Genomic DNA, 55,948 nt, shown 5'->3' on the forward strand with positions numbered 1-55,948 from the left:
CCTACAGGTTCGAGGTGTATGCCATTTCCATCTTGTAGGAGCGAGGCTTGCCCGCGAAGGCGTCCTGGCAGACAACACCCGACACGCCTCGTACAATGCCCGCTGCCCCGCAGGAGACTCCAATGACACGCGTAGCCACCCCCCGCAAACCCCGCGCACGCAGCCAGGCCCGGATCGACTCGATACTCGATGCCGCCCGCACCCTGCTTGCCGCCGAGGGCGTGGCCAGCCTGTCGATCTACAGCGTGGCCGAGCGCGCGGAGATCCCGCCTTCCTCGGTCTATCACTTCTTTGCCAGCGTTCCGGCCCTGCTCGAAGCCCTGACCGCCGATGTCCACGCCGCATTCCGCGCCTGCCTGCAAGAGCCTATCGACCACGCAGCCCTGAGCGGCTGGCACGACCTGTCGCGCCTGGTCGAACAGCGCATGCTCGCCATCTACAGCGCCGACGCCGCGGCCCGCCAGTTGATCCTGGCCCAGCATGGCCTCACCGAGGTCACCCAGGCCGACCGCCAGCACGACATCGAACTGGGCGACCTGATGCACAAGCTGTTCGACCAGCACTTCCAGTTGCCGGCGCTGCCCGCGGATGTGGATGTGTTCGCCCTGGCCATGGAACTGGGCGACCGCGTCTATGCGCGCTCGGTCCAGCAGCACGGGCAGATCACCGAGCGCATGGCCGAGGAAGGCATGCGGGTGTTCGATGCCTACCTGGGGCTGTACCTGCCGCCCTACCTGCCCAAGCGCGAGATATCGCGGACAGGCTGACGCCCTATCGCGAGCAAGCTCGCTCCTACAAAGGTTAGCGCCGTCCTTGTAGGAGCGAGCTTGCTCGCGATGACGGCCTTGACCTCTCCACACCGCTCAAGCCCTGCTCCACAAAAAAGCCCCGAAGGGCTCACGCCGTCCGGGGCTGGTTGTCGCGCATCGATCACAACTTGGCGATCGACACCTCGGTGGATTTCACGAACGCGATCACTTCGCTGCCGATCGCCAGTTCCAGCTCCCGCACCGAACGGGTGGTAATCACCGACGTGACGATGCCGGAGGCGGTCTGCACGTCGATTTCCGAGAGCACGTCGCCTTCGACGATTTCCTTGATGGTGCCTTTGAACTGGTTGCGAACGTTGATGGCCTTGATAGTCATGGTATTTCTCCTGAGGTCGAAATAAGCCACAAGCTTCAAGCGATAAGCTGCAAGCAAAAGCGCTCGGCTCTTTCTTGCCGCTTGCAGCTGGAAACTTGCTGCTGCTTTAAAGCGCCCAGCGCAATTGCGTGGGCAAGGGTGAAACGGGTTCTGGCTCGGGTGGCGACCCGGGCAGCGACAACACGCGGTTGAGTACTTCGGCTTCCAGCGCCGCCAACCGATGGGAGCCACGCACCCGAGGGCGCGGTAGCTCCACCAGCAGATCGAGACCGACCTCGCCTTCTTCGATCAGGATCACCCGGTCGGCCACCGCCACCGCTTCGCTGACATCGTGGGTCACCAGCAGGACGGTGAAGCCATGCTGCTGCCACAGGCGCTCGATCAGTTGCTGCATCTCGATCCGGGTCAGGGCATCCAGCGCGCCCAGGGGCTCGTCCAGCAGCAACAGGCGCGGCTGGTGAATCAGCGCCCGGGCCAGGGCCACGCGCTGCTTCTGGCCACCGGACAAGGCCGCCGGCCACTCATTGGCGCGGTCGGCCAGGCCCACCGCCTCCAGGGCTTCCAGGGCCTGGGGGCGCCAGTCGCCCTTGAGGCCCAGGCCGACGTTGTCGATGACTTTCTTCCAGGGCAGCAGGCGCGCCTCCTGGAACATCAGGCGGGTGTCCTCGATGGCCTGGCTCAGCGGCGCGGCACCGGCCAGCAGTTCGCCGCCGGTGGGCTTGTCTAGGCCGGCCAGCAAGCGCAGCAAGGTGCTCTTGCCGCAGCCGCTACGGCCGACCACCGCGACGAATTGCCCGGCCGGAATATGCAGGTCGATTTCGCGCAGCACCTGGCGCGAACCGAAGGTCTTTTGCAGCTTGCGCACCACCAGCGGAATGCCGCGCAGCAGGCGTGGAGGTTGTTGAGCCGTCATTGCGCACCTCCCTTGGCCACTTGATAGGCCGGATGCCAACGCAGCCAGGCACGTTCCAGGCCGCGCGCGGCGAGGTCCGCCAGTTTGCCGAGCACGGCGTACATGACGATGGCCAGCACCACCACGTCGGTCTGCAGGAATTCCCGGGCGTTCATCGCCAGATAACCGATGCCGGAGCTGGCGGAGATGGTTTCCGCGACGATCAGCGTCAGCCACATGAAGCCCAGGGCAAAACGCACGCCCACCAGGATCGAAGGCAAGGCGCCCGGCAGGATCACCTGGCGGAACAGGGCGAAGCCTGCCAGGCCATAACTGCGCGCCATTTCCACCAGCGCCGGGTCGACGTTGCGGATGCCGTGGTAGGTGTTCAGGTAGATCGGGAACAGGGTGCCCAGGGCCACCAGGAAAATCTTCGCCGACTCGTCGATGCCGAACCACAGGATCACCAGGGGAATCAGCGCCAGGTGCGGCACGTTGCGGATCATCTGCACCGAGCTGTCGAGCAGGCGTTCGCCCCACTTCGACAGGCCGGTGATGAAACCCAGGGCCAGGCCGATGCTGCCGCCGATCAGGAAGCCGATCGCCGCGCGCCAGCCGCTGATAGCCAGGTGGGTCCAGATTTCGCCGCTGCGCACCAGGCCGACCCCGGCTTCGATCACCGCGCTGGGTGCCGGCAGGATTCGCGTCGACAGCCAGCCGGCCGAGACCGACAACTGCCACACCGCCAGCAACAGCAGCGGCAGGGCCCAGGGTGCCAGGCGATGGAACAAGGATTGTCTGTTCATGGCCACGCCTCAGCTCTGGGACGCAGCTTTGGGAATGATGTCGTTGGCGACCATTTCGCCGAACGGGCTGACGTACCCGGCGCCCTTGGGCAGCTCGGGACGTTCGATATCCAGATGCGGGAACAGCAGCTCGGCCACCCGGTACGACTCTTCCAGGTGGGGGTAACCGGAGAAGATAAAGGTGTCGATACCCAGGTCCGCGTACTCCTTCATCCGCGCCGCCACGGTCGGGCCATCGCCGACCAGCGCGGTGCCCGCGCCCCCCCGTACCAGGCCGACGCCGGCCCAGAGGTTGGGGCTGACTTCCAGTTTGTCGCGGCGCCCGCCGTGCAGCGCCGCCATGCGCTGCTGGCCGACCGAGTCGAAGCGCGCCAGGGAAGCCTGGGCCCGGGCGATGGTGTCGTCGTCCAGATGGGAGATCAGGCGCTCGGCCGCTTGCCAGGCTTCGGCGTTGGTTTCACGCACGATCACGTGCAGGCGAATGCCGAAGCGCACACTGCGCCCCTGCTTGGCGGCCTTGGCCCGGACCTGCTCGATTTTCTCGGCCACCGCGGCCGGCGGTTCACCCCAGGTCAGGACCATGTCCACCTGTTCGGCGGCCAGGTCCTGCGCGGCTTCCGAGGAGCCGCCGAAGTACAGCGGCGGACGCGGCTGCTGGATCGGCGGATAGAGCAGCTTGGCGCCCTTCACGCTGATGTGCTGGCCATCGTAGTCGACGGTTTCGCCTTCCAGCACCCGACGCCAGATACGGGTGAATTCCACCGAAGCCTGGTAGCGCTCTTCATGGCTGAGGAACAGGCCGTCGCCGGCCAGTTCGTCCGGATCGCCACCGGTCACCAGGTTGAACAGCGCCCGGCCGCCGGACAGGCGATCCAGGGTTGCCGCCTGGCGTGCCGCCACCGTCGGGGAAATGATCCCGGGGCGCAGGGCGACCAGGAACTTCAGGCGCTGGGTCACCGGGATCAGCGAGGCCGCCACCAGCCAGGAGTCCTCGCAGGAACGCCCGGTGGGGATCAGCACGCCGCCGAAACCGAGGCGGTCGGCCGCCTGGGCGATCTGCTGCAGGTAACCGTGGTCGACGGCGCGAGCGCCTTCGGCGGTGCCAAGGTAATGGCCGTCGCCGTGGGTAGGCAGGAACCAGAAAATATTGAGGCTCATGGAGTTGTCTCCTAAGGGGATCGAGTTACGGCGCTTTGGCAACGGCGGCTGGAGGCGTCCAGATCACGTCTTTGATGTTCAGGGGCTTGGGAATCAGCTTGAGCTGATGGAAGCTGTCGGCGATTTTCTGCTGGGCCGCCACCACGTCCGGGGTCAGGAAGTTCGCGCCATACCCCTGGCGTTTCACCGAGGTCAGGGTGATGTCCGCCGGCAGGCCGAGCAGTGGCGCCACCTGCTGGGTCACCTCGTCCGGGTTGGCCTTGGACCATTCGCCCACCGCGCGCACTTCCTCCACCAGGGCCTTGATCACCTCGGGGTGTTGCTGCGCGTAGGGTTTGGTCGCCAGGTAGAACTGGTGGTTGTCGACGATGCCGCTGCCGTCACGCAGGGTGCGGGCTTGCAGCTGCTTCTCGGCCGCCGCCTGATAGGGGTCCCAGATCACCCAGGCATCGACGCTGCCACGCTCGAAGGCGGCGCGAGCATCGGCGGGCGGCAGGAATACGGTCTGGATGTCGCTGTACTTGAGGCCGGCGTCTTCGAGGGCGCGGACCAGCAGGTAGTGCACGTTGGAGCCCTTGTTGAGGACCACCTTCTTGCCCTTGAGCTCGGCTACCGACTTGATCGGCGAATCCTTGGGCACCAGGATCGCTTCGCTGGTCGGCGCCGGTGGCTCGTAGGCCACGTACAACAGGTCGGCACCGGCGGCCTGGGCGAATACGGGCGGGGTCTCGCCGGTGACGCCGAAGTCGATGGAGCCGACGTTCAGCCCTTCCAACAGCTGCGGGCCACCGGGGAATTCGGTCCATTGCACCTGCACGCCCTGCTCCGCCAGGCGCTTCTCCAGTGAGCCCTTGGCCTTGAGCAGCACCAGGGTGCCGTATTTCTGATAGCCGATACGCAGGGTCTCGGCCGCTTGGACTTGAACGATGGCGCCGAAGGACACAGCCGCAGCAAACAGAGCGACCAGACCACGACGCAAAATCACAGGGCGCATGGCGCTCTCCTTTTTGCTGTTGGGTTTTGGCTGCACCTGCTAGGCCGTTGGCGGCTAAGTAAGGCCAGTACTTCAGATTCGGGTAGGACTCAAATGCTCCAGCGAGCACTCAACAAACGATCATTCAACAGATTCGGGTCCAGCGGCTTGGGACGCCGCGCCATGGCGCTGTGGAACTGTTCCAGGGCTTCGCGCAGACGCTGTTCCAGGGCCGGCGCCAGCTGCGCCTGGGCACTGCCTTCGCCGTAGGCGATCTGGCTGTCCTCGGCGAAGATGCCCTGGAGCATCTCCTGGGCCTTGAGGGCCGACAGCACCGGCTTGAGCGCGTAGTCCACCGCCAGCATGTGGGCGATGCTGCCGCCCGTGGCCATCGGCAGCACCACCTTGTGGTTCAGGGCGCGTTCCGGCAGCAGGTCGAGCAGGGTTTTCAGCGCGCCGGAAAACGATGCCTTGTAGACCGGGGTGGCGATCAGCAAGCCGTCGGCCTGTTCGATCTGTTGCAACAGGTCGATCACCATCGGGCTGTCGAAGCGCGCGTGGAGCAGATCCTCGGCCGGGAAATCCCGGACCTGATAGTCGACCACTTCCACACCTTGTTGCTGCAACCAGCGTTTGGCGTGTTCCAGCAGCACCCCGGAGCGGGAGCGTTGGCTGGGACTGCCACCGAGTGAGACGACCAGCATGCAGAGGTTTCCTTTAGCGGTAATGGGCGATTCGCGGTTTGCGATCTCGCTGAGCTGAGCAGACCTTAACAGCCTATTTATATATCCATAAATCTTATTTTTTCATTTGTTTATTCTTTAAATGAATATAATAAAAGCCATTCTCCAGGCAAAAAAATAGGCCGTCGAAACGGCCTTAAAACCCCTGCTTTGTGGAAGCGGTACATGACCCGCAGGCGGCGGCAATGCCGGCTCGCGCCTGCGGGCCCACGGTGTCAGCGATTCGGTTGCGGCGTCAGGCGCAGGTAGGGTTTGACCGCGCGATAACCTTTGGGGAAGCGTTTCTTGATTTCCTCTTCGTCCTTGAGCGACGGCACGATCACCACTTCATCACCGTCCTGCCAGTTGGCCGGGGTGGCCACCTTGTAGTTGTCGGTGAGCTGCAGCGAGTCGATCACCCGCAGGATCTCGTGGAAATTGCGCCCGGTACTGGCCGGATAAGTGATGGTCAGGCGCACCTTCTTGTTCGGGTCGATGACGAACAGCGAACGCACGGTCAGGGTGTCGTTGGCATTCGGGTGGATCAGGTCGTACAGGTCCGAGACCTTGCGATCGGCGTCGGCCAGGATCGGGAAATTGACGAGGGTGTTCTGGGTTTCGTTGATGTCCTCGATCCACTTGTGGTGCGAGTCCACCGGGTCCACCGACAGGGCAATGGCTTTCACGCCGCGCTCGGCGAACTGGTCCTTGAGCTTGGCAGTGAACCCCAGCTCGGTGGTGCACACCGGGGTGAAGTCCGCCGGGTGGGAAAACAGCACGCCCCAACTGTCGCCGAGCCACTCGTGGAAACGAATCTTGCCGGCACTGGAATCCTGTTCGAAGTCGGGGGCGATGTCGCCAAGTCTGAGGCTCATGTTGCTGCTCCTGTGAGTGCGTTATGAGCCCTACTGTGCCTGCGCCTGGGAATATTTAAAAAGAATAAATATCGATTTATTTAGACTATAAATGAATATTAAAAATCTCTTCACTGGATTCGCACACGCCCAGGGCACACCATCTTCGACAAGGTTCGAGAAGGCCTTGAGTAGCTGTAAAGAGGGGTTTCAGGGAGGACCTGCGGGGGTGGGTCCGACCTGGATGACAACACCTCGCCCGGCATTGCGCCGGGCGAGGTTTTAACGTCGGATTACAACAGCGGGATCGAGTAGCTGACGATCAGACGGTTTTCGTCCTGCGAGCGCTGGCCCGGAATATCGTTACGCCACATGGCGTTTTTCCAGGTCAGGCCCAGGTTTTTCAGTGGACCTTCCGGAATCACGTAGGCCACGGTCAGGTCCCGTTCCCACTCGCTGGCGTTGGTCGCCGAAACGGTACGCTGAGGGAGAACGGAACCCTCTTTGCCGGAAGTGTCGATATTATCGCCACGCAGATAGATCACACCGGCGGTCAGGCCAGGCACGCCTACCTTGGCGAAATCGTAGGAGTAGCGAGCTTGCCAGGTACGTTCGCCAGCACGGGCGAACTTGGCGATCTGCATGTCGGTAGTCAGGTAAGCCGACGAACCGTCACCCTGGTTCAGCCAAGGGAAGTCGCTGTCACCGTTACTGACCTGGTAGCCGCCACCGAAGGTATGGCCGGCAACCGAGTACAGGAACAGGCCGCTGATCAGGTTGTTATCAACCTTGCCCTTGGTGATGCCAGTGCCGTAGTCACCGGTGGTGTAGTAGGCCGAGTCGTGGCCGTTGGCACCGTCGTCACGGCTGTTGAAGTAACGCAGGTCAGACTTCAATACGCCCGGGCCGATAGCCCAGTTGTGCAGCAGGCCAACGAAGTGCTGCTTGTAGAAGTCTTTCAGGTTGCCGTAGTAGTACTGAGCGGTCAGATCTTTAGTGATCTTGTAGTCACCACCACCGTAGATGAACTTGTTGCTGTCACGACCAGCAGCGGTGTGTGCGTTGGCGCCAGCAATCGACAGTTCTTCGTTGTTGCTGGAGTTACGACCCTTGGCATGCTCGATCTGACCACCAACCAGTGTCAGGTCCTTGATGTCGTTCGAGGTGATCTGACCGCCCTGGAAGGTTTGCGGCAGCATACGACCATCGTTGGTCACGATAACCGGCAGTTTTGGCTGCAGGGTGCCGAGCTTCAGTTCGGTCTGGGAGATCTTGGCTTTGGCGGTCAGGCCCAGGCTGGAGTAGTTATCGACCGCTTTGCCGTTGGACTCGCTTGGGAAGACGGTGCCGCCGTAAGAAGTAGCAGAGGCGCCGTTGGTGCCGCCGCCCGAATCCAGCTTGATGCCCAGCAAGCCGATTGCATCCAGACCGAAACCGACGGTGCCTTCGGTGTAGCCGGAAGTGAAGTTGAGCTGGAAGCCCTGGCCCCACTCTTCCTGCTTGCTCTGCGCGCCGGACGCCTTGGTGTCGGCATCGCGGTTGTCAGTATTGATGTAGAAGTTACGCAGACCCAGAGTGGCCTTGCTGTCTTCGATGAAACCGGCGGCGCCTGCCTGCTGCGCCATAACCCCAACGGCCACAGCCAGGGCCAAGGTGGACTTGTTCATGTTTCGCTCCTCTCGTTTCTAATTCTTGTGTACTCAGGCCCAGGGTCTGCTGCCCCGGGTCCATCGGTGGGCGATTAGCGCCAGACCGTGACTCATAAGTCAATCGTAACCAACTGTGTCTACGACCAAGGTCTAATCGCGATGATTGGGTCCTTGCAGGGTAATGAATTTCTCATAAACCCAAAAAGAATTATTTCATTCTTTTTCATACCGTTCGGGAATATCGACAGGTACGTTCGTTTGAGCCGTGGCCCAAGGTATCGGCGTCCTGTTTAATTCCTGAATGGTATTTCCCCGCTGATCTTTAGATCGATCAGTTAAAACATAAGCCAGATACGTCAACCAGTATCGAAAAGGCGACGCAATAATGGCTAGGCGCCGATGGTCCCGTCAATTTGTTACAGTTTTTGTATCGCACGCATTTATTTTTCTGAAACATAAATCAGGCTCGGCAGACGCAACGAAAAACCCGCCCCTGTCAAGAGCGGGTTGCCGAACGGGATGAAGCTCAGAGGGCTTTTTCGAAGATCTTCGAGTTGCGCTGGTAGTTGTACAGCGAGGCCCGCGCGGAAGGCAGACGCTCGACGCTGCTAGGGGCAAAACCGCGCTCACGGAACCAGTGAGCGGTACGGGTGGTGAGGACAAACAGGGTTTTCAGGCCCTGGGCCCGGGCCCGGGTTTCGATCCTTTCCAACAGTTCGTCGCCACGACCGCCGTGGCGGTATTCCGGGTTCACCGCCAGGCAGGCCAGCTCCCCGGCGTCGGAGTCGGCGATCTGGTAGAGCGCGGCACAGGCAATGATCATCCCCTCGCGCTCGACCACGCTGAACTGCTCGATCTCACGCTCGAGCACCTCGCGGGAACGCCGCACCAGAATGCCCTGCTCCTCCAGCGGACTGATCAGATCCAGCAACCCGCCGACGTCCTCGATGGCCGCCTCGCGGACCAGTTCGAACTGCTCCTGGGCCACCAGCGTACCGCCACCGTCACGGGTGAACAGTTCGGTCAGCAGCGCGCCGTCTTCGGCGTAACTGACGATATGGCTGCGCCCTACGCCACCCCGGCAAGCCTCGGCCGCGGCATCCAGCAGCTCCGCCTGATAGTTGCTGCCCAGGCGCTGCAAATGCGCCGGCACCTGTTGCGGACGCAGTTCGCGCACCAGATTGCCGCTTTCATCCAACAGGCCACGCTCGGCGCCGAACAGCAGCAGCTTGTCGGCAGCCAGGTCGATGGCCGCGCGGGTGGCGACGTCTTCGCAGGCGAGGTTGAAGATTTCCCCGGTCGGCGAGTAGCCCAAGGGCGACAGCAGGACGATCGAGCGCTCGTCCAGCAGGCGGTTGATGCCCTTGCGGTCGACCCGGCGCACTTCGCCGGTGTGGTGATAGTCGACACCCTCGAGCACGCCGATCGGCCGGGCGGTCACCAGGTTGCCGCTGGCGACCCGCAACCGCGAGCCCTGCATGGGCGAGGACGCCATGTCCATGGACAGCCGCGCTTCGATAGCGATGCGCAACTGGCCGACGGCGTCGATCACGCATTCCAGGGTCGCCGCATCGGTGATGCGCATGCCGTGGTGGTAATGCGGGGTCAGGCCGCGCGCAGCCAGGCGGGCTTCGATCTGTGGACGCGAGCCGTGTACCAGCACCAGGCGCACGCCCATGCTGTGCAGCAGCACCAGGTCATGGACGATGTTGCCGAAGTTCGGATGTTCTACGCCGTCGCCGGGCAGCATGACCACGAAGGTGCAGTCGCGGTGGGCATTGATATAAGGCGAAGCGTGACGAAGCCAATTGACGTATTCGGGCATAACCTGAGCCTGTAAATAAGAAGCAGCCTATAAAAGGACGAAACGGGAAAACGCACAGCGGGCTGGTGGTTATCGTCGGAACAGGCTTGGCGACACGCTCGCTCTCCTTGAGGTACGGGCTTGGCCGTCGGTGATTTAGTAGAAATCAGGCCGGCGTCAGGCAGTAATGATTAATCAGTTCACGTAGTAGATGCACGGTAGGCTGCAAGCGTGACATTTCGAGGTATTCCCCCGGCTGGTGAGCACAGGCGATGTCGCCCGGGCCCAGCACCACTGTCTCGCAGCCAAGGCGCTGAAGATAAGGCGCTTCGGTGCCGAACGCTACTGCTTCGGCGCGATGACCGGTCAGGCGCTCGGCCACCCGCACCAGTTCGCAGTCTTCGGCCTGCTCGAAGGCCGGTGCTTCGGGGAACAGCGGCGCGTAGTCGATCTTCACCTGGTGCCGCTCGGCCACGGGCACCAGCTTCTGCCGGATGGCCGCGCGCAGCGCCTGCGGGTCCATGCCCGGCAGCGGCCGCAGGTCGAATTCCAGCGAGCATTGGCCGCAGATGCGGTTCGGGTTGTCGCCACCGTGGATACACCCAAGATTCAGGGTCGGCTGCGGCACGCTGAACTGCGGGTTGCGGAATTCGCGCTGCCACGCCAGGCGCAGGCCGCGCAGTTCGCCGATGGCATCGTGCATGGCTTCCAGGGCGCTATGGCCCAGGCTCGGGTCGGAAGAATGGCCGCTGCGCCCGAGAATATCGATGCGCTCCATCATCACCCCTTTGTGCATGCGGATCGGCCGCAGCCCGGTCGGCTCACCGATCACCGCGGCGCGCCCCAATGGCCGGCCGGCTTCGGCCAGGGCGCGGGCGCCGGCCATGGAGCTTTCCTCATCACAGGTGGCGAGGATCAGCAGAGGTTGCTTGAAGGGCTGCTCCAGCAGCGGCCGGACCGCCTCGATGACCAGGGCGAAAAAACCTTTCATGTCGCAACTGCCCAGGCCGACCCAGCGCCCGTCGACCTCGGTGAGCTTCAGCGGGTCGGTCTGCCATAGCGCGCCGTCGTAGGGCACGGTGTCGCTGTGCCCGGCCAGCACCAGGCCGCCGGGGCCGCTGCCGAAACTGGCGAGCAGGTTGAATTTGCCAGGGCTGACCTGCTGGATATCGCAGGCAAAACCCAGGTCGCCGAGCCAGCTCGCCAGCAAATCGATGACCGCACGATTGGACTGATCCAGCGCCGGCTGGGTACAGCTGACCGAAGGTGTGGCAATCAGCGCAGCGAACTGCTCTTTCATGGACGGCAATGGCATGCGCTGGCTCCCGGGTTCCAAGATGAAGTCCATCATAGAGCCATCCTGCGACAGGAATAAACCGCCACGGCACCTCGGCGCGGCGAGTCCTGTACACTGCACGACCTTGGCAGCCACACATTCCCCCGGCTGCGCTCCCGATCCTGGATTTTCCGGCCATGCAGAAAGAAACCGAAATCAAACTCCGCGTCAGCCGCGAAACCCTCGCCGCCCTGCGTGAGCACCCGCTCCTGAAAAAACGCAACAAAAGTGGCTGGGAACACCGCGAACTGATGAACCAGTACTTCGACACGCCCGAGCGCGACCTGGCCCGCGCCAAGGTCGCCCTGCGCCTGCGCCGCGACGGCGAAGAAGTGATCCAGACCCTCAAGACCCGCGGCCAGAGCGTCGCCGGCCTGTCGGAACGCAACGAGTACGACTGGCACCTGGCCAAAGCCAAGCTCGACCTGAAGAAACTCGACGGCGAATGCTGGCCCGAGCAACTGGCCGAGCTGGACAAGAAAACCCTCAAGCCGATCTTCACCACCGACTTCGTCCGCGAACGCGCGGAAATCGCCTGGGGCCGCGGCAAGGCCAAGGTGGTGATCGAGGCCGCCCTGGACCTGGGCCACGTGATCGCCGGCAAGCAGAAGGAAGAGATCTGCGAGCTGGAACTGGAACTGCGCGAAGGCGAACCGGCCGCCCTGCTGGAACTGGCCGCCGAGCTGGCCGCCACCCTGCCGCTGATGCCCTGCGACATCAGCAAGGCCGAGCGCGGCTACCGCCTGTTCGACGCCAACAGCTACTCCCTGAGCCTGCCCGCCCCGGAACTGAGTGCGGAAACGCCGCTGGACGACGCCTTCGCGGCGCTGACCTGGCACCTGCTGGGCAGCAGCCAGCGCCTGGCCGAGCAATATCGCTTCAACGGTCACTGGCGTTTGCTGCAGGACTGGGTCGAGAACCTGGCAGAACTGCGCGCCCTGGTCAGCAGCCTGGGCCAGGCCGCACCGCGCCAGGCGACCGCCGAGTTGCGCGCTTCGCTGGACGGCCTGCTGGAAGACTGGCGCCCGCTGGTGCAAGCCGGCCTGGACGACGAAGACGTGCGCAAGGCCGCGCCCGAGCAGTTCATCGAAGAGCTGCAGGACGTGCGCTGGGGCCTGTTCTCGCTGAACACCTCGCGCTGGTTGCTGGCCCGCAGCTGGACCGCCGAGCGCAATACCCGTGGCAACCGCCAGGGTGCGGCGCAACTGGGCAGCTGGTTACCGCGCCTGCTGGCCGACGAAGCCAGCTCCCTGCAACTGCCGCGCTACCAGCAACAGCCGGAAGACCTGGCCGAGCAGCTGCCACGTATCGAACGCATCCAGTCCTGGCTGCATCACGCACGCAACGTGCTGGAAATCCCGGAGCTGGACCGTCTGTACGGCGAGTTGAACAAGCTGGCGCAACTGGCCAACGAGCCGATCACCGACGAAGCCCTGGATGCCCGCAAGCAACAGGCGATCACGGTGTTCCAGAACCGCGCGTGGAAGACCTTGCTGCGCATGTGACAGCCTCATCGCGAGCAAGCTCGCTCCTACAAGACCGGCATAGTCCCTGTAGGAGCGAGCTTGCTCGCGATGGCTTCAACCGCATCAACGCAGAACGGGCAAACTCGTCGTGGACTTGATCTCCGACAGCGCCACGATCGAATTCACTTCCTGAATCCCCGGCACCATCGACAGTTTCTCGAAGAAGAAACGCTCGTACGCCTCGATGTCCGCCGTGACGATGCGCAACAGGAAATCCACCGCCCCCATCAGCACATAACACTCCAGCACTTCCGGAAAACCGCGGATCGCCTCGGTGAACTCGGTGAAGTTGGAACGGCCGTGGGCGTTGAGTTTGACCTCGGCGAAGATCTGCGTGTTGAGGCCGATCTTCTTGCGGTCGAGCAAGGTCACCTGGCCACGGATCACCCCCTCCTCCTTGAGCCGCTGGATCCTCCGCCAGCAAGGTGACTGGGACAGCCCTACCTGTTCGGCGATCTGCGCGCTGGACAGCGAAGCGTCTTCTTGCAGCAGCGCCAGGATGCGGCGGTCGTAGGCGTCCAGTTCGCTATGCATAGATATTCCTCAATAACCCACAAATACGAATCACATGATTCGATAGTTTCGAAAATCCCTTCATCTTAGATAAGAAATACCTGCAACCGAATGTAAAAATTTCTCCATTGATCCGGAGAATCCCATGCCCTCTCTCGAAGCCGTCAGTTCCCGCGCCGATGTGTGGAATGTCGCCAACACCCATTGCCGGGTGCATTACCAACTGGTCACCGACGCCGAGGCCGATGTGCTGTGCCGGGTGCTCAATCATTTCGCCCTGCAGTCCCTGCTGCCGCAGCAGGTCCAGGTGCAACAACAGGACGGTTCGCTGCTGATGGAAGTGCTGCTCGATGGCCTGAGCTGGCACCGCGCGCAAGTCATCGCGGAAAAACTGCGCAACCTGGTCAGCGTGTGTTCGGTACAGCTGCAACTCGCCGAGCGCGAGCCGTTGCAGGCCGCCGGCTGAGAACACCTGGCAAAACCCTGCAACGCTTGGGCGACTGATGGTCGCCATCCCGGGACTATTCTTGGCATTCCGTGGTCAGAGGCGCATCTAACCCGCCCGCTGCCGGATTGTTCACAAGGAGCCCGCATGTCCGTTCCTCTCGTTACCCAGGACCGCTGGCTGGATCTCAATGATCTGCTGCGCGACCTGGTCGCCCAGGGATTCATCAGCCAGGACTCGGCCGAACACGCCCTGACCACCCGCCGCAACGCCGCCAACAGTCAGCTGCACCCGCTGGAGTTTCTCGCCAGCCAGCACCTGGACGACCTCAGCCGGCCCGGCAAACGCCTGGACCTGGAAAGCCTGACCCTGTGGCTGGCGCAACAGGCCGGCCAGCCATACCTGCGCATCGACCCGCTGAAAATCGACGTTGCCGCCGTTACCCCGCTGATGTCCTACGCCTTCGCCCAACGCCACAAGATCCTCGCGGTGTCGATCGACGCAGAAGCCGTCACGGTGGCCAGCGCCCAGCCTTATGTCAGCGCCTGGGAAGCCGACCTGACTCACGTGTTGAAGCTGCCGATCAAGCGGGTCGTAGCCAACCCGGTGGAAATCCAGCGCCTGACCGTGGAGTTCTTCCGCCTGGCCAAGTCGGTAACCGGCGCCAGCGCCGACCAGAAAAGCCACGCCCCGGGCAACTTCGAGCAACTGCTCAACCTCGGCGCCAGCGATCAGGAGCCCGACGCCAACGACGCGCACATCGTCAACATCGTCGACTGGCTGTTCCAGTACGCCTTCCAGCAGCGGGCCAGCGATATCCACATCGAGCCGCGCCGCGAACAAGGCACCGTGCGCTTTCGCATCGACGGGGTGCTGCACAACGTCTATCAGTTCCCGCCCCAGGTCACCATGGCGGTGGTCAGCCGCCTGAAAAGCCTGGGCCGGATGAACGTCGCGGAAAAACGCAAACCCCAGGACGGCCGGGTCAAGACCAAGACTCCGGAAGGCGGCGAAGTGGAGTTGCGCCTGTCGACCCTGCCTACGGCTTTCGGCGAGAAAATGGTCATGCGCATCTTCGACCCCGAGGTGCTGCTCAAGGATTTCGACCAGTTGGGTTTCTCCAGCGACGACCTGCGGCGCTGGCAGGAAATGACCCGCCAGCCCAACGGCATCATCCTGGTCACCGGCCCCACCGGTTCGGGCAAGACCACCACCCTGTACACCACCCTGAAGAAACTGGCGACGCCGGAGGTCAATCTCTGCACCATCGAGGACCCGATCGAGATGGTCGAGCCGGCGTTCAACCAGATGCAGGTCCAGCACAACATCGAGCTGACCTTCGCCAGCGGCGTGCGCGCACTGATGCGCCAGGACCCGGACATCATCATGATCGGCGAGATCCGCGACCTGGAAACCGCGGAAATGGCGATCCAGGCCGCCCTCACCGGCCACCTGGTGCTGTCGACCCTGCACACCAACGATGCCCCCGGCGCCATCAGCCGCCTGCTGGAACTGGGCGTCGCGCCCTACCTGATCAAGGCCACGCTGCTCGGGGTCATGGCCCAGCGCCTGGTGCGCACCCTGTGCCCGCACTGCAAGACCCCGCTGACCCTGGACGAAGGCGACTGGCAAAACCTGACCCGGCCCTGGCAGGCGCCGCTGCCCAGCCATGCCCACGGCGCCACCGGCTGCCTGGAATGCCGCGATACCGGCTACCGGGGCCGCGCCGGGGTGTACGAAATCATGCAGTTGAGCGACAGCCTCAAGGCCCTGATCAGCGCCGACGCCGACCTGCTTGCCATACGCCGCCAGGCCTTTTTGGAAGGCATGCGCAGCCTGCGCCTGTCCGGGGCACAGAAAGTCGCGGCCGGGCTGACCACCCTCGAGGAGATATTGCGGGTAACGCCACAAAGCGAGCAGCGATGAGCCGTCCGGCTACCAGTCGAGGACACCCAACCCGGTATTGGGCTTGATCCACAGCACCGCGCCGTTCTCCCTGCGTTGCTGTATCGAGCGCCCGGCATCGAGCGTTTCCCCCGTGCGCAGGTTCTGCGCGGAGTCCGATTTGCTCGGGCTGAACATCAGGGTCCCCGGCGTGTCCTGGCGAACCCTCATGCCGCGGGGGTAGTGCCAATCGCCCAGGGTCAGGTCTTGCGCCAGTTGTCCGCTCCAACGTCCCGGTTGCCGCTGCTTGTCGAGATCCAGGCTCAGGCTCGACAGCGCTATCCCCTGGATAACCACCGCCGGTGAAGCCAGACCGATGGTGTCGATGCTGAACCTGCCGTCGTACTGCCTGACCTCGCTGGAGCTCGGCCACTTCACCCCTGCCACATCGGCCCCGGTCACCAGGGTGCATTCAGAGAAGCTCCAGCGGCTCGGCTGCAAGCAGTCCGCGTCGGCGATGTCCAGCGTTACCCAGGTGCTGCCGGCGCAGGGCCAGCCCGCGACGATCTGATCACGGCTCAGCAGCATCTTTGAGAAAGGGCCGCTGCCGTACATCTGCAACTCTGTAACCTCCACACCGTTGATGGTGTGTGGTGCAGCGAATTTGGCGTAATAGAGGCTGCGCAGTCCATGAGGTTGCGGCTGGCCTTGCGAATCCAGAGGTTCAAGTGTTTCCAGATTCAGTTGGGCACCTGCGGGCAATGGCAGGCCATCAAGCTGTACGTCCTGCTCAAGTTCTGGGTGGAGTGCCTTTCTAAGCTGGTCGTCGCTATGGATTTTCCACAGGGTGCAAACCACAAAGATTGCACAGCCCCCTGCAAGCGCACCGAAGTGCAGGGGCTGACGGCGCATCCGGCGTCGACAGGCCGGAATGAGCAAGCCAATCAGCAGCAAGGGAAGTCCGATAAAGGACAGCAACACCAGGCTCAGCAGGGTTGCGTAGATCATCGCGCCAAAAATCAAGGCCAGCATCCGTGCAGTCGAGAAAGTCGCCCATGGTGGCAAATGCCACCCCTGCGTTCCAGCACATTGACTCAATACCGAGGTGCAGCGGTCGCTCCCGAAGAGCTCGTTCGGCCCCTGTCCACGCGGGCGAAAGCTTGTTGCAGCAGCAGGGAACTCAATTGGGCCAATGCCTATCAAAGGGCTCAGTTTCCCCCCCTAGCTGGAGTCACCCACCATGCGTTTCAAAACAGCTGTCGCCACCCTGGCCCTGCTTTCCCTGCCTGTAGGTTCGGCAATGGCCGACAGCTTCTGGCGTAACATCCTTTCCACCGGCGCCACCACCGCTTCCACCTACCTGACTTCCAAGGATCACAAGCTGGTCGCCGCCGCCCAGGACGACGCCAGCAGCTTCGTCGCCAGTGAAGGCAGCATCCGCGGTCCGTACCTGGAAGCCGCGATGCAGAAAGTCCGTGCCGACAACCCGGGCCTGCAGGCCACCGACATGGAGCTGGCCAACGCCATCCTGGCGAAAAACGCCATCGCCCAGCAGTGACCGCCAGCCGGTAGCCAGGCTGACGCAACGAAAAATGCCGCTCACAAGAGCGGCATTTTTTTGCCCGCCGTTCGAGCTCAGCGGTAGGCATCCACCGGTACGCAGGCGCAGAACAGGTTGCGGTCGCCGTAGACATTGTCGACCCGGTTCACCGTCGGCCAGTACTTGTGTGCCCTGGCATGGGGGCTGGGGATCACCGCCTGCTCGATGCTGTAGGGCCGCTCCCAGACCCCGGCGATGTCCGCCAGGGTATGGGGCGAACGCTTGAGCGGGTTGTCTTCGGCCGGCCAGTTGCCTTCCTGGACCTGGGCGATCTCGGCGCGAATGCTCAGCATCGCCTCGATAAAGCGGTCCAGCTCGGCCTTGGACTCGCTTTCGGTGGGCTCCACCATCAGCGTGCCCGGCACCGGGAACGACATGGTCGGCGCGTGAAAGCCGTAGTCCATCAGGCGCTTGGCCACGTCCTCTTCGCTGATGCCGGTCTGCGCCTTGAGCGGTCGCAGGTCGAGAATGCATTCGTGGGCGACCCGGCCATTGCGCCCGCTGTAGAGCACCGGAAAGGCCCCGCTCAGGTGCTCGGCCAGGTAGTTCGCGGCGAGGATCGCCACCTCGCTGGCATCCGCCAGCTGCGGCCCCATCAGGGCGATGTACATCCAGCTGATCGGCAGGATGCTCGCGCTGCCCCAGGGCGCCGCACTGACCGCGCCGTTCTGCGGCAGCGGCCCGTCGATGGCCACCACCGGGTGGTTGGCCACGAACGGCGCCAGGTGCGCCCGCACGCCGATCGGCCCCATGCCCGGGCCACCGCCGCCGTGGGGAATGCAGAAGGTCTTGTGCAGGTTCATGTGGGAAACGTCGGCGCCGATATCGGCCGGCCGCGTCAGCCCGACCTGGGCATTGAGGTTGGCGCCGTCCATGTACACCTGGCCGCCGTGGCTGTGGATCACTTCGCAGATCTCGCCGATGCCCTCCTCGTACACCCCGTGGGTCGAAGGATAGGTGGCCATCAGGCACGCCAGGTGTTCGCCCGCGGCCAGGGCCTTGTCCTTCAGGTCTTGCAGGTCGACGTTGCCGGCGTCGTCGCAATCGACGATCACCACCTGCATCCCGGCCATCTGCGCCGAGGCCGGGTTGGTGCCGTGGGCCGAGGCGGGAATCAGGCAGATGTTGCGCTCTCCCTGCTGGCGGCTCTCGTGGTATTTGCGGATCGCCAGCAACCCGGCGTACTCGCCTTGGGCCCCGGAGTTGGGCTGCATGCAGATCGCGTCGAAGCCGGTAATGGCGCATAACCAGCGCTCCAGTTCCTCGATCATCAGCGAATATCCGAGTGCCTGCTCCGGCGGGACAAAGGGATGCAGGTTGGCGAAACCGGGCCAGGTGATGGGGATCATCTCGCTGCTGGCATTGAGCTTCATGGTGCAGGAGCCCAGCGGGATCATCGACTGGTTCAACGCCAGGTCCTTGTTCTCCAGCTGCTTGAGATAACGCAGCATCTCGGTTTCGCTGTGATGGCTGTTGAACACCGGATGGCTCAGGTAAGGCGTGCTGCGCAGCAGGTCCTGGGGAATGCCCGGGACCAGGCTTTCAGCGTCCAGTTGCGCGACGTCCAGGCCGTGGTCGGCGCCGAGGAACACATCGAACAGGCGGGCGACGGTATGCTCGTCGCAGGTTTCATCCAGGCTCAGGCCCAGGTGCCCGCGCCCGAGGATCCGCAGATTGATCTGCGCGGCCTTGGCGCTCTCGATGATGGCCGTCTGGCTACCGCCGACCTCCAGCGTCAGGGTGTCGAAGAACTGCCGGTTCAGCCGCTCGATGCCCTTGCGCTCAAGGCCGGTGGCGAGGATGCAGGTCAGCCGGTGGACACGCTGGGCGATGCGCCGCAGACCTTCCGGACCGTGATAGACCGCGTAGAAACTGGCGATATTGGCCAGCAGCACCTGGGCCGTGCAGATGTTCGAGTTGGCCTTCTCGCGGCGGATATGTTGCTCGCGGGTTTGCAGGGCCATGCGCAGCGCCACATTGCCCCGGGCATCCCTGGACACGCCGATGATCCGCCCCGGAATCGCCCGCTTGTACTCCTCGCGACTGGCAAAGAACGCCGCATGGGGCCCGCCGTAGCCCATGGGCACGCCAAAGCGCTGGGACGAACCGAACACCACGTCGGCCCCCAGCTCGCCCGGCGGCGTCAGCAGCAACAGGCTCAACAGGTCGGCCGCCACGCAGGCCAGCGCCTGCTGCGCATGCAGGTGATCGATCAGCGGCCGCAGGTCGCGAATCTCGCCGTGGGTGTCCGGGTACTGCAACAAGGCGCCGAACACCTGGTGCTGCTTGAGGTTGTCCAGGGTGTCGACCACCAGTTCGAAGCCGAACCCTTCGGCGCGGGTCTGCACCACCGAGAGAGTCTGCGGATGGCAGTTCTGGTCGACGAAGAACAGATTGCTTTTCGACTTGGCCACGCGCTTGGCCAGGGCCATGGCTTCGGCGGCGGCGGTCGCTTCGTCCAGCAGCGAGGCGTTGGCCAGCTCCAGGCCGGTGAGGTCGATGGTCAGTTGCTGGAAATTGAGCAGGGCTTCGAGCCGGCCCTGGGCGATTTCCGGTTGGTAGGGTGTGTAGGCGGTGTACCAACCGGGGTTTTCCAACACGTTGCGCAGGATCACCGTGGGGGTCAGGGTGCCGTGATAACCCATGCCGATCAGGCTGGTCCAGACCTGGTTCTGCTCGGCATAACCGCGCAGCTTGGCCAGGGCGGCCTGCTCGTCCAGCGCCGGCGGCAGGTCCAGCGGACGGTTGAAACGGATGCCCGGCGGCACCGTCTGTTCGATCAGCTCGACCCGGCTGCCCAGGCCCAGGCTGTCGAGCATCGCTTGCTGCTCGGCGGCGTCGGGCCCGAGGTGACGCCGCAGAAAGGCATTGGGATCGCGTAACTGGCTCAAGGACGGCAACTGGGACATGACGGGCTCTCTCTCAGGCGGCGCTCGGCGTCGATGGAACACGGTCAAAGCAGCATAGCAGCCGATCCCGGACGCCGACGGTGTGGCACCCCGGGCCAACCGGTAGCATGATGCTCGACTCCGGCGCGGCCCGCCGCCCTGCCTCGACCTCTGCTTATCGGGTACCCCATCGTCATGAGCCAGCTGCCTTTCCTGCCGTTCTCCAAACCCACCATCGATGAAGCCACCATCGCCAGCGTCGGCGAAGTCCTGCGTTCGGGCTGGATCACCAGCGGGCCCAAGGTCCAGGCCTTCGAAGCACAACTCTCGCAGTACTGCGGCGGGCGCCCGGTGCGCACCTTCAATTCCGGCACCTGCACCATGGAGATCGCCCTGCGGATCGCCGGCATCGGCCCTGGCGACGAAGTCATCACCACGCCGATTTCCTGGGTGGCCACGGCCAACGTGATTCTCGAAGTCGGCGCCATCCCGGTGTTCGCCGACATCGACCCGGTTACCCGCAACATCGACCTGGCCCAGGTGGAAGCGGCCATCACGCCACGGACCAAAGCCATCATCCCGGTGTTTCTCGCCGGCCTGCCACTGGACATGCCGCGCCTGTATGCCCTGGCGCGCAAATACGGCCTGCGGGTCGTGGAAGACGCCGCCCAGGCGCTGGGTTCGAGCTGGAACGGCGAGCGCATCGGTGCCGGCGGCGACCTGGTGTCTTTCAGCTTCCAGGCCAACAAGAACGTCACCTGCAGCGAGGGTGGCGCCCTGGTGCTGAACACCGCCGAAGAGGCCCGCCTGGCGGAGAAGTACCGCCTGCAAGGCGTGACTCGCCACGGCTTCGATGGCCTGGACGTGGACGTGCTGGGCGGCAAATTCAACATGACCGACGTCGCGGCCGCCATCGGCCTGGGCCAGTTCGCCCATCTCGAAACCCTCACCGCGCACCGCCGCGAACTGGCCCGGCATTACTTCGAATGCTTCGGCAGCGGCTTCGAAGCCCGCTACGGCGCCCAGCTGCCACCAGCAGATTTCAGCAACAGCAACTGGCACCTGTTCCAGTTGGTACTGCCGCAGCGGCATGACGGCAAACCGGCGCGGGCGACCTTCATGGAGCAGATGCAGGAACGCGGGATCGGCATCGGCTATCACTACCCGCCGATTCACTTGCTGAGCCTATACCGCGAGCGCGGTTTCAAGGAGGGGATGTTCCCGGTGGCGGAACGGGTAGGACGACTGATCGTCTCGTTGCCGATGTTCACAGCCATGAACAAGGGCGATGTTGAGCGCTCGGTAGCGACGGTGAAGGCTGTCTTGCAAGATGCATAAATAAATAGATACCCAGCCCTTGAACGGCTGGCTTGTGCAATATTCAAGACGCTCAATGCCCAGGCATTGGGCGTTTTTATTTCAGTAATAAATACAGTTGCCAATAGTTATATAAGTGTCCACTTGTCCGATCCTTTGCGCCAAAAACCAGACTCCCGGCAAGACTCACTTTAATCGCACACATAAACACATGATAAATCAGCACGAACCAATGCATTAAATTTCCGAAATACAGACGACTTTCACAACAATAGCCAATCATTCTATAGGTCAACTTTCCGCCTGCTATGTTTACTTATGACTGCGCCTTGGAAACAAAAGGCCATTACGCAGTTGAAAAGACCGTTACAAAATCCATGTTTCAATTTACTCGAAATGGAGTTCACAGAAATGAGCAGCCAACAAATAGTTGTATACATCGAAGAAGAACAGTTGATTGCGCAAAAGAACAACAACTACAGCCTCTATCTGGCCAAGAAAGTAAATAATGACTTTACTGTCATCTGGCAATCAAAAGGCCCCGTTGCGACAGTCAACAACCCTAGTTACCAATATAGAAACACCTTTGATATCGCCACCCCGTCGTTCATGGTCAACTTCACCAATGACCCGGTCAGCAGCGGCGATGTCACCTTCACCTCCGGCGGGAAAAACCTGCCCATCAGCACCGGCCAGACCACGACGCTCGATGCGAACGGCGTGTTCACACCGGCCAAGAATGGCGGCGTCCCCTCGGATGTTCTCATCAAAAATGAGCTGCAAGGCAATCCGCATGCAATCCTCCTGGATTCCAACGGCAACAACATCTGGGTGAACCGTCAGAGCGGCATGAACATCGGCCCTGCGACGCTGACACCAAAGAGCCAATATCAACTCTGGTTCGGCAACATTCAGGAAACCGGTTCGTTGATCGCCATCAACCTGTCCAACCCCTATGTAGCGACCCTGCAGGATGGCGGCAGCGTCACCATTACCTACACCGACAGTGGCACCTGGGTGACCGGCGAACCGGCCAGAGTCCTGAGCGCCTCCGAAGTCAGGGCGCTGCACGCCAGGCTCGGGATCGCGGCCTAGTCCGCCAGGCGGATCGAGCATCGGTTGCGCGAAGGACATAGAGCACTGCGCGATGCCATTGGCAGTCTTCCGTTCGCAAGTTCCGCTCATGCAAGAAAACCCTGTATATCGTAGATCTACAGGGTTTTTTATTGATGGTGTCGAAGCCATAGTCGAACGGGCCAGGTGGAGTCGAGACTCTGTGCCTGAATCATCCACAGGATGAGCGTGAGATTAGCCATGAGTAAGCAAACCATAATTGTCTATATTGAAGAAGAGCAACTTGTTGCACAAAAGATAAACAATTACAGCCTCTACCTGGCCAAGAAAGTAAACAGTTCCTTCACTGTCATCTGGCTTTCAAAACCGCCATTCGCCGCCCCCAACCAACCGACGTATCAATACAAGAACATCTTCAATATCACCAATGATTCCTACATGGTGAATTTCACCAATACACCGCTGCAAGAAGGGGACGTCAATTTTACTTCAGGCGGAAAGAACCTGCCCATCAACACAGGCCAGATAACCACCCTGGATCAATATGGTGTATTCAGTCCTGCAAAGAATGCTGGAACGCCAGGAGATGTTTCAATAAATAACGAACTTCTGGCCAACCCCAGCAATATATTGTTGGACTCCACCGGACTCAGTCTCTGGGTGAACCGCTCAGGTGGCATGAATATAGGCATAACCACCATGACCCCCAAAAACGAGTTTCAACTATGGTTCGGTCCGGCCCAAGCGGCGGGTTCGCTGATCCCCAGCAACCTGTCCAGCCCTTACAACATCAGCGTGAACGACGGAGAAACCAAAACCGTCACCTACACCAATCAGGGCGCCTGGGTTAGCGGCGAACCCGCGGCGAGTTTGACGGCAGAAGAAGTGGCAGCGCTTCACATCAGGGTGAACAAAGCCGTGCTGCGGGCCAGATCGCTCCGCCGCTAGGCCAGCCCCAGACGTCGCCTGCAAACGAAAAACGCCGCGTACCCGATAAGGGCAACACGGCGCTCTTGTAGCGGATTCGCTTCCGGCAGGGGTTATTCGCCGATAGCGGCCTTATAACCGGCTGCGTCGAGCAGCTTCTCAAGGTCAGCAGCGTTGGCCGGCTTGAGCTTGAAGATCCAGGCGCCGTACGGGTCGCTGTTGAGCAGCTCGGGGCTGCCGCTCAGGTCTTCGTTGACCGCGATCACTTCGCCGGCCACTGGCGCGTAGATATCGGAAGCGGCCTTCACCGATTCCACCACACCGGCCTGGTCGCCAGCGCCGAAGACATTGCCGACTTCGGTCAGCTCGACGAACACCACGTCGCCCAGGGCTTCCTGAGCGTGGTCGCTGATGCCCACGGTCACGGTGCCATCGGCTTCCAGACGGGCCCATTCGTGACTTTCGGCAAAACGCAGGTCAGCAGGGATATCGCTCATGTTCTGTGTCCTCAAGAAGAAATGTCAGCGGTCGATCCCGCCGGAAATAAGTTAGATCAAGGTCTTGCCATGACGCACGAAGGTCGGTTTTACCACCCGGACCGGGTACCACTTGCCACGGATTTCCACTTCTGCACGGTCGGCGGTAGCCATGGGCACCCGTGCCAGGGCGATCGATTTGCTAAGCGTAGGAGAGAAACTACCACTGGTGATCTCTCCTTCGCCAACATCGGCGATGCGCACCACTTGATGGGCACGCAGCACGCCGCGTTCTTCCAGCACCAGGCCGACCAGTTTGTGCTTCACCCCACCCGCGCGCTCGGCCTCCAGCGCGGTGCGCCCGATGAACTTACGCGACGCCGGTTCCCAGGCGATGCTCCAGGCCATGTTGGCCACCAGCGGTGAAACCTCCTGGTGAATGTCCTGGCCGTACAGGTTCATGCCGGCCTCCAGGCGCAGGGTGTCCCGGGCGCCGAGGCCGATCGGCGAGATGCCCGCGCCGACCAGATCGTTGAAGAACGCCGGGGCCTGGTCGGCCGGCAGGACGATTTCCAGGCCATCTTCACCGGTGTAGCCGGTGCGCGCGATGAACCAGTCGCCATCGGCCTGGCCTTCGAAGGGCTTGAGTTGCTGGATCAGCGTGCCGCGCGACTGGGTCACCAGCTCGGCGATCTTGTGGCGGGCGTGGGGCCCCTGGATCGCCAGCATCGCCAGCTCGGAGCGTTCGTGCAGTTGCACCTGGAAATCGCCCAGCTGCGCGTGCATCCAGGCCATGTCCTGGTCACGGGTGGCGGCGTTGACCACCAGCCGGTAACCGGCGTCGGTGCGGTAGACGATCATGTCGTCGACGATGCCGCCGTGCTCGTTGAGCATGGCGCTGTACAAGGCCCTGCCGGGGCTTTGCAGGCGTTCGACGTCGTTGGCCAGCAGGTGCTGGAGCCAGGCCTTGGCCTGGGGTCCGTCGACATCGATCACGGTCATGTGGGATACATCGAAAACCCCGCAATCGCGGCGCACCTGATGGTGCTCCTCGACCTGCGAGCCGTAATGCAGAGGCATATCCCAACCGCCAAAATCGACCATCTTCGCGCCCAGGGCGAGATGAAGGTCATACAGAGGCGTGCGCTGTCCCATGGGTTTCTCCTTCCGGGCGTGGCGAAGGTGCGGGCGGTCGCCGTATGAGCTGGAAGCCTTGAAATAGATGGCTCTCAGACAATTCAAGAGACCCGATCAGAAAGATCGACCGCACCGAATGCCGCGCATTGTAGCCGCAAGGTGTGACACTGGCACCTAACCGATTCGATGAGCGGAGCGTCGGATCAGTCCGATCACCGGCAGCAATCCCACCAGGACCAGGGTCAGGGCCGGCAACGCGGCACGCGCCCATTCGCCCTCGCTGGTCATCTCGAAGATCCGCACCGCCAGCGTGTCCCAGCCGAACGGGCGCATCAGCAGGGTGGCGGGCATTTCCTTGAGCACATCGACGAACACCAGCAACGCCGCGCTCAGAGTGCCGGGCAGCAAAAGCGGCAGATACACTTTGAAAAACAGTCGTGGTCCGCTGACCCCCAGGCTGCGCGCCGCTTCCGGCAACGACGGGCGGATCCGCGCCAGGCTGCTTTCCAGCGGCCCGTAGGCCACCGCGATAAACCGCACCAGATAGGCCAGCAGCAACGCCGCCAGACTGCCCAGCAGCAAGGGTTTACCCGCCCCACCGAGCCAGCCCGACAGCGGGATCACCAGCTCGCGGTCCAGATAACTGAAAGCCAGCATGATCGACACCGCCAGCACCGAACCCGGCAAGGCGTAACCCAGGTTGGCCAGGCTGACGCCGGAACGGATCGCCCGGGTCGGCGCCAGCCGTCGGGCGAACGCCAGCAGCAGGGCCACGCTGACCGTGATCAGGGCCGCCATGGCGCCCAGGTACAGGGTGTGCAGGATCAGCCCGGCATAACGTTCGTCGAGATCGAAGCGGCCACGCTGCCAGAACCACACCAGCAGTTGCAGCACCGGGATGACGAAGGCACAGGCGAACACCAGCGCGCACCAGCTTGTGGCCGCCAGGGCCTTGATGCCATGCAGGTGGTACAGCGCCTTGCCCCGCGGCCGCTCGTTGCCGGAGCGACTGGCGCCGCGGGCGCGACGCTCGCCGTACAGCACCAGCATCACCGCCAGCAGCAACAGGCTGGCCAGCTGCGCGGCGCTGGACAGGCTGAAGAAGCCGTACCAGGTCTTGTAGATGGCGGTGGTGAAGGTGTCGAAGTTGAACACCGCCACCGCGCCGAAGTCCGCCAGGGTTTCCATCAGCGCCAGGGCCACACCGGCGCCGATGGCTGGCCGCGCCATGGGCAGGGCCACGCGCCAGAACGCTTGCCAGGGCGTCTGCCCCAGCACCCGCGCGGCCTCCATCAGGCCTTTGCCCTGGGCCAGGAACGCGGTGCGCGCCAGCAGATACACATAGGGATAGAACACCAGCACCAGGACCAGGATCACCCCGCCGGTGGAACGCACCCGCGGCAGGCGCAGGCCCGTGCCGAACCATTCGCGCAACAGGGTCTGCACCGGGCCGGAAAAGTCCAGCAGGCCGACGAAGACAAAGGCCAGCACGTAGGCCGGAATCGCAAAGGGCAGCATCAGCGCCCAGTCCAGCCAGCGCCTTCCGGGAAACTCGCAGAGGCTGGTCAGCCAGGCCAGGCTCACCCCCAGCAGCGTCACGCCCACACCGACGCCCAGCACCAGGGTCAGGGTGTTGCCCAACAGGCGCGGCATCTGGGTCTCCCACAGGTGCGACCAGATCTGCTGGTCGACCACCTGCCACGACAGCAGCAGCACGCTCAGCGGCAGCAGCACCAGGGCGGCGACGGCAAAAACCAGCGGGTACCAGCGACGTTGGGTGGGATGGGCCACGAAAGACTCTCGAGCGGGATGGATCAATAAAAGGCAATGGCGAACCGGCTAAACAAAACGCCCCGCAAAGGCGGGGCGCAGTATAACCAGCGGATCAGTTCCAGCCAGCACGGTCCATCAGGCGAATGGCCTCGGCCTGGCGCTTGCCGGCGACTTCCACCGGCAGGGTGTCAGCCACGAACTTGCCCCAGGCGGCCACTTCGGCGGACGGCGGCACGCTCGGGTTGGCCGGGAACTCCTGGTTCACGTCGGCGAAGATCTTCTGCGCTTCCTCGGTAGTCATCCACTCCACCAGGGCCTTGGCGGCTGCCGGATGCGGAGCGTGCTTGGTCAGGCCGATGCCCGACAGGTTGACGTGCACGCCGCGATCGCCCTGGTTCGGCCAGAACAGTTTGACCGGCAGATCCGGCTTCTGCTTGTGCAGGCGGCCGTAGTAGTAGGTGTTGACGATGCCCACGTCGCACTGGCCGGCGTTGATCGCCTCGAGCACCGCGACATCGTCGGAGAACACGTCGGTGGACAGGTTGTTGACCCAGCCCTTGACGATTTCTTCGGTTTTCGCCGCGCCATGGGTTTCGATCAGGGTCGCGGTCAGCGACTGGTTGTAGACCTTCTTCGCCGTGCGCAGGCACAGGCGGCCTTCCCACTGCTTGTCAGCCAGGGCTTCGTAGGTGGTCAGTTCGGACGGTTTCACCCGCGCGGTGGAGTAGGCGATGGTCCGCGCCCGCAGGCTCAGGCCGGTCCAGGCGTGCGAGGCGGCGCGGTATTGCAGGGGGATGTTGGCGTCGATCACCTTGGAGGTGAACGGCTGCAGGATGCCCATCTGCTCGGCTTGCCACAGGTTGCCGGCATCGACGGTGAGCAGCAGGTCGGCGGTCGCGTTCTCGCCCTCGGCCTTGATCCGCTGCATCAGCGGCGCTTCCTTGTCGGTGATGAACTTCACCTGGACCCCGGTTTTCTGGGTGTAGAGATCGAAGACCGGCTTGATCAGCTCGTCGATACGCGAGGAGTAGACCACCACTTCGTCGGCTGCCTGGACAGTACCGCCAATGAGGGTGAGGGCCAGGGCGGTCAGTAGACGCTTCGGTGCCAACATGGGAGCGGTCTCTCGAAATCAAAGGGGAGTAAATGATAAGGACTACTATTTAGCTTCTCAAACTGAACCGGCGGCCGAGGCGTTACGAGATGTTGCATAACCCGTCGAGGGAACATTGGCCGGGCGATCCGATCGCGAGCAAGCTCGCTCCTACAGGGGGAGCGCCGATACTGTAGGAGCGAGCTTGCTCGCGATGAGGCCATTGGGATCAGGCCTTGGCCAGTTCCGGCAGATCCCCGGTGAGGCCCAGTGCCTGGCGCACGAACAGCGCCTTGGCCTCGGGCATCTGGTCGACCATTTTCAGCCCGGTGTTACGCAACCAGCGCAACGGCAGCGGATCAGCCTGGAACAGCCGCTCGAAGCCCTCCATCGCCGCCATCAGCGCCAGGTTGTGCGGCATGCGCCGCCGCTCGTAACGGCTGAGCACCTTGGTGTCGGCCAGGCGTTCGCCGCGGCTGGCCGCCTGCAGCAGCACCTCGGCCAGCACCGCGGCATCGAGGAAGCCCAGGTTGACCCCCTGCCCGGCCAGCGGATGGATGGTATGAGCCGCGTCGCCGATCAGCGCCAGGCCTTCCGCCACGTAACGCTTGGCATGACGCTGGCGCAACGGCACACAGAGCCGCGGATCGGCGCTCAACACCGCGCCCAGGCGGCCTTCGAAGGCGCGCTCCAGTTCTCGGCAGAAATCGCTGTCGTCCAGCGCCATCAGGCGTTCGGCCTCGCTGGGCGTGGTCGACCAGACAATCGAGCACCAGTCATGCTGACCGTCGCGCTCCAGCGGCAGGAAGGCCAGCGGGCCGTTGTCGGTGAAACGCTGCCAGGCGGTCCTCTGGTGTGGCTCGGCGCAGCACACGCTGGTCACGATGGCGTGATGCAGGTAATCCCATTCGCGGGTGGCGCAGCCGGTCAGGCGCCGCACTGCCGAGTTGGCGCCATCGGCGGCGATCACCAGCGGCGCGCGCAGGCTGCGGCCATCGGCCAGGGTCAGCAGCCAGTCGTCGCCGGAACGGCGCATCTGCTCCAGGCGGGCATTGGCCAGCAGGCCGATGTCGCAGTTGTGCAGGCGCTCCAGGAGCGCGTCCTGGACCACCCGGTTTTCAACGATGTGGCCCAGCGCCTCGGCATGCACGCTGGCGGCCGAGAAGTGAATCTGCCCGGTGCCGCTGCCATCCCAGACCTGCATCTCGGCATACGGGCTGCTGCGCCGCCGGGTTACCCCTTCCCAGACACCCAGGCGCTCGAGAATCCGCTGGCTGGCCGCCGACAACGCGCTCACCCGCGGCTCGAACGGCGCTTCGCTGTCGAAGGGCTTGACCTTCAGCGGGCTGCCATCGAGCAGCAGCACTTCCAGGCCGCTGTCCTGCAACGCCAGCGCCAGGGCGCTCCCGACCATTCCGGCCCCGACAATCAGCAGATCTGCACGCATTTCCATGCTTTAAGCCTGTCTCGCTTGCGGCTTGAGCCGCACGTAAAGGGTTTTGTCGAGCCGCGCTGCCTGGCTGCCGACACTGTGCTGGATTTCCATGCCCGGTCGCGGGCTCAGCCACTCACGCATCGGGACGGGTACCCAGGCCCATGGCTTGCCGGGCGAACCAGCGCTTGGCCGGCGGCAGCAGGTCCAGGCCCAGCAGCCCGATATTGCGCCCCAGGGACACCAGCGGCAGCTTGCTGCCGAACAAGCGGGTGACCTGGTCGGAGAAGCCCACGGTCAGGTCCTGGTCCAGACGCTGCCGCTCGCGGTAGGCCTGCAAGATGCTGAAATCGCCGGGCGGCGTCGGGCTGACCAGCAAGGCATCGGCCAGCGCCTGGGCGTCACGCAACGACAGGTTGAAACCCTGCCCGGCAATCGGATGCAGACTGTGGGCAGCGTTGCCCAGCACCACCAGATGAGGACGCACCTGCTCCTCGGCCTCCACCAGCGACAGCGGGTAAAGATGCCGCGCGCCGACCTGTTTCAGGGTGCCCAGGCGATAACCGAAGATCCCCTGCAATTCGCTGAGGAAACTGCGTTCATCCAGCGCGGCCAGGCGCTGCGCGTCCATGCCCAGACGGGTCCAGACCAGCGCGCAGCGGTTCTCCGGCAGCGGCAACAGGGCCATCGGGCCGTCGTCGGTAAAGCGCTCGAAGGCCATGCCGTTATGGGCTTCGCTCGGGGTGATATTGGCGATCAGCGCGCTCTGGTTGTAGGGGCGCTTTTTCACCCCGATACCCAGTTGCTCGCGCAGCCCGGAGCGACCGCCGTCGGCCAGCACCGCCAGCTCGCAATCCAGGCTGGTTTCATCGTTGAGGGTCAGGCGATAGCCGTCTTCCAGCGGCTCCATGCGCGTGACTTCGGCCGGGCAGCGCCAGCTCACCACGTCCTTGTCCAGCCCCTGCCAGAGGCATTGGCCGAGCCAGGCGTTTTCCACCACATAACCCAGGGCGGGAACGCCCTCCTCCATGGCCGACAGCCGCGCGGTGGAAAACCGCCCACGGTCGGAGACATGGATCTGTTTGATCGGCTCGGCGCGACGGGAGATTTCCTGCCACACACCCAGCCGTTGATAGATCTGCCGCGCGCCGAACGACAGCGCCGAAGAACGCGCGTCGTAGCTGGGCTGATAGGTATCGCCCGGAGCGAACGGCTCGATCAGCACGATTTTCCAGCCGCGCTCCTTGGCGCCGGCCTGCAAGGCCAGGGCCAGGCTGGCACCGACCAGGCCACCGCCGATGATCGCCAGATTGACCCGGTTCATGCTGCATGGCTCCGTGCGGCGGCCATCAGGGCCTCGATCTCGGCCACGGTCTTTGGCACGCCACCGGTGAGAATTTCACAGCCTTGCTTGGTTACCACCACGTCATCCTCGATGCGCACGCCAATGCCGCGCCATTTCTTCGCCACGTTCTGATTGTCCGGCGCGATGTAGATACCCGGCTCGACCGTCAGGGCCATGCCGACTTCCAGCACCCGCCATTCGCCGCCGACCTTGTACTCGCCGACATCATGCACATCCATGCCCAGCCAGTGGCCGGCGCGGTGCATGTAAAACGCCTTGTAGGCTTCGCTGGCGATCAACTCGTCCACCTCGCCTTCGAGCAGCCCCAGCTTGACCAGCCCGGCGGTGATCACCTTGACGGTCGCCTCGTGAGCCTGGTTCCAGTGCTTGTTCGGCGCGATCTCGGCAAAGGCGGCTTCCTGGGAGGCCAGCACCAGCTCGTAGATCGCCTTCTGCTCGGCGGAAAACTTGCCGTTCACCGGCCAGGTGCGGGTGATATCGCTGGCATAACAATCGATCTCGCAACCGGCGTCGATCAGCACCAGATCGCCGTCCTTGAGCAACGCGTCGTTCTGCTGGTAATGCAGGATGCAGCTGTTGCGCCCGGCGGCGACGATCGAGCCGTAGGCCGGCATCTTCGCCCCGCCCCGGCGGAACTCGTAGTCCAGCTCGGCTTCCAGGCTGAACTCGTACAAGCCGGCGCGGCTGGCCTGCATGGCCCGAATATGGGCCTGGGCGGAAATCCGCGCGGCCTCGCGCATCACCTTCACTTCCGCCGCCGATTTATACAGGCGCATGTCGTGCAGCAGATGATCCAGGGCAACGAATTCGTTCGGCGGCTGGGCGCCCAGGTGCGCCTTGGAGCGGATCACATTGATCCATTCCATCAGGTGGCGATCGAACTCGGGGTTGCTGCCCATGGCCGAATACACCCGGTCGCGGCCTTCGATAAGGCCCGGCAGGATGTCGTCGATATCGGTGATGGGAAAGGCATCGTCGGCGCCGTAATCGCGAATCGCGCCTTCCTGGCCAGCCCGCAGGCCGTCCCAGAGTTCACGCTCGGCATTGCGCTCGCGGCAGAACAGGATGTACTCGCCATGCTCGCGACCGGGCATCAGCACGATCACCGCCTGGGGTTCGGGGAAACCGCTGAGGTACTGGAAATCGCTGTCCTGGCGGTAGACATGCTCGACGTCGCGGTTGCGGATCGCCACCGCGGCAGCCGGCAGGATCGCGATGCTGTTGGGTTCCATCTGCGCCATGAGCGCCTTGCGGCGGCGGGTGTATTCCGATTTCGGGATATGGATCATGGGCAGACGGATTTCCCTATCGAACGATCAGTGCAGAGAAGGCTTGGCGGCCGGTTCAACCGTCTTGTTGGTCTCGGTAAACAGCAGCAGCGGGGCGACCCGCAGGTATTCCATCACTTCCATGTAGTCGCTTTCGCCGTCGTCGGACTCTTCCAGTGCGTCCTGGACCTGGGCGATCGCCGCAAGGTCCTGCAACACTTCCGTGGCCTCGGCGCTCAGGGCGCTGCTGTCACGGGAGTTCAGGCCAAAGCCGGTGAGGAAACCCTGGCACCATTGACCCAGGGCCGCGGCGCGCTCGGCCAGCGGAGCGTCGTCGGTGGGCAGCAGCAGAACGACGGTCATGTCGTCGCTGGTCAGCTCGCCCTTGACCATTTCCTGCAGGCCGATCAAGGCGTTGCGAACATTGTCCTGCGGCTCGCCTTCGAGCAGTTCGGCGGCGTCGATCAGCCAGCCGTCGACCTCGAAGCCGGCGCCGGCGCAGCTGCGACCCAGCAACAGGCCATGCAATTCGGCAGGCGAGACAGGGTGACCGCTGCTGCTGAGCAGGGTGGCGAAGGCGTTGTACGGGGAATTCTGAATGGGCATGGGTAGCTAGGCGCCAAGCGGCGCAATGTCTAGAATGGAGGCCTTGTATCCTAGCATCGGCAGACGCGCCAAGACCATCGAGGCCGTCAACTCGTTTGCCCGGGCAGTTGCCACTCATCAGACAAATCCAGTGGGATCCAATGGAAGACACCGATCTGCAAGCGCTGATGGCTAGACTCGAACTGCTAATTGGCCGGGTCGAGCAACTAAAGAGTCAAAACGCACTCTTATTAGCTCAGGAAAAGACTTGGCGCGAGGAACGCGCGCACCTCATTGAAAAAAACGAAATCGCCCGGCGTAAGGTCGAATCGATGATTTCGCGCCTCAAGGCCCTGGAGCAAGACTCATGAGTTCAAGCAATAGCGTTACCGTGCAGATCCTCGACAAAGAGTATTCGATCATCTGCCCCCAGGAAGAACGTAGCAATCTGGTGAGCGCCGCCCGGTACCTGGATGGCAAGATGCGTGAGATCCGCAGCAGCGGCAAAGTCATTGGCGCCGATCGTATCGCCGTGATGGCCGCCCTCAACATTACCCACGATCTGCTGCACAAGCAGGACCGCCCTGACGTGCAAGCCAGCGGTTCGACCCGCGAACAGGTGCGCGATCTGCTCGAGCGCGTGGATCTGGTGCTTGCCACCGACACCGATACAACCAAGGCTGATTCCTGAGGGTGGTTGCGGTATAATCCCCACCACTCCCTGGGGTGCTTGCCAGTTGGCGATGTCCCTGAGCCGATTCGCACTACCCTGGAAGTTGCACGTTGGGCCGGTGTGCATGTCCGCTAGACGGAAAGCCTTAACGCCTACTGCATCTTCCGCCTTGAACTTTCGGGTTCAAGGGCTAAGTCGACAGCGGTTCATCCGGGGAGCCTGAATTCAATACCAATGCCAGCTATGCAAATAGCTGGCATTGTTTTTTTCGGCTCCGTTTTTTTTCAGTTCAGGGTTATTTGATACGCTGTCCTGCCGTACCCCACCCGGACCCGAGCGACCATGACCGAACCGGCGCCGCTTTCCCGCCCGCAACTTCGACGCATACTGCGCAAAGCCCGCCGCGCCCTCACCGCCAGCGAACAACGCCAGGCCTCTCGTGGGCTGTATCGGCAACTGGCGCAGCATCCGCTGTTCCGCCGCGCCAGGCACATCTCCCTTTACCTGCCCATGGACGGTGAAATCGATCCGCGCCCGCTGCTGCTGGCCGCGCAACGCCGGGGCAAGGCGACCTATCTGCCGGTGCTCAGCGCCTGGCCCCAGACCAAGATGGTGTTTCAGCGCGTTCGCCCCGGGGAAAAACTGCGCCCCAACCGCTTCCGCATTCCCGAGCCACGGAGAAGCCTGGCCCGGCAACGCAAGGTCTGGGCGCTGGACCTGGTGCTGTTGCCGCTGGTCGGCTTCGATGAGGCGGGTGGACGCCTGGGAATGGGCGGTGGTTTCTATGATCGCAGCCTGGCCTATCTGGCATGGCGCAAAAGCTGGCGCAAGCCGACGCTGCTGGGGCTGGCCCATGAATGTCAGAAAGTCGCGAAACTGGATCAGGCGAGCTGGGATGTACCGCTGCAAGGAACGGTGACGGACAAGAAATGGTATTTCGCGAAATAGGCGCCACCACAAGAGAGCGGCGCCCTGGAAGGGATCAACGTTTGTAAGGCTGCTGCTGTTGCGCGAGTTCGACCGGAGCGTCGGTCTTGTTGGCCCACAAGCTCTGCGCATAACCGGTTGTCACCACGCCCAAACCGAACAAAATAACCAAAATCCATAGTAAATCCGGTTTGCGTTGCATCGATTGCCCCCCTCAGGCAAATCACACACGATGACAGCAACGGTTTCCATAACAGGCCGTGCAGCAGCGTCAAGCTTAAAATCCCGGCATTCTGCGATAACGTGAACCGACACGCAAATGCTGACGTCAACCGACTGTCGGTTTGTCATAAAATTGCCCGACAACTTGCCCACGTCCCTCTGGAGAGCAAAGAAAATGGCCTATTGGCTGATGAAATCCGAACCGGAAGAACTCTCGATCGAGGGCCTGGCACTCAAGAAACAGGCGCGCTGGGACGGCGTGCGCAACTACCAGGCGCGAAACTTCCTGCGCAACATGGCGCTGGGTGACCAGTTCTTCTTTTATCACTCCAGCTGCCCCGAGCCGGGCATTGCCGGGATCGGCCAGATCATCGAGGCCGCCTACCCGGATCCGACCGCCCTGGAACCGGAAAACCCACACTTCGATCCCAAGGCCAGCGCCGAGAAAAACGCCTGGAGCGCCGTCGACGTCGCCCATGTCGAAACCTTCCCCAAGGTGCTGCGCCTGGATTATCTGAAGCAGCAAAGCGCCCTCGCCGAGCTGCCCCTGGTGCAGAAAGGCAGCCGGCTGTCCGTGATGCCGGTGACCGCCGAACAGTGGGCGGCAGTACTCGCGTTGCGCTGAACAGGCCGCCAGCGCTACTCAGGCAGGCATCCCGCGCACAACGTACTAGGCTTGCCCGTTCATTTGACGGACATCAAGTCGCCTAACGGCTTGAGCCGCCAGACTAGAATGCTATAGCCGCAGGGATACACCCAATGCCGACGAATCACCGCTCCTCCCGTCTTTTTGCCTTCGCCTTGCTGGCATTGCTGCTGATCGCGGGCGGTTTTGGTTATTGGAAATCCACCCTGGACCGCCTGCCCGAAGGCCTGAGCATGGGCAACGGCCGGCTTGAAGCCACCGAAGTGCAGATCGCCAGCAAGACGCCCGGACGCCTGGCCGAAGTGCTGGTCGACGAAGGCGACAAAGTATCCAAGGACCAACTGCTGGCCCGCATGGACACCCGCACCCTGGAAGCCCAGCGCGCCCAGGCCGAGGCCGATGTGGTGCGCACCCGGGAAAACCTCGCGGCGGCCGAAGCCAACGTGCAGCTGCGCCAGAGCGAACTGCTGCTGGCCAACCAGGAACTCAAGCGCTCCCGGGAACTGTTCAAGCGTGGTTTCGCCAGCCAGCAGATCATCGACCAGCAGCAGGCGCGCCTGAACACTGGCAACGCCGCCGTCCAGGCAGCCCAGGCCCAGGTCGCCGCGGTGCGCGCTGCCATTGGCTCGGCCAAGGCGCTGGTCGCCCAACTGACCAGCGAGATCGACGACAGCAGCCTGCGCGCGCCCATCGACGGCATCATCCAGCTGCGCCTGGCCGAACCGGGCGAGGTGCTGGGCGCCGGCGGCCGGGTGTTGCTGCTGATCGACCCGAGCGACCAGTACATGAACCTCTACCTGTCCGCTTCGGTGACCGGCCGCCTGGCCGTCGGCAGCGAGGCGCGGATCCTGCTCGACGCCCTGCCCGATCAACCGCTGCCGGCGAAAATCAGCTTTGTCGCGGCCAAGTCCCAGTTCACCCCCAAGGAAGTGGAAACCCGCGATGAGCGCCAAAAACTGGTGTTCCGCGTCAAGCTGCGGCTGACCGAACCCAGCGCCGTTCCGCAGGCCAAGCCGGGCATGCCCGGCGCCGGCTACGTGCGCACCGCGACCGTGGACTGGCCGGCCAATCTGCAATGAACGAGCTGGCGCTGCAGGCCACCGGCATCAATCACCGTTATGGCTCGCAACAGGCCCTGGCCGACCTCACCTTCAGCCTGCCCGCCGGCACCCGCTGCGGGCTGATCGGCCCGGATGGCGCCGGCAAGTCGAGCCTGCTGGGCTTGATCGCTGGGGTGAAGAAGCTGCAGCAGGGCCAACTGCAAGTGCTCGGCGGCTCCATCGAGCAACGTCGCCATCGCAACAGCCTGTACGCACGGATCGCCTTCATGCCCCAGGGCCTGGGCGGCAACCTGTATCCCGAGCTGTCGATCCAAGAAAACATCCGCTTCTTCGCCACCCTGTTCGGCCTGTCGAAAAGCGAATGCGAACAGCGCATGCACAACCTGTTGCTGGCCACCGACCTGCTGCGCTTCGCCGAACGGCCCGCGGGCAAGCTGTCCGGTGGGATGAAGCAGAAGCTCGGGCTGTGCTGCGCGCTGATCCATGAGCCGGACCTGCTGATCCTTGACGAGCCCACCACCGGTGTCGACCCGCTGTCGCGGCGGCGCTTCTGGGAACTGGTGGACGAGGTTCGCCGCCAGCGCCCGCAACTGACGCTGCTGGTGGCCACCGCCTATATGGAGGAAGCCGAACAGTTCGAGCACTGCCTGATGCTCGACCGCGGCCGGCTGATTGCCCAGGGCTTGAGCCGGGAACTGGCCATCGTCACGCCCAGTGGCAAGCTCGACGATGCCTTCACCCACTTTCAGGGCGACAGCGGGCATGACAACCAGCCGCTGGTGATCCCGCCAAGAACCACAGACAACCAGCAAATCGCCATCGAGGCCCATGAGCTGACCTTGCGTTTCGGCGACTTCACCGCCGTGAACAAGGTCAGCTTTGCCATTGGCCGGGGCGAGATTTTCGGCTTCCTCGGTTCCAACGGCTGCGGCAAGACCACCACCATGAAGGTCCTGACCGGGCTGATGCCGGCCACCGAGGGCAGCGCCAAACTGCTGGGCAACCCGGTGGACGCCAAGGACCTGGCCACCCGCAAGCGCGTGGGCTTCATGTCCCAGAGCTTTTCGCTGTACGGCGAACTCAGCGTGCGCCAGAACCTGGTGCTGCACGCCCGGCTGTTCGACCTGCACAAGGCCGAGAGCGGCCCGCGGATCGAAGACCTGATCCGCCGTTTCGCCCTCCAGGAGATTGCCGAACAACCCTCCGGCGCCCTGCCCCTGGGCTTGCGCCAGCGCCTGTCCCTGGCGGTGGCGGTGCTGCACCGTCCGGAAGTGTTGATCCTCGACGAGCCGACCTCGGGCGTCGACCCGGCGGCCCGCGATGACTTCTGGCGCCTGTTGATCGAGCTGTCGCGGGAGCAGGGGGTGACGATCTTTCTGTCCACCCACTTCATGAACGAAGCCCAGCGCTGCGACCGCATCTCGCTGATGCACGCCGGCCAGGTGCTGGCTTGCGATACGCCGGCCGCCCTGCAGCAACAGTTCGCCGGCGAAACCCTGGAAGCCGCTTTTGTCCGCTGCCTGGAAGACGCCCAGGGCACGTCGGAACCACCGCCCCCAGCCACGGAACAGCCCGAGGTCGCCAGCGCCATGCACAGTGACGGTCGGCGCTTCAGCCTGTCGCGCCTGATCGCCGTGGCCACCCGCGAAGGCAAGGAGCTGATGCGCGACCGGGTACGCCTGAGCTTCGCCTTGCTCGGGGCGCTGTTCATGATGGTGATCTTTGGCTACGGCATTTCCCTGGACGTGGAAAACCTCGCCTTCGCCGTCTACGACCAGGACCAGACGCCGCAAAGCCGCGCCTACCTGGAAGCCTTCCGCAGCTCCCGCTACTTCAAGGAGCAGAAGCCGATCCGTGACGCCGCCGAGCTGCACCGGCGCCTGCAACGCTCGGAGATCAAGCTGGCCCTGGAGATTCCTCCCGGCTTCGGCCGCGACCTGTACGCCGGGCGCCAGCCCGCGGTGGCCGCCTGGCTCGACGGCGGCATGCCATTTCGCGCCGAGACCAGTCGCAACTATGTCGAGGCGGTGCATCAGGCCAATATCGAATTGCTCGCCGAACACAGCAGCCCGGCCCTGGGGCGACCGCCCGCGGCCCGCCTGGAAACGCGCTTTCGCTACAACCAGGACGTGGTCAGCGTGAATGCCATCGGCCCCGGGGTGATGGCGCTGATCCTGGCGTTCATCCCGGCGATGCTCACGGCGCTGGGCATCGTGCGCGAGAAGGAGCTGGGCTCGATCACCAACTTCTACGCCACGCCGCTCAAGCGCCTGGAGTTTCTCCTGGGCAAGCAGGCGCCTTACCTGGGCCTGAGCCTGATCAACCTGGCGCTGCTGGTGGCCATGAACCGCTGGCTGTTCGGCGTACCCTTCAAGGGCAGTGGCCTGACCCTGGCCTTCGGCGGCCTGCTCTATGTGCTGGCCACCACCAGCCTGGGCCTGTTGATTTCCGCCTTCACCCGCACCCAGATCGCGGCGATCCTCGGCACCATGATCATCACCAGCCTGCCGACCATCCAGTTTTCCGGGCTGATCGTGCCGCGCTCGTCGCTGGACGGCGCCGCGGCGCTGATGGGGCAACTGTTCCCCGCCGGTTACTTCCTCGACATTGCCGTCGGCACCTTCACCAAGGCCCTGGACCTGCGCCAGCTGTGGCCACAGTGTCTGGCGCTGTTCGGGTTCTTCCTCGGGTTCACCGGGCTGAGCCTGGCGATGCTGAAAAAGCAGGAGGCTTGATGCACCGGTTCAACCACATCCTGCGCCTGGGCCTCAAGGAGCTCACCAGCCTGCGACATGACAGCGTGTTGCTGCTATTCCTGCTGTACGCCTTCACCGTGGCCATCTACATGCCCGCGGCCGGGTCGGTGATCGGCGTGCACAACGCCAGCGTCGCGCTGGTGGACGAAGACCACAGCCATCTCTCGCGCCAGCTGGCCGAGGCCCTGCAACCCCCGGAATTCCAGAACCCGGAGCCGTTGCCCTACGACCAGTTGGACCAGGTCATGGACAGCGGCCAGTTCACCTTCGTCATCAATGTGCCGGCCAACTTCCAGAACGACCTGCTGGCCGGGCGCCAACCCAGCGTGCAAGTGAATGTCGACGCCACCGCCATGAGCCAGGCCTTCATGGGCGCCGGTTATATCGGGCGGATTTTCCAGCGTGAACTGTTGAACTACAGCCAGGCCGACCCGGCGAGCAGGATGCCGGCCCAACTGACCAGTCGCGCGCTGTTCAACACCAATCTGCAGGGCGGCTGGTTTCTGGCGGTGATCCAGATCGTCAACAACATCACCATCCTGGCCATTATCCTGACCGGTACGGCGCTGCTGCGCGAGCGCGAGCACGGCACCCTAGACCATCTGCTGGTGCTGCCGCTGACCGCCCTGGAAATCATGCTGGCGAAGATCTGGAGCAACATGCTGGTGGTGGTGCTCTGCACCTGGGTGTCACTGGAGGTGATTGTCAAAGGCGTGCTGGGCGTACCGCTGGCCGGTTCGCTGGGGCTGTTCCTCGCGGTGACCGCGCTTTACCTGTTCGCCAGCACCGCGCTGGGGATCTTTCTCGCCACGCTGGCGCGTTCGACCCCGCAATTCGGCTTGCTGGCGATTCCGGTGATCATCCCGATGTTGCTGCTGTCGGGCGGCAGCACCCCGTTGGACAGCATGCCTCAGTGGCTGCAATGGGTGATGCAGGGCTCGCCGTCGACGCACTTCGTCAGCCTCAGCGCCGCGATCCTGTTTCGCGATGCCGGCATCAGGGTGGTCTGGCCAGACCTGCTGGCCCTGGCGGTGATCGGCCTGCTGTTCTTTGGCATTGCCCTGGCGAGGTTTCGCAGGAGCCTGGCGTCCTGAGCGACTGGTAGGAGCGAAGCTTGCTCGCGATCAGCCGTCAGGCTGGAATTTGGCGGGGTCCGCGATATCGCTATCGCGGGCAAGCCTCGCTCCTACGGATCCAGCGTTACTGGATGATCAGGTTGTTGAACAGCAGGTCTTCCACCACCGGCTTGCCGGTTTCGTCGTTCATCACCTGCTGGGTCTGCTTCAGGGCTTCCTGGCGCAGCTTTTCCTTGGCTTCGACGTTGTTCATGGTTTCCGTGGTCTGCTGGGCGAACAGCGCCACCAGCTGGTTGCGGATCAACGGCTCGTTGGCCCTCACCGCCTGGGCGGCGGCATCGCCGGTCACCCGCAGGGCGACGTCAGCCTTGTAGACCTTGAGCTTGGGGCCGCCATCCAGGCCGTAGTTACCCACGAACGGCGGGTTCAGGCTGATGTAACTGACTTTCGGTGCTTCGCCCTCTTTAGCTTCCTCGGCCATGGCTGCCATGGGCAGAGACAGGGCCAGCATCAACATGATCCACGCTTTCACAATTCGCTCCTTATCCGGTAGGCGGTCTAGCATAAAGGCCCCTCTGCCTGAGCCCAAGCACAAAGCTTATGGCTGGTTATCAGGCCGGGGCATGCTCGTTGACCGCGTTATTCACCCACCTACACTTATCGGCCATCACTCCCAAAGGAATAGCCCTGATGAAAGCCGTGCTGTGCAAAGCCTTCGGCCCCGCCGAAACGCTGGTGCTGGAAGACGTCGCGAGTCCTGTACCGAAGAAGAACGAAATCCTGCTGCAGGTGCACGCAGCCGGGGTGAACTTCCCGGACACGCTGATCATCGAGGGCAAATACCAGTTCAAGCCGCCCTTCCCGTTCTCGCCCGGTGGCGAGGCCGCGGGAGTGGTCGGCGCTGTAGGGGAGAAGGTGAGCCACCTCAAGGTCGGCGACCGGGTCATGGCGCTGACCGGCTGGGGCAGCTTCGCCGAGGAAGTGGCGGTGCCGGGCTACAACGTCCTGCCGATTCCAGCGTCGATGGACTTCAATACCGCTGCCGCCTTCAGCATGACCTACGGCACCTCGATGCATGCCCTCAAGCAGCGCGGCAACCTGCAACCGGGTGAAACCCTGCTGGTGCTCGGCGCTTCCGGCGGTGTCGGCCTGGCGGCGGTGGAAATCGGCAAGGCCATGGGCGCCCGGGTCATCGCCGCCGCCAGCAGCGCCGAGAAACTCGCGGTGGCCAAGGCCGCCGGCGCCGATGAGTTGATCAACTACAGCGAAACCAGCCTGAAGGACGAGGTCAAGCGCCTGACCGACGGCCAGGGCGCCGACGTGATCTACGACCCGGTCGGCGGCGACCTGTTCGACCAGGCCATCCGCTCCATCGCCTGGAACGGCCGGCTGCTGGTGGTGGGTTTTGCCAGCGGACGCATTCCCGAGCTGCCGGTCAACCTGGCGCTGCTCAAGGGCGCCGCGGTGGTGGGTGTGTTCTGGGGTTCGTTCGCCCAGCGCCAGCCCCAGGACAACGCGGCGAACTTCCAGCAGTTGTTCGGCTGGTTCGCAGAAGGCAAGTTGAAACCGCTGGTCTCGCAGGTCTATCCGCTGAGCAACGCCGCCAGCGCCATCAACGATCTTGGCCAGCGCAAGGCGGTGGGCAAGGTGGTGGTCCAGGTTCGCTGAAGCCCCTGCGCTCTACCGGAGCCTGCTCGCGATAACCGGATGAACCTGTTTATCGTGAGCAAGCTCTTCTCCCACCCGCCGCAGCCGCCGGCACCAGAAACGCCCCCTACTTGTCTTTAAGCGACATGTTCGTAAAAGAACATGCAAATGCTCCTGTGTTGCGTGCTCCCAGATAAGATGCAGTGCTATTTTCGGTAACGAAACTGTAACATTCGCATCCGCAGTCAAAACAAGAAATTTGGAGCTCTTGAATGTTTGCTTTCTTTCGACCTGCCGCACACCAGGCGCCCCTGCCTGACGAAAAAATAGACAGCACCTACCGCCGCCTGCGCTGGCAGATCTTCGCCGGGATCTTCATCGGCTACGCCGGCTACTACCTGCTGCGCAAGAACTTCTCCCTGGCCATGCCGTACCTGATCGAAGAGGGTTACACCCGCGGTCAGCTGGGCCTGGCCATGTCGGCGATCGCCATCGCCTACGGCCTGTCCAAGTTCCTCATGGGCCTGGTGTCCGACCGCTCCAACCCGCGCTACTTCCTGCCCTTCGGCCTGCTGGTGTCGGCCGGGGTGATGTTCATTTTCGGTTTCGCACCCTGGGCCACATCCAGCGTGACCATGATGTTCATCCTGCTGTTCATCAACGGTTGGGCCCAGGGCATGGGCTGGCCGCCAAGCGGGCGGACCATGGTGCACTGGTGGTCGCAGAAGGAACGCGGCGGCGTGGTTTCGGTATGGAACGTTGCGCACAACGTCGGCGGCGGCCTGATCGGCCCGCTGTTCCTGCTCGGCATGGGCTGGTTCAACGACTGGCACGCGGCGTTCTACGTCCCGGCCGCCGTGGCCTTGATGGTGGCGCTGTTCGCCTTCGTCACCATGCGCGACACCCCGCAATCGGTCGGCCTGCCGCCAATCGAGAAATACAAGAACGACTACCCGGAAGGCTACGACGCCAGCCACGAAGAAGAATTCAGCGCCAAGGAAATCTTCGTCAAATACGTGCTGCGCAACAAAATGCTCTGGTACATCGCCATGGCCAACGTCTTCGTCTACCTGCTGCGCTACGGTGTACTGGACTGGGCGCCGACCTACCTCAAGGAAGCCAAGCACTTCACCGTGGATAAAACCTCATGGGCGTACTTCTTCTACGAGTGGGCGGGGATTCCGGGCACCCTGCTATGCGGCTGGATGTCGGACAAGATCTTCCGTGGCAACCGTGGCCTGACCGGCATGGTGTTCATGGCGCTGGTGACCGTGGCGACCCTGGTGTACTGGCTGAACCCGGCCGGCAACCCGACCATCGACATGATCGCGCTGTTCTCCATCGGCTTCCTGATCTACGGCCCGGTGATGCTGATCGGCCTGCAGGCCCTGGAACTGGCGCCGAAGAAAGCCGCCGGCACCGCCGCGGGCTTTACCGGGCTGTTCGGCTACCTGGGTGGCTCGGTCGCGGCCAGCGCGGCGATGGGCTACACCGTGGACCACTTCGGCTGGGACGGCGGTTTTGTCCTGCTGGTAGGCGCCTGCCTGCTGTCGATGGCCTTCCTGGCCCCGACCCTGTGGCACAAACAGGTCGCCAGCCAGAGCCGCGAAGCCATTGCCTAGTGGGTTGCTGACTTACAGCGCTTGAGCCGCGCCTCCAGATTACGGTCTGGCATGGCGTGGCTACGCAGGGCGTGCACGGTCTGCTCGACATAATCGCGAGTGGTGCCGTAGCGCCCGCAGGCGCTTTCAAATACCTGGCTCAGCACATGGTCCGGCAGGTTGCCGGCATAGCTGGGCAGGTGTCGCTCCAGAACGAACCCCAGGGCCTGAACCCGGCTACCGTCTTCGAGACGGCAGTTGAGCCAGTGCGGGCGATAGGACGGGTACGGCATCTCGCGCTGCCACAGCGCATACAGCGAGGTTTCCAGCTGTTCTTCCGGCAAGCGGTAGGCGAAGCCGCTGCAGGAACCGCCACGATCCAGGCCAAAGACCAGCCCCGGCTTCTCCGGCGTGCCACGGTGTTCATGGGACCACAGGTATAAACCGCGATGGTAGCCATGCACCCGCCCGCGCATGCGCTCGACCGCCGAACATTCGGGGCGCCAGATCAGCGAACCGTAGGCAAACAACCAGACCGGCCCGCCCTTGTGGCGTGCCATGGTGGACTGCATCGAGCTGAGGAGCTGTTCGTGGGTGAGCTGCGGCCCCAGGTCGAGCCGCGGAGGGTAAGCCAGATTCAAAAAACTGGATTCAATGGCTGTCATGGCGAATAGCGTTCGGCTCCCCGCGTATAATGAATTACTTAATAGAACGCACGGCTGTAACTCCAAGACACATATGTTTCAAGTGTTTCAAGGCAAGTTAAGTGCCATCGAAGAGTTTTAACTTTCAATAATGCGTGGCATATAACCTACCGGTATTTACCTAATTAAATAAATACCGATGGGCTATATAGGAAGTTATAACGAGGGACAGTCCCGAGAACTCAGGACCGAGGGGCGTAGGCAAATACATCGGCGCGCATCTGGTGCGCATCCATGCCCGCTTCGACCAGCGCGTCCAGGGTCGCGTAGATCATCGCTGGCGAGCCGCTGGCGTAGACATGCACCGCCGACAGGTCGGCAATGTCCTCGCTCACCGCCTCGTGCAGCATGCCGCAGCGCCCTTCCCAGCCACAGAGGTCGCTGACCACCTTGTGCAGGAACAGGTTGGGCAGCTTCTTCCATTCGTCCCAGTGTTCGATCTGGTAGAAGTCGTCCGGCCGGCGCACACCCCAATACAGGTGCACCGGGTATTTGAAGCCCTTGGCCCGGCAATGCTCGATCAGGCTGTGCATCTGCGCCATGCCGGTGCCGGCGGCGATCAGCACCAGCGGTCCGTCTGGCAGCTCGGCCAGGTGGGTATCGCCAAACGGCAACTCGATGCGCACATTGCCATTGCGCTGCAGCTGTTCGATCAGGCTTTGTGCACTGCTTTCGCGCACCAGTACGTGCAGCTCCAGCTCGCGCCCGGCGTGCGGCGCCGAGGCCAGGGAGAACGCCGATTTCTCGCCATTCTCCCGTTCGAGCATCAGGTACTGGCCGGCGTGATAACGCGGTGGCTTGCCGGCCGGCGCCCGCAGGCGGACCCGCCAGACATCGCCGCCGACCTCCAGACACTCGGTGACCTGACACGACAGACTGCGCACCGGCAGCTCTCCCAGCGCAAGGACGCCATCCCACAGCACGATGCAGTCTTCCAGCGGCTCTGCAATGCAAGTGTAGAACTCGCCGTGGTCGCGCACATCGCCGGCCTGCAGGACCCTGCCCTCCACCAGCAAGGCACAGCACACATGACAGTTGCCATTGCGGCAGCTTTGCGGGCATTCATAGCCCAGGCGCCGCGCCGCATCGAGAATCCGCTCGCCGGGCAGCGTCTCAAGCACCGCTCCGGAGGGCTGCAAGGTTACACGCATCAATCTATTCCTAACTGATTCCAGATGGCATCGATCCGGCGAGTCACCGCCTCATCCTTGACGATCACCCGGCCCCACTCGCGAGTGGTTTCACCGGGCCACTTATGCGTGGCATCGAGCCCCATCTTCGAACCCAGGCCGGAAACCGGCGAGGCGAAATCGAGGTAGTCGATCGGCGTGTTATCGATCATCACCGTGTCGCGCTTGGGGTCCATGCGCGTGGTGATGGCCCAGATCACGTCGTTCCAGTCGCGCGCGTTGATATCGTCGTCAGTGACGATAACGAACTTGGTGTACATGAACTGTCGCAAAAACGACCAGACACCGAGCATTACCCGCTTGGCGTGGCCGGGGTACTGCTTCTTCATGGTCACCACCGCCATGCGGTACGAGCAGCCTTCGGGCGGCAGGTAGAAGTCGGTGATTTCCGGGAACTGCTTCTGCAGGATAGGCACGAATACTTCGTTCAGCGCCACGCCGAGAATCGCCGGCTCATCCGGCGGACGACCGGTGTAGGTGCTGTGGTAGATCGGCTTGATCCGGTGGGTGATGCGCTCGACGGTGAACACCGGGAAGCTGTCGACTTCGTTGTAGTAGCCGGTGTGGTCGCCATACGGGCCTTCATCGGCCATCTCGCCCGGATGAATCACCCCTTCCAGGATGATTTCCGCGATGGCCGGCACTTGCAGGTCGTTGCCACGGCATTTCACCAGCTCGGTGCGGTTGCCCCGCAGCAGGCCGGCGAAAGCGTATTCGGAGAGGCTGTCCGGCACCGGCGTCACGGCGCCGAGGATGGTCGCCGGGTCGGCTCCCAGGGCCACGGATACCGGGAACGGCTGGCCCGGGTGCTTCTCACACCATTCGCGGTAATCCAGCGCGCCGCCACGGTGGCTCAACCAGCGCATGATCACCTTGTTGCGACCGATCACCTGCTGGCGATAGATCCCGAGGTTCTGCCGGTCCTTGTTCGGGCCCTTGGTGACGGTCAGGCCCCAGGTGATCAGCGGGCCGACATCGCCCGGCCAACAGGTCTGCACCGGCAGCATCGCCAGGTCGACGTCATCGCCTTCGATGACCACTTCCTGGCAGATCGCGTCCTTGACGACTTTCGGCGCCATGGAAATGATCTTGCGAAAGATCGGCAGCTTGGACCAGGCATCCTTCAGCCCCTTGGGCGGCTCGGGCTCCTTGAGGAAGGCCAGCAGCTTGCCGATTTCCCGCAGTTCGCTGACCGCTTCGGCGCCCATGCCCAGCGCCACGCGCTCCGGGGTGCCGAACAGGTTGCCCAGCACCGGAATGTCGTAGCCGGTGGGCTTTTCAAACAGCAGGGCCGGACCTTTGGCACGCAAGGTGCGATCGCAGACCTCGGTCATTTCCAGCACTGGGGACACCGGAACCTGGATGCGCTTGAGTTCGCCGCGCTGTTCCAGACCGCTGATAAAGTCGCGCAAGTCGCGATACTGCATGCGTGAGCCTCGTTTTGGCCGTGGCGTTCGGGGCTGGCAGTTTAGCGCCGAACCCGACTGTTCAGAACAGTGAACTGCCGTTCATCAATAATCAGATAGCAAAAAGCCGGGTTTCCCCGGCTTTTTGCGGTCCTGCTCGACTTACTTGCGTTTCATCGACAGGAAGAACTCATCGTTGGTCTTGGTCTGTTTCAGCTTGTCGACCAGGAACTCGATGGCGGCGACTTCATCCATCGGATGCAGCAGCTTGCGCAGGATCCACATGCGCTGCAGCTCGTCGTCGGCGGTCAGCAACTCTTCGCGGCGCGTGCCGGAACGGTTGATGTTGATGGCCGGGAATACACGCTTCTCGGCGATCTTGCGGTCCAGAGGCAGCTCCATGTTGCCGGTGCCCTTGAACTCTTCGTAGATCACTTCGTCCATCTTCGAGCCGGTTTCAACCAGCGCGGTGGCGATGATGGTCAGCGAGCCGCCTTCTTCGATGTTCCGCGCGGCGCCGAAGAAACGCTTCGGTTTTTCCAGGGCGTGGGCATCGACACCACCGGTCAGCACCTTGCCGGAGCTCGGGATCACGGTGTTGTAGGCACGGGCCAGGCGGGTGATGGAGTCGAGCAGGATCACCACGTCCTTCTTGTGTTCGACCAGGCGCTTGGCCTTCTCGATCACCATCTCGGCAACCTGCACGTGGCGGGTTGGCGGTTCGTCGAAGGTGGAGGCGACCACTTCGCCGCGCACGGTGCGCTGCATCTCGGTCACTTCTTCCGGACGTTCGTCGATCAGCAGCACGATCAGATGAACTTCTGGGTTGTTGCGGGTGATGTTCGACGCGATGTTCTGCAGCATGATGGTCTTGCCCGCTTTCGGCGGAGCAACGATCAGACCACGCTGGCCTTTACCGATCGGGGCGCACAGGTCGATGACACGACCGGTCAGGTCTTCGGTGGAACCGTTGCCGGCTTCCATCTTCATGCGCACGGTCGGGAACAGCGGCGTCAGGTTTTCGAACAGGATCTTGTTCTTCGCGTTCTCGGGACGATCGTAGTTGATCGTGTCGACCTTCAGCAGTGCGAAGTAACGCTCGCCTTCCTTTGGAGGGCGGATCTTGCCAACGATGGTGTCACCGGTGCGCAAGTTGAAACGACGGATCTGGCTCGGGGAGACGTAGATATCGTCTGGGCCGGCCAGATAGGAGGCGTCGGAGGAGCGAAGAAAGCCGAAGCCGTCCTGGAGGATCTCCAGCACGCCATCACCGGAGATTTCCTCGCCGCTTTTAGCGTGCTTTTTCAGCAGGGAGAAAATCACGTCCTGCTTGCGCGAACGGGCCATATTTTCTATGCCCATCTGTTCGGCCAATTCGAGCAGTTCGGTAATCGGCTTTTGCTTGAGTTCAGTCAGATTCATATAGGAATGACGTAATCATTTATGGAGGGGGGAAATTAAGCTTTTGGCTTAATGATGCCGCGCCGCGGAGAAGGCGACAGGATCGCGTACTTATTCGAAAAGGAGAGCGTCGGCGACGGCTTGCAGGGGGCAGAGGAGAAACCAGTGCGGGGCCGAATGTAACACCTGAGTTTCTGAGCGTCTAGCCCTGAATAATGAAAAAGCCCCGCTATTTACGGGGCTTTTTTGATGCGATTTACAACGACGCTTAGATGTTGGCGTCGAGGAAAGCAGCCAGTTGCGACTTGGACAGTGCGCCGACCTTGGTGGCTTCGACGTTGCCGTTCTTGAACAGCATCAGCGTCGGGATACCACGCACGCCATGCTTGGCCGGGGTTTCCTGGTTTTCGTCGATGTTCAGCTTGGCAACGGTCAGCTTGCCTTTGTAGGTTTCAGCGATTTCGTCCAGGACCGGAGCGATCATTTTGCATGGGCCGCACCACTCAGCCCAGTAGTCGACCAGTACAGCGCCTTCGGCCTTGAGTACGTCAGCCTCGAAGCTAGCGTCGCTAACGTGTTTGATAAGATCGCTGCTCATGGAAGTCTCCAGGTTGTAAGCAAAAAAACGTGGCCCATCATAGCCGCCCTTCCCGCGTTCAGGAAGCCGGAGTTGATTGACTCTCGCTATGGTGCCCGATGAATTTGGGTATAGCTCAACTGGAAACTATGCGGGGGTGACAAAGGCGATTCCGGTGCGCAACGCCGCGCCGCGCACATGCTCCTGCATGGCCTTCTGCGCCGCTCCAGAGGCATGCCGGGCCAGCCCGCGCAGGATCTTGCGGTGCTCTTGCCAGGTTTCCATGGCCCGCTCGGGCCGGATGAACGGTAGTTTCTGGCTCTCCAGGAAGATCTCGGCGCTGGTACTGAGAATACTCACCATTGCCTGATTGCCGCTGGCCTGCAGGATCTTCTGGTGAAACTCGAAGTCCAGCCGCGCCGCCGCCTCGAAATCCGCCGCCCGCAGCTCGTTGCGCATGGCCTCGACATTGTCCTGCAGCGCATCCAGCTCGTCGGCGGTCAGGGTCACGGCCGCCAGCCCCGCGGCGAAGCCTTCCAGGGCATAACGCAGCTGAAAGATATCCGTCGGCGAGGCCTGGGCCGCGAACGGCCAGCTCAGCCCCACGCCATTGACCGGCGACTCCGCGGCCTGCACGAACACGCCCTTGCCGGGCTGCACGCTGATCACGCCCAAGGCGCTCAAGGACGACAGCGCCTCGCGCAACGAGGCCCGGCTGACCCCCAATTGCACGGCCAGATCGCGCTGCGACGGCAGCGCATCGCCCGGGCCGAAGCCGCGCTCGTTGATCAATTGGCGGATGGCTTGCAGCGCCACCTCGGGTACGGCGCGGGAGATCGAGTTCATAAAATTCAGGCTGGCCGGTCCAGGAAAAAGCTAGTTGTAAAGCTATTCGCCGAGCCCGGCAAGTCGTGCCCCAAGGGGGTTCGGGCGCATCGCCGGACGCTCGATAAGGGGGCAGAAACGCCAACAACTGTTCAGACCAGTAAGACCGAACAAAACCAGCAAAACCCAGCACTCCAGGGCTTTTACCGGCGCTTGGCACGGCCTGTGCTGTGTCGCTGCGCAGAAATCACTTCCCGTGAATCCGGAGATTTGCCATGACCAAGCGTTTCAGCGCCCTGCTCTCTGCCCTGTTTGCCAGTCTGATGCTGAGTCAGATGCCCGCCCACGCCAACGGCCTGGACGATGTCGTCGCCCGTGGCACCCTCAAGGTGGCCGTGCCCCAGGATTTCCCGCCGTTCGGCTCGGTCGGTCCGGACATGAAACCCCGCGGCCTGGATATCGACACCGCGAAACTGCTGGCCGACCAGCTCAAGGTCAAGCTCGAACTGACGCCGGTCAACAGCACCAACCGCATTCCGTTCCTGACCACCGGCAAGGTCGACCTGGTGATCTCCAGCCTCGGCAAGAATCCGGAGCGCGAGAAGGTCATCGACTTCTCCCAGGCCTACGCACCCTTCTACCTGGCGGTATTCGGCCCACCCGAGGCGCCAATCGCCACCCTCGACGACCTCAAGGGCAAGACCATCAGCGTCACCCGTGGCGCCATCGAAGACATCGAGCTGACCGCCGTGGCCCCGCAAGGCGTGACCATCAAGCGCTTCGAGGACAACAACTCGACCATCGCCGCCTACCTGGCCGGCCAGGTCGACCTGATCGCCAGCGGCAACGTGGTGATGGTCGCCATCAGCGAGCGCAACCCGAAACGCATCCCGGCGATGAAGGTCAAGCTCAAGGATTCCCCGGTCTATGTCGGCGTGAACAAGAACCAGCCGGAGCTGCTGGACAAGGTCAACCAGATCCTCACCACCGCCAAGGCCGACGGCAGCCTGGAAAAGAACGCCCAGCTGTGGCTCAAGCAGCCGTTGCCGGCTGGCCTCTGATCGCGGTCGCGGAGGTTATCCATGGCTTATCAGTTCGACTTTCTACCGGTGCTGGAAAACACCGGCCTGCTGCTGCGCGGCGCCCTGTTCACCCTTGAGCTGACCGCCATCGGCGCGCTGCTCGGGGTCGGCCTGGGCATCGTCGGCGCGGTGGTGCGGGCCTGGAAGATCCAGCCCTTCTCGGCCCTCTTCGGCGTCTACGTCGAGCTGATCCGCAACACCCCGTTCCTGGTGCAGCTGTTCTTCATCTTCTTTGGCCTGCCGTCCCTGGGGCTGCAGATTTCCGAGTGGCAGGCGGCAGTGCTGGCAATGGTGATCAACCTGGGCGCGTACTCCACGGAAATCATCCGCGCCGGCATCCAGGCCATCCCCCGCGGCCAGCTGGAAGCCGCGGCGGCCCTGGCCATGACCCGCCTGGAAGCCTTCCGCCACGTGGTGTTGCTGCCGGCGCTGGGCAAGGTGTGGCCGGCCCTGAGCAGCCAGATCATCATCGTCATGCTCGGTTCGGCGGTGTGTTCGCAGATCGCTACCGAGGAGCTGAGCTTCGCCGCCAACTTCATTCAGTCGCGCAACTTCCGCGCCTTTGAAACCTACGCCCTGACCACGCTGATCTACCTGTGCATGGCCCTGCTGATCCGGCAGCTGCTGAACTGGGTCGGGCGCCGCTATATCGCGAGGAGCAGCCAATGAGTGATTTCAGCTTCTGGGACATCGTGCGCAACCTGCTGACCGGCCTGCAATGGACCCTGCTGCTGTCGCTGGTGGCCTTTATCGGCGGCGGGTTGATCGGCTTGCTGATCATGACCCTGCGCATTTCCAAGAAGGCTTTCCCCAGCCATTTCGCCCGCCTGTATATCGAGCTGTTCCAGGGCACGCCGCTGTTGATGCAGCTGTTCCTGGTGTTCTTCGGCATCGCCCTGCTGGGTGTGGATATCTCGCCCTGGCTGGCGGCGGCCATCGCCCTGACGCTGTTCACCAGCGCCTACCTGGCGGAGATCTGGCGCGGCTGCGTCGACTCGATCCCCAACGGCCAGTGGGAAGCCTCCTCCAGCCTGGCGCTCAACCCTTATGAACAGCTGCGCCATGTGATCCTGCCACAAGCTCTGCGGATCGCCGTGGCGCCCACCGTGGGCTTTTCGGTGCAGGTGGTCAAAGGCACCGCGGTGACCTCGATCATCGGCTTCACCGAGCTGACCAAGACCGGTGGCATGCTCGCCAACGCCACCTTCGAGCCCTTCATGGTCTACGGCCTGGTGGCGCTCGGTTACTTCTTGCTGTGCTACCCCCTGTCCCTCAGTGCGCGCTACCTGGAAAGGAGACTGCATGCCTCTGCTTAGAATTTCCGCCCTGCATAAATATTACGGCGACCATCATGTGCTCAAGGGCATCGACCTCAGTATCGAGGAAGGCCAGGTGGTGGCGATCATCGGCCGCAGCGGCTCGGGCAAGAGCACTTTGCTGCGCACCCTCAACGGCCTGGAGTCGATCAACGACGGGGTCATCGAAGTCGACGGCGAATACCTCGACGCCGCCCGCGCCGACCTGCGCAGCCTGCGGCAGAAGGTCGGCATGGTGTTCCAGCAGTTCAACCTGTTCCCACACCTGACCGTCGGCGAGAACGTCATGCTCGCGCCGCAAGTGGTGCAAAAGGTGCCCAAGGCCAAGGCCGCCGAACTGGCGCGCGAGATGCTGAAACGGGTCGGCCTGGAGGAGAAGTTCGACGCTTTCCCCGACCGCCTGTCCGGCGGCCAGCAGCAGCGGGTGGCGATTGCCCGGGCCCTGGCCATGTCGCCTAAGGTGCTGCTGTGCGACGAGATCACCTCGGCCCTCGACCCGGAACTGGTCAACGAAGTCCTGAGCGTGGTGCGCCAGCTGGCCAAGGACGGCATGACCCTGATCATGGTGACCCACGAGATGCGTTTTGCCCGGGAAGTGGGCGACAAGCTGGTGTTCATGCACCAGGGCAAGGTGCATGAAGTGGGCGACCCGAAAGTGCTGTTCGCCAACCCGCAGACGCCGGAGCTGGCGAACTTCATCGGGACCAACGAAAGCGCTTGATGCTGACTGGAGCCGCTGCCGCAGGCTGAGATAAGGCCCGCAGGGCCTTCCTGGGCCTTCAAGAACAGCGCCTGCTGCGCAGTCGGTCGCAGCCTGCGGCAGCGGCTACAGGAGCTACAGGAGCTGTGGCGCAAGGATTCATGCGTTGAATCAACGCATTGGACACTGCGCGTTGGCGCGAGCGATTGATCGTGGCAGGATGGCAAGGTTATCGACCGAGACCCCCAAACCATGCCGCAAACCCAAGCCAAGAATCTGTCCCTGATCGCCGCCATCGACCTGGGCTCCAACAGCTTTCACATGGTCGTGGCCAAGGCTCACCATAATGAAATCCGCATTCTCGAGCGGCTCGGTGAAAAGGTGCAGTTGGCCGCCGGGATCGACGAAGACCGTCAACTCAACGAAGAATCCATGCAGCGCGGGCTCGATTGCCTGAAGCGCTTCGCCCAACTGATCAACGGCATGCCCTTGGGCGCGGTGCGCATCGTCGGCACCAACGCCCTGCGCGAAGCCCGCAACCGCGGCGAATTCATCCGCCGCGCCGAGGAGATCCTCGGCCACCCGGTGGAAGTCATCTCCGGTCGTGAAGAAGCCCGCCTCATCTACCTGGGCGTGTCCCATACCCTCGCCGACACCCCGGGCAAACGCCTGGTCGCCGACATCGGCGGCGGCAGTACCGAATTCATCATCGGCCAGCGCTTCGAGCCGCTGCTGCGCGAAAGCCTGCAGATGGGCTGCGTCAGCTTCACCCAGCGCTATTTCCGCGACGGCAAGATCACCCCGGCGCGCTACGCCCAGGCCTACACCGCGGCGCGCCTGGAAATCATGAGCATCGAACACGCCCTGCATCGCCTGACCTGGGATGAAGCCATCGGCTCCTCGGGCACCATCCGCGCCATCGGCCTGGCGCTCAAGGCCGGCGGCCACGGCAGCGGTGAAGTCAACGCCGAAGGCCTGGCCTGGCTCAAGCGCCGGCTGTTCAAGCTGGGCGACGTAGAGAAAATCGACTTCGAAGGCATCAAGCCGGATCGCCGGGCGATCTTCCCGGCCGGCCTGGCGATTCTCGAAGCCATCTTCGACGCCCTCGAACTGCAGCGCATGGACCATTGCGAAGGCGCCCTGCGCGAAGGCGTGCTCTACGACCTGCTGGGCCGCCATCACCACGAAGACGTGCGCGAGCGCACCCTTGGCTCGCTGATGGAGCGTTATCACGTCGACCTGGAACAGGCTGCCCGGGTCGAGCGCAAGGCGCTCCACGCCTTCGACCAGGTGGCCGAGGACTGGGACCTGGAGGACGGCGTCTGGCGCGAACTGTTGGGCTGGGCCGCCAAGGTCCATGAAGTGGGCCTGGACATCGCCCACTACCATTACCACAAGCATGGCGCCTACCTGATCGAGCACTCGGACCTTGCCGGCTTCTCCCGCGAAGACCAGCAAATGCTCGCGCTACTGGTACGCGGTCACCGCCGCAACATTCCCAAGGACAAGTTCGCCGAATTCGGCGAGGAAGGCAGCAAGCTGATTCGCCTGTGCGTGCTGCTGCGTTTCGCCATCCTGTTCCACCACATCCGCGGCACCCAGGAAATGCCCCAGGTAAAGCTGCACGCCGCCGGCGACAGCCTGGAGGTGATGTTCCCGGCAAACTGGCTGGACGAGAACCAGCTGACCCAGGCCGACTTCGCCCTGGAAGCGGAATGGCTGACCCGGGTCGGCATCACCCTCAACGTGCACTGATCTCTGCGTAGGAGCCGGCTTGCCGGCGAAGAGGCCCTCGAGCCCTGCATCAGCCTTGAGGACGCCTCGCCGGCAAGCCGGCTCCTACAATCCCCAGCCAAGCGATATAACAACAAAAAGGCCAGCCCGATGTTCGGGCTGGCCTTTTTGTTGGCGGCACCTGAGGTGCTCAGCGCACCGCCAGCACCGGGTTGCTCAGGCGCTCCAGCAATGTGGCCTGGGCGCTGCGCGGGTTCTGGTTGCCGGTCGGCGTGTTGCGGATGTAGCGACCGTCCGACTGCAGGCTCCAGCTGTGGGTGTTATCGGTGAGATAACTTTCCAGCTCCTTCTTGACCCGCAGGATCAGCTTCTTGCCCTCGACCGGGAAGCAGGTCTCGACACGCTTGTCGAGGTTGCGCTCCATCCAGTCGGCGCTGGACAGGAACATCTGCTCCTCGCCGCCATTGAGGAAATAGAACACCCGGGTGTGCTCCAGGAAGCGACCGATGATCGAACGCACATGGATGTTGTGCGACACGCCGGCGATCCCCGGACGCAGGCAGCACATGCCCCGCACCACCAGGTCGATACGCACGCCCGACTGGCTGGCCTTGTACAGCGCGCGGATGATCTTCGGATCGGTCAGCGAGTTGAACTTGGCGATGATGTGCGCCGGCTTGCCGTCCAGGGCGAACTGGGTCTCCCGGGCGATCATGTCGAGCATGCCCTTCTTCAGGGTGAAGGGCGCATGCAGCAGCTTCTTCATGCGCAGGGTCTTGCCCATGCCGATCAACTGGCTGAAGAGCTTGCCGACGTCTTCGCACAAGGCATCGTCGGACGTCAGCAGACTGTAGTCGGTGTACAGGCGGGCGTTGCCGGCGTGGTAGTTGCCGGTGCCCAGGTGGGCATAGCGCACGATCTCACCGGATTCGCGACGCAGGATCAGCATCATCTTGGCGTGGGTCTTGAAGCCGACCACGCCGTAGATCACCACCGCGCCGGCCGCTTGCAGGCGGCTGGCCAGTTGCAGGTTGGACTCTTCGTCGAAACGCGCGCGCAGCTCGATCACCGCGGTGACTTCCTTGCCGTTACGCGCCGCGTCCACCAGCGCATCGACGATTTCCGAGTTGGCGCCGCTGCGGTACAGGGTCTGGCGCACCGCCAGCACGTGCGGGTCCTTGGCCGCCTGGCGCAGCAGGTCGACCACCGGAGTGAAGGACTCGAACGGGTGCAGCAGCAGGATGTCCTGCTTGCTGATCACGCTGAAGATGTTCTCGCTGTTCTGCAGCAGCTTGGGAATCTGCGGGGTGAACGGCGTGTATTGCAGCTCCGGATGGCTGTCCAGGCCGGTGATGCTGAACAGGCGCGTCAGGTTCACCGGACCGTTGACCTGGTACAGCTCGGTCTCGCTCAGGTTGAACTGCTTGAGCAGGTAGTCGGACAGATGTTTCGGGCAGGTGTCGGCCACTTCCAGACGCACCGCATCGCCGTAACGACGGGAGAACAGCTCGCCGCGCAGGGCGCGGGCCAGGTCTTCGACGTCCTCGGTGTCCACCGCCAGGTCGGCGTTGCGGGTCAGGCGGAACTGATAGCAGCCCTTTACCTTCATGCCCTGGAACAGGTCATCGGCGTGGGCGTGGATCATCGACGAGAGGAATACATAGTTGTCGCCAGGGCCGCCGACTTCTTCCGGCACCTTGATGATCCGCGGCAGCAGGCGCGGCGCCGGGATGATCGCCAGGCCGGAGTCGCGGCCGAAG

The 55,948-nt window shown here is 63.0% G+C and carries 52 protein-coding genes and 1 other RNA gene (1 of these 53 cut by a window edge); 23 read left to right on the forward strand and 30 right to left on the reverse strand.

The window, feature by feature from the left end:
* The first annotated feature begins 122 nt into the window (after positions 1–122).
* A complete protein-coding gene (locus PVZ78_RS19385) occupies positions 123–767 on the forward strand; it encodes a TetR/AcrR family transcriptional regulator (protein WP_009051381.1) in 645 nt (214 codons plus the stop codon).
* Positions 768–930: 163 nt separating this feature from the next.
* Here PVZ78_RS19385 and PVZ78_RS19390 read toward each other — a convergent pair whose 3' ends face one another.
* From PVZ78_RS19390 to argE, 10 genes are all read right to left on the reverse strand, one after another.
* Positions 931–1,146, reverse strand: a complete 216-nt coding sequence (locus PVZ78_RS19390) for a TOBE domain-containing protein (RefSeq protein WP_007928303.1) — start codon at positions 1,144–1,146, stop codon at positions 931–933.
* 106 nt (positions 1,147–1,252) lie between these two features.
* Entirely contained in the window at positions 1,253–2,059 is an 807-nt protein-coding gene (ssuB, locus tag PVZ78_RS19395; protein WP_009051382.1) for an aliphatic sulfonates ABC transporter ATP-binding protein, read from the reverse strand.
* The gene (gene ssuC, locus PVZ78_RS19400; RefSeq protein WP_016705047.1) at positions 2,056–2,844 is read right to left on the reverse strand and encodes an aliphatic sulfonate ABC transporter permease SsuC; all 789 of its coding nucleotides are present in this window, start codon (positions 2,842–2,844) and stop codon (positions 2,056–2,058) included. The genes ssuB and ssuC overlap by 4 nt, the downstream gene beginning before the upstream one ends.
* A 9-nt stretch (positions 2,845–2,853) precedes the next feature.
* Complete coding sequence (ssuD, locus tag PVZ78_RS19405) at positions 2,854–4,002, reverse strand: FMNH2-dependent alkanesulfonate monooxygenase (protein WP_009051384.1); 1,149 nt, start codon at positions 4,000–4,002, stop codon at positions 2,854–2,856.
* A gap of 25 nt (positions 4,003–4,027) precedes the next feature.
* A complete protein-coding gene (locus PVZ78_RS19410) occupies positions 4,028–4,996 on the reverse strand; it encodes a sulfonate ABC transporter substrate-binding protein (RefSeq protein WP_273829094.1) in 969 nt (322 codons plus the stop codon).
* 89 nt (positions 4,997–5,085) lie between these two features.
* On the reverse strand, positions 5,086–5,679 hold the full coding sequence (gene ssuE / locus PVZ78_RS19415; RefSeq protein WP_038574950.1) for an NADPH-dependent FMN reductase: 594 nt from the start codon (positions 5,677–5,679) through the stop codon (positions 5,086–5,088).
* Positions 5,680–5,933: 254 nt separating this feature from the next.
* Positions 5,934–6,572 (reverse strand): peroxiredoxin, encoded by a 639-nt coding sequence (locus PVZ78_RS19420; RefSeq protein ID WP_009051386.1) that lies wholly within the window; start codon positions 6,570–6,572, stop codon positions 5,934–5,936.
* Between the two features lie 272 nt (positions 6,573–6,844).
* Entirely contained in the window at positions 6,845–8,218 is a 1,374-nt protein-coding gene (locus tag PVZ78_RS19425; RefSeq protein WP_016703222.1) for an OprD family porin, read from the reverse strand.
* A gap of 508 nt (positions 8,219–8,726) precedes the next feature.
* Entirely contained in the window at positions 8,727–10,025 is a 1,299-nt protein-coding gene (gene argA / locus PVZ78_RS19430; RefSeq protein ID WP_009051388.1) for an amino-acid N-acetyltransferase, read from the reverse strand.
* 145 nt (positions 10,026–10,170) lie between these two features.
* Positions 10,171–11,319 carry an acetylornithine deacetylase gene (argE, locus tag PVZ78_RS19435; RefSeq protein ID WP_028683694.1) on the reverse strand — a complete coding sequence of 383 codons (1,149 nt, stop codon included), beginning with the start codon at positions 11,317–11,319 and terminating at the stop codon, positions 10,171–10,173.
* A 158-nt stretch (positions 11,320–11,477) separates the two neighbouring features.
* On the opposite strand from argE, the gene PVZ78_RS19440 reads away from it, so the two are divergent.
* Positions 11,478–12,845, forward strand: a complete 1,368-nt coding sequence (locus tag PVZ78_RS19440; protein ID WP_009051390.1) for a CYTH domain-containing protein — start codon at positions 11,478–11,480, stop codon at positions 12,843–12,845.
* 84 nt (positions 12,846–12,929) lie between these two features.
* On the opposite strand, the gene PVZ78_RS19445 is transcribed toward PVZ78_RS19440, so the two are convergent.
* The gene (locus PVZ78_RS19445) at positions 12,930–13,400 is read right to left on the reverse strand and encodes an Lrp/AsnC family transcriptional regulator (RefSeq protein WP_007928270.1); all 471 of its coding nucleotides are present in this window, start codon (positions 13,398–13,400) and stop codon (positions 12,930–12,932) included.
* A 124-nt stretch (positions 13,401–13,524) separates the two neighbouring features.
* Here PVZ78_RS19445 and PVZ78_RS19450 point away from each other — a divergent pair, with 124 nt between their 5' ends.
* The gene (locus tag PVZ78_RS19450) at positions 13,525–13,845 is read left to right on the forward strand and encodes a hypothetical protein (RefSeq protein ID WP_016703220.1); all 321 of its coding nucleotides are present in this window, start codon (positions 13,525–13,527) and stop codon (positions 13,843–13,845) included.
* Between the two features lie 126 nt (positions 13,846–13,971).
* Positions 13,972–15,750 (forward strand): GspE/PulE family protein, encoded by a 1,779-nt coding sequence (locus PVZ78_RS19455; protein WP_009051392.1) that lies wholly within the window; start codon positions 13,972–13,974, stop codon positions 15,748–15,750.
* Positions 15,751–15,759: 9 nt separating this feature from the next.
* Here the strand turns inward: PVZ78_RS19455 and PVZ78_RS19460 are convergent, their stop codons facing one another.
* Positions 15,760–16,740: a hypothetical protein gene (locus tag PVZ78_RS19460; RefSeq protein WP_273829095.1), complete on the reverse strand. Its 981-nt coding sequence runs from the start codon at positions 16,738–16,740 to the stop codon at positions 15,760–15,762.
* 208 nt (positions 16,741–16,948) lie between these two features.
* Here PVZ78_RS19460 and PVZ78_RS19465 point away from each other — a divergent pair, with 208 nt between their 5' ends.
* Positions 16,949–17,266, forward strand: a complete 318-nt coding sequence (locus PVZ78_RS19465; RefSeq protein ID WP_009051394.1) for a DUF2388 domain-containing protein — start codon at positions 16,949–16,951, stop codon at positions 17,264–17,266.
* Between the two features lie 77 nt (positions 17,267–17,343).
* Here the strand turns inward: PVZ78_RS19465 and gcvP are convergent, their stop codons facing one another.
* Entirely contained in the window at positions 17,344–20,217 is a 2,874-nt protein-coding gene (gene gcvP, locus PVZ78_RS19470; RefSeq protein WP_028683691.1) for an aminomethyl-transferring glycine dehydrogenase, read from the reverse strand.
* 174 nt (positions 20,218–20,391) lie between these two features.
* Here gcvP and PVZ78_RS19475 point away from each other — a divergent pair, with 174 nt between their 5' ends.
* The 3 genes from PVZ78_RS19475 (at position 20,392) to PVZ78_RS19485 (ending at position 23,535) form a co-directional block, all read left to right on the forward strand.
* On the forward strand, positions 20,392–21,534 hold the full coding sequence (locus tag PVZ78_RS19475) for a DegT/DnrJ/EryC1/StrS family aminotransferase (protein WP_273829096.1): 1,143 nt from the start codon (positions 20,392–20,394) through the stop codon (positions 21,532–21,534).
* A gap of 390 nt (positions 21,535–21,924) precedes the next feature.
* Positions 21,925–22,608, forward strand: a complete 684-nt coding sequence (locus PVZ78_RS19480; protein WP_009051397.1) for a hypothetical protein — start codon at positions 21,925–21,927, stop codon at positions 22,606–22,608.
* A 219-nt stretch (positions 22,609–22,827) separates the two neighbouring features.
* Positions 22,828–23,535 carry a hypothetical protein gene (locus tag PVZ78_RS19485; protein WP_028683689.1) on the forward strand — a complete coding sequence of 236 codons (708 nt, stop codon included), beginning with the start codon at positions 22,828–22,830 and terminating at the stop codon, positions 23,533–23,535.
* A gap of 92 nt (positions 23,536–23,627) precedes the next feature.
* Here the strand turns inward: PVZ78_RS19485 and gcvH are convergent, their stop codons facing one another.
* From gcvH to PVZ78_RS19525, 8 genes are all read right to left on the reverse strand, one after another.
* Positions 23,628–24,011, reverse strand: a complete 384-nt coding sequence (gene gcvH, locus PVZ78_RS19490; RefSeq protein ID WP_009046109.1) for a glycine cleavage system protein GcvH — start codon at positions 24,009–24,011, stop codon at positions 23,628–23,630.
* A 51-nt stretch (positions 24,012–24,062) separates the two neighbouring features.
* Positions 24,063–25,145 carry a glycine cleavage system aminomethyltransferase GcvT gene (gene gcvT / locus PVZ78_RS19495; RefSeq protein ID WP_009051399.1) on the reverse strand — a complete coding sequence of 361 codons (1,083 nt, stop codon included), beginning with the start codon at positions 25,143–25,145 and terminating at the stop codon, positions 24,063–24,065.
* Positions 25,146–25,301: 156 nt separating this feature from the next.
* On the reverse strand, positions 25,302–26,918 hold the full coding sequence (locus PVZ78_RS19500) for an ABC transporter permease (protein WP_257371872.1): 1,617 nt from the start codon (positions 26,916–26,918) through the stop codon (positions 25,302–25,304).
* 94 nt (positions 26,919–27,012) lie between these two features.
* The gene (locus PVZ78_RS19505; protein ID WP_041985029.1) at positions 27,013–28,014 is read right to left on the reverse strand and encodes an extracellular solute-binding protein; all 1,002 of its coding nucleotides are present in this window, start codon (positions 28,012–28,014) and stop codon (positions 27,013–27,015) included.
* A 208-nt stretch (positions 28,015–28,222) separates the two neighbouring features.
* A complete protein-coding gene (locus tag PVZ78_RS19510) occupies positions 28,223–29,440 on the reverse strand; it encodes a 2-octaprenyl-3-methyl-6-methoxy-1,4-benzoquinol hydroxylase (protein ID WP_164485218.1) in 1,218 nt (405 codons plus the stop codon).
* Positions 29,441–29,561: 121 nt separating this feature from the next.
* Complete coding sequence (gene ubiH, locus PVZ78_RS19515) at positions 29,562–30,749, reverse strand: 2-octaprenyl-6-methoxyphenyl hydroxylase (protein WP_038574913.1); 1,188 nt, start codon at positions 30,747–30,749, stop codon at positions 29,562–29,564.
* Complete coding sequence (pepP, locus tag PVZ78_RS19520; protein ID WP_009051405.1) at positions 30,746–32,080, reverse strand: Xaa-Pro aminopeptidase; 1,335 nt, start codon at positions 32,078–32,080, stop codon at positions 30,746–30,748. The genes ubiH and pepP overlap by 4 nt, the downstream gene beginning before the upstream one ends.
* A 27-nt stretch (positions 32,081–32,107) precedes the next feature.
* Positions 32,108–32,665, reverse strand: a complete 558-nt coding sequence (locus PVZ78_RS19525) for a YecA/YgfB family protein (protein WP_009051406.1) — start codon at positions 32,663–32,665, stop codon at positions 32,108–32,110.
* A gap of 140 nt (positions 32,666–32,805) precedes the next feature.
* On the opposite strand from PVZ78_RS19525, the gene PVZ78_RS19530 reads away from it, so the two are divergent.
* The 4 genes from PVZ78_RS19530 to PVZ78_RS19545 all read left to right on the forward strand — a co-directional run bounded on the left by PVZ78_RS19530 (position 32,806) and on the right by PVZ78_RS19545 (position 34,265).
* Entirely contained in the window at positions 32,806–33,015 is a 210-nt protein-coding gene (locus tag PVZ78_RS19530; RefSeq protein WP_007911197.1) for a TIGR02449 family protein, read from the forward strand.
* Positions 33,012–33,335, forward strand: coding sequence for a cell division protein ZapA (locus PVZ78_RS19535; RefSeq protein ID WP_007926742.1), 324 nt, complete (start codon positions 33,012–33,014; stop codon positions 33,333–33,335). The genes PVZ78_RS19530 and PVZ78_RS19535 overlap by 4 nt, the downstream gene beginning before the upstream one ends.
* Positions 33,336–33,359: 24 nt before the next feature.
* A non-coding RNA gene (ssrS, locus tag PVZ78_RS19540) (6S RNA) lies at positions 33,360–33,538 on the forward strand.
* Between the two features lie 121 nt (positions 33,539–33,659).
* Complete coding sequence (locus tag PVZ78_RS19545) at positions 33,660–34,265, forward strand: 5-formyltetrahydrofolate cyclo-ligase (RefSeq protein WP_273829097.1); 606 nt, start codon at positions 33,660–33,662, stop codon at positions 34,263–34,265.
* A gap of 34 nt (positions 34,266–34,299) precedes the next feature.
* On the opposite strand, the gene PVZ78_RS19550 is transcribed toward PVZ78_RS19545, so the two are convergent.
* Positions 34,300–34,446: a hypothetical protein gene (locus PVZ78_RS19550; protein WP_007926740.1), complete on the reverse strand. Its 147-nt coding sequence runs from the start codon at positions 34,444–34,446 to the stop codon at positions 34,300–34,302.
* A 195-nt stretch (positions 34,447–34,641) separates the two neighbouring features.
* On the opposite strand from PVZ78_RS19550, the gene PVZ78_RS19555 reads away from it, so the two are divergent.
* The 4 genes from PVZ78_RS19555 to PVZ78_RS19570 all read left to right on the forward strand — a co-directional run bounded on the left by PVZ78_RS19555 (position 34,642) and on the right by PVZ78_RS19570 (position 40,023).
* Entirely contained in the window at positions 34,642–35,091 is a 450-nt protein-coding gene (locus PVZ78_RS19555; protein ID WP_009051408.1) for an EVE domain-containing protein, read from the forward strand.
* 134 nt (positions 35,092–35,225) lie between these two features.
* Positions 35,226–36,191: an HlyD family secretion protein gene (locus PVZ78_RS19560; protein ID WP_009051409.1), complete on the forward strand. Its 966-nt coding sequence runs from the start codon at positions 35,226–35,228 to the stop codon at positions 36,189–36,191.
* Entirely contained in the window at positions 36,188–38,908 is a 2,721-nt protein-coding gene (gene rbbA, locus PVZ78_RS19565) for a ribosome-associated ATPase/putative transporter RbbA (protein ID WP_273829098.1), read from the forward strand. Before PVZ78_RS19560 ends, rbbA begins: the two co-directional genes overlap by 4 nt.
* Entirely contained in the window at positions 38,908–40,023 is a 1,116-nt protein-coding gene (locus PVZ78_RS19570) for an ABC transporter permease (RefSeq protein WP_124302247.1), read from the forward strand. The genes rbbA and PVZ78_RS19570 overlap by 1 nt, the downstream gene beginning before the upstream one ends.
* 106 nt (positions 40,024–40,129) lie before the next feature.
* Here the strand turns inward: PVZ78_RS19570 and PVZ78_RS19575 are convergent, their stop codons facing one another.
* Positions 40,130–40,537 (reverse strand): flagellar basal body-associated protein FliL, encoded by a 408-nt coding sequence (locus PVZ78_RS19575; protein ID WP_009051412.1) that lies wholly within the window; start codon positions 40,535–40,537, stop codon positions 40,130–40,132.
* A gap of 158 nt (positions 40,538–40,695) precedes the next feature.
* Here PVZ78_RS19575 and PVZ78_RS19580 point away from each other — a divergent pair, with 158 nt between their 5' ends.
* Together PVZ78_RS19580 and glpT are read left to right on the forward strand one after the other, a co-directional pair.
* Positions 40,696–41,673: an NADPH:quinone oxidoreductase family protein gene (locus tag PVZ78_RS19580; protein ID WP_028683683.1), complete on the forward strand. Its 978-nt coding sequence runs from the start codon at positions 40,696–40,698 to the stop codon at positions 41,671–41,673.
* A gap of 251 nt (positions 41,674–41,924) precedes the next feature.
* Positions 41,925–43,274 carry a glycerol-3-phosphate transporter gene (glpT, locus tag PVZ78_RS19585; RefSeq protein ID WP_007926732.1) on the forward strand — a complete coding sequence of 450 codons (1,350 nt, stop codon included), beginning with the start codon at positions 41,925–41,927 and terminating at the stop codon, positions 43,272–43,274.
* Here glpT and PVZ78_RS19590 read toward each other — a convergent pair.
* The 6 genes from PVZ78_RS19590 to PVZ78_RS19615 form a co-directional block, all read right to left on the reverse strand.
* The gene (locus PVZ78_RS19590) at positions 43,271–43,918 is read right to left on the reverse strand and encodes a gamma-glutamylcyclotransferase (RefSeq protein WP_009051415.1); all 648 of its coding nucleotides are present in this window, start codon (positions 43,916–43,918) and stop codon (positions 43,271–43,273) included. The genes glpT and PVZ78_RS19590 overlap by 4 nt on opposite strands.
* Before the next feature lie 221 nt (positions 43,919–44,139).
* Positions 44,140–45,108, reverse strand: a complete 969-nt coding sequence (locus PVZ78_RS19595) for a CDP-6-deoxy-delta-3,4-glucoseen reductase (protein ID WP_053270162.1) — start codon at positions 45,106–45,108, stop codon at positions 44,140–44,142.
* A complete protein-coding gene (gene ubiD / locus PVZ78_RS19600; protein ID WP_273829099.1) occupies positions 45,108–46,574 on the reverse strand; it encodes a 4-hydroxy-3-polyprenylbenzoate decarboxylase in 1,467 nt (488 codons plus the stop codon). Before ubiD ends, PVZ78_RS19595 begins: the two co-directional genes overlap by 1 nt.
* Before the next feature lie 141 nt (positions 46,575–46,715).
* Positions 46,716–47,975 (reverse strand): transcription termination factor Rho, encoded by a 1,260-nt coding sequence (gene rho / locus PVZ78_RS19605; protein WP_007926725.1) that lies wholly within the window; start codon positions 47,973–47,975, stop codon positions 46,716–46,718.
* A gap of 247 nt (positions 47,976–48,222) precedes the next feature.
* Positions 48,223–48,552, reverse strand: coding sequence for a thioredoxin TrxA (gene trxA, locus PVZ78_RS19610; protein ID WP_003206727.1), 330 nt, complete (start codon positions 48,550–48,552; stop codon positions 48,223–48,225).
* Positions 48,553–48,678: 126 nt separating this feature from the next.
* Positions 48,679–49,377 carry a FadR/GntR family transcriptional regulator gene (locus PVZ78_RS19615; RefSeq protein ID WP_009051417.1) on the reverse strand — a complete coding sequence of 233 codons (699 nt, stop codon included), beginning with the start codon at positions 49,375–49,377 and terminating at the stop codon, positions 48,679–48,681.
* 254 nt (positions 49,378–49,631) lie between these two features.
* Between PVZ78_RS19615 and PVZ78_RS19620 the strand changes: the two genes are divergently transcribed.
* From PVZ78_RS19620 to ppx, 5 genes are all read left to right on the forward strand, one after another.
* On the forward strand, positions 49,632–50,417 hold the full coding sequence (locus PVZ78_RS19620) for a transporter substrate-binding domain-containing protein (RefSeq protein WP_028683681.1): 786 nt from the start codon (positions 49,632–49,634) through the stop codon (positions 50,415–50,417).
* A gap of 21 nt (positions 50,418–50,438) precedes the next feature.
* Entirely contained in the window at positions 50,439–51,107 is a 669-nt protein-coding gene (locus tag PVZ78_RS19625) for an amino acid ABC transporter permease (protein ID WP_007926722.1), read from the forward strand.
* On the forward strand, positions 51,104–51,754 hold the full coding sequence (locus tag PVZ78_RS19630; protein ID WP_101283902.1) for an amino acid ABC transporter permease: 651 nt from the start codon (positions 51,104–51,106) through the stop codon (positions 51,752–51,754). The genes PVZ78_RS19625 and PVZ78_RS19630 overlap by 4 nt, the downstream gene beginning before the upstream one ends.
* Positions 51,741–52,475: an amino acid ABC transporter ATP-binding protein gene (locus tag PVZ78_RS19635; RefSeq protein WP_009051420.1), complete on the forward strand. Its 735-nt coding sequence runs from the start codon at positions 51,741–51,743 to the stop codon at positions 52,473–52,475. The genes PVZ78_RS19630 and PVZ78_RS19635 overlap by 14 nt, the downstream gene beginning before the upstream one ends.
* Before the next feature lie 231 nt (positions 52,476–52,706).
* Positions 52,707–54,209: an exopolyphosphatase gene (gene ppx, locus PVZ78_RS19640; RefSeq protein WP_009051421.1), complete on the forward strand. Its 1,503-nt coding sequence runs from the start codon at positions 52,707–52,709 to the stop codon at positions 54,207–54,209.
* 169 nt (positions 54,210–54,378) lie between these two features.
* On the opposite strand, the gene ppk1 is transcribed toward ppx, so the two are convergent.
* On the reverse strand, positions 54,379–55,948 hold the 3' portion of the coding sequence (gene ppk1, locus PVZ78_RS19645; RefSeq protein WP_009051422.1) for a polyphosphate kinase 1. The gene runs 650 nt beyond the window's last position; only the last 1,570 of its 2,220 coding nucleotides appear in the window; the start codon falls outside the window, past its right edge; its stop codon occupies positions 54,379–54,381.

Origin of the sequence: Pseudomonas sp. SBT1-2, from assembly GCF_028640875.1 — a bacterium.
In the GTDB taxonomy this organism is placed as follows: Bacteria; Pseudomonadota; Gammaproteobacteria; order Pseudomonadales; family Pseudomonadaceae; genus Aquipseudomonas; species Aquipseudomonas chlororaphis_I.

What these genes read in the sequence shown, in the direction of transcription:
- PVZ78_RS19385 (WP_009051381.1), top strand. Translation starts at nt 123, where the DNA reads ATGACACGCGTAGCCACCCCCCGCAAACCCCGCGCACGCAGCCAGGCC.
- PVZ78_RS19390 (WP_007928303.1), bottom strand. Translation starts at nt 1,146, where the DNA reads ATGACTATCAAGGCCATCAACGTTCGCAACCAGTTCAAAGGCACCATC.
- ssuB (WP_009051382.1), bottom strand. Translation starts at nt 2,059, where the DNA reads ATGACGGCTCAACAACCTCCACGCCTGCTGCGCGGCATTCCGCTGGTG.
- ssuC (WP_016705047.1), bottom strand. Translation starts at nt 2,844, where the DNA reads ATGAACAGACAATCCTTGTTCCATCGCCTGGCACCCTGGGCCCTGCCG.
- ssuD (WP_009051384.1), bottom strand. Translation starts at nt 4,002, where the DNA reads ATGAGCCTCAATATTTTCTGGTTCCTGCCTACCCACGGCGACGGCCAT.
- PVZ78_RS19410 (WP_273829094.1), bottom strand. Translation starts at nt 4,996, where the DNA reads ATGCGCCCTGTGATTTTGCGTCGTGGTCTGGTCGCTCTGTTTGCTGCG.
- ssuE (WP_038574950.1), bottom strand. Translation starts at nt 5,679, where the DNA reads ATGCTGGTCGTCTCACTCGGTGGCAGTCCCAGCCAACGCTCCCGCTCC.
- PVZ78_RS19420 (WP_009051386.1), bottom strand. Translation starts at nt 6,572, where the DNA reads ATGAGCCTCAGACTTGGCGACATCGCCCCCGACTTCGAACAGGATTCC.
- PVZ78_RS19425 (WP_016703222.1), bottom strand. Translation starts at nt 8,218, where the DNA reads ATGAACAAGTCCACCTTGGCCCTGGCTGTGGCCGTTGGGGTTATGGCG.
- argA (WP_009051388.1), bottom strand. Translation starts at nt 10,025, where the DNA reads ATGCCCGAATACGTCAATTGGCTTCGTCACGCTTCGCCTTATATCAAT.
- argE (WP_028683694.1), bottom strand. Translation starts at nt 11,319, where the DNA reads ATGCCATTGCCGTCCATGAAAGAGCAGTTCGCTGCGCTGATTGCCACA.
- PVZ78_RS19440 (WP_009051390.1), top strand. Translation starts at nt 11,478, where the DNA reads ATGCAGAAAGAAACCGAAATCAAACTCCGCGTCAGCCGCGAAACCCTC.
- PVZ78_RS19445 (WP_007928270.1), bottom strand. Translation starts at nt 13,400, where the DNA reads ATGCATAGCGAACTGGACGCCTACGACCGCCGCATCCTGGCGCTGCTG.
- PVZ78_RS19450 (WP_016703220.1), top strand. Translation starts at nt 13,525, where the DNA reads ATGCCCTCTCTCGAAGCCGTCAGTTCCCGCGCCGATGTGTGGAATGTC.
- PVZ78_RS19455 (WP_009051392.1), top strand. Translation starts at nt 13,972, where the DNA reads ATGTCCGTTCCTCTCGTTACCCAGGACCGCTGGCTGGATCTCAATGAT.
- PVZ78_RS19460 (WP_273829095.1), bottom strand. Translation starts at nt 16,740, where the DNA reads ATGCTGGCCTTGATTTTTGGCGCGATGATCTACGCAACCCTGCTGAGC.
- PVZ78_RS19465 (WP_009051394.1), top strand. Translation starts at nt 16,949, where the DNA reads ATGCGTTTCAAAACAGCTGTCGCCACCCTGGCCCTGCTTTCCCTGCCT.
- gcvP (WP_028683691.1), bottom strand. Translation starts at nt 20,217, where the DNA reads ATGTCCCAGTTGCCGTCCTTGAGCCAGTTACGCGATCCCAATGCCTTT.
- PVZ78_RS19475 (WP_273829096.1), top strand. Translation starts at nt 20,392, where the DNA reads ATGAGCCAGCTGCCTTTCCTGCCGTTCTCCAAACCCACCATCGATGAA.
- PVZ78_RS19480 (WP_009051397.1), top strand. Translation starts at nt 21,925, where the DNA reads ATGAGCAGCCAACAAATAGTTGTATACATCGAAGAAGAACAGTTGATT.
- PVZ78_RS19485 (WP_028683689.1), top strand. Translation starts at nt 22,828, where the DNA reads ATGAGTAAGCAAACCATAATTGTCTATATTGAAGAAGAGCAACTTGTT.
- gcvH (WP_009046109.1), bottom strand. Translation starts at nt 24,011, where the DNA reads ATGAGCGATATCCCTGCTGACCTGCGTTTTGCCGAAAGTCACGAATGG.
- gcvT (WP_009051399.1), bottom strand. Translation starts at nt 25,145, where the DNA reads ATGGGACAGCGCACGCCTCTGTATGACCTTCATCTCGCCCTGGGCGCG.
- PVZ78_RS19505 (WP_041985029.1), bottom strand. Translation starts at nt 28,014, where the DNA reads ATGTTGGCACCGAAGCGTCTACTGACCGCCCTGGCCCTCACCCTCATT.
- PVZ78_RS19510 (WP_164485218.1), bottom strand. Translation starts at nt 29,440, where the DNA reads ATGCGTGCAGATCTGCTGATTGTCGGGGCCGGAATGGTCGGGAGCGCC.
- ubiH (WP_038574913.1), bottom strand. Translation starts at nt 30,749, where the DNA reads ATGAACCGGGTCAATCTGGCGATCATCGGCGGTGGCCTGGTCGGTGCC.
- pepP (WP_009051405.1), bottom strand. Translation starts at nt 32,080, where the DNA reads ATGATCCATATCCCGAAATCGGAATACACCCGCCGCCGCAAGGCGCTC.
- PVZ78_RS19525 (WP_009051406.1), bottom strand. Translation starts at nt 32,665, where the DNA reads ATGCCCATTCAGAATTCCCCGTACAACGCCTTCGCCACCCTGCTCAGC.
- PVZ78_RS19530 (WP_007911197.1), top strand. Translation starts at nt 32,806, where the DNA reads ATGGAAGACACCGATCTGCAAGCGCTGATGGCTAGACTCGAACTGCTA.
- PVZ78_RS19535 (WP_007926742.1), top strand. Translation starts at nt 33,012, where the DNA reads ATGAGTTCAAGCAATAGCGTTACCGTGCAGATCCTCGACAAAGAGTAT.
- PVZ78_RS19545 (WP_273829097.1), top strand. Translation starts at nt 33,660, where the DNA reads ATGACCGAACCGGCGCCGCTTTCCCGCCCGCAACTTCGACGCATACTG.
- PVZ78_RS19550 (WP_007926740.1), bottom strand. Translation starts at nt 34,446, where the DNA reads ATGCAACGCAAACCGGATTTACTATGGATTTTGGTTATTTTGTTCGGT.
- PVZ78_RS19555 (WP_009051408.1), top strand. Translation starts at nt 34,642, where the DNA reads ATGGCCTATTGGCTGATGAAATCCGAACCGGAAGAACTCTCGATCGAG.
- PVZ78_RS19560 (WP_009051409.1), top strand. Translation starts at nt 35,226, where the DNA reads ATGCCGACGAATCACCGCTCCTCCCGTCTTTTTGCCTTCGCCTTGCTG.
- rbbA (WP_273829098.1), top strand. Translation starts at nt 36,188, where the DNA reads ATGAACGAGCTGGCGCTGCAGGCCACCGGCATCAATCACCGTTATGGC.
- PVZ78_RS19570 (WP_124302247.1), top strand. Translation starts at nt 38,908, where the DNA reads ATGCACCGGTTCAACCACATCCTGCGCCTGGGCCTCAAGGAGCTCACC.
- PVZ78_RS19580 (WP_028683683.1), top strand. Translation starts at nt 40,696, where the DNA reads ATGAAAGCCGTGCTGTGCAAAGCCTTCGGCCCCGCCGAAACGCTGGTG.
- glpT (WP_007926732.1), top strand. Translation starts at nt 41,925, where the DNA reads ATGTTTGCTTTCTTTCGACCTGCCGCACACCAGGCGCCCCTGCCTGAC.
- PVZ78_RS19590 (WP_009051415.1), bottom strand. Translation starts at nt 43,918, where the DNA reads ATGACAGCCATTGAATCCAGTTTTTTGAATCTGGCTTACCCTCCGCGG.
- PVZ78_RS19595 (WP_053270162.1), bottom strand. Translation starts at nt 45,108, where the DNA reads ATGCGTGTAACCTTGCAGCCCTCCGGAGCGGTGCTTGAGACGCTGCCC.
- ubiD (WP_273829099.1), bottom strand. Translation starts at nt 46,574, where the DNA reads ATGCAGTATCGCGACTTGCGCGACTTTATCAGCGGTCTGGAACAGCGC.
- rho (WP_007926725.1), bottom strand. Translation starts at nt 47,975, where the DNA reads ATGAATCTGACTGAACTCAAGCAAAAGCCGATTACCGAACTGCTCGAA.
- trxA (WP_003206727.1), bottom strand. Translation starts at nt 48,552, where the DNA reads ATGAGCAGCGATCTTATCAAACACGTTAGCGACGCTAGCTTCGAGGCT.
- PVZ78_RS19615 (WP_009051417.1), bottom strand. Translation starts at nt 49,377, where the DNA reads ATGAACTCGATCTCCCGCGCCGTACCCGAGGTGGCGCTGCAAGCCATC.
- PVZ78_RS19620 (WP_028683681.1), top strand. Translation starts at nt 49,632, where the DNA reads ATGACCAAGCGTTTCAGCGCCCTGCTCTCTGCCCTGTTTGCCAGTCTG.
- PVZ78_RS19625 (WP_007926722.1), top strand. Translation starts at nt 50,439, where the DNA reads ATGGCTTATCAGTTCGACTTTCTACCGGTGCTGGAAAACACCGGCCTG.
- PVZ78_RS19630 (WP_101283902.1), top strand. Translation starts at nt 51,104, where the DNA reads ATGAGTGATTTCAGCTTCTGGGACATCGTGCGCAACCTGCTGACCGGC.
- PVZ78_RS19635 (WP_009051420.1), top strand. Translation starts at nt 51,741, where the DNA reads ATGCCTCTGCTTAGAATTTCCGCCCTGCATAAATATTACGGCGACCAT.
- ppx (WP_009051421.1), top strand. Translation starts at nt 52,707, where the DNA reads ATGCCGCAAACCCAAGCCAAGAATCTGTCCCTGATCGCCGCCATCGAC.